This window comes from Aestuariivita sp. (genome assembly GCF_049276915.1).
Classification (GTDB): domain Bacteria; phylum Pseudomonadota; class Alphaproteobacteria; order Rhodobacterales; family Rhodobacteraceae; genus Aestuariivita.
The window spans coordinates 1-57,671 of record NZ_JBASXK010000031.1; the positions used below are offsets into that span (position 1 = coordinate 1).

Below are 57,671 nucleotides of genomic sequence, written 5' to 3' on the forward strand. Positions count from 1 at the left end.
CTGAACGGCCAGATAGCCGCCTTGAGGCGGTCAGCCGGGCCAAAGCCCGAACGGCCCGCAGTTGCCGGAGAGACCCGAGCCGCGAAATCGGCGATTTCGACCGACTTCTTCAACACAATCCACCCATACTGACGAAGGCTGCAGAAACAATCGAGGTCGGCTTCGGCCTCACAGCTGCCATTCGTTGCAAAACAATCGAATGCCAGCCGAGACCCAACCGGACAGTCGTCCGGGCTCGCCGCTATTCCGCGGCGACCTGTGCTTGGACGGCCTCGACCCGGACGGCCGAGAATTTGAACTCGGGGATCTTGCCGTAGGGGTCCAGCGCGGGGTTGGTGAGGATGTTGGCGGCGGCTTCGACATAGGCGAAAGGCAGGAACACCATGTCTTCGGCAACAGCGCGGTCTGCGCGGGCCATGACCTCGATCGATCCGCGTCGGGTGGTCAGGCGCAGCATGCCACCCGGGGCGACGCCAAGACGGCGCAGGGTCTTGGGGTGGAGCGAACAGTTGGCCTCGGGTTCGACCGCGTCCAGAACCGTGGCGCGCCGGGTCATCGACCCCGTGTGCCAGTGTTCGAGCTGCCGCCCCGTGGTCAGGATCATCGGGTATTCGGCGTCCGGGGCCTCATCGGGCGGGATCACGGAGGCCGGCGTAAAGCGGGCGCGCCCGTCGGTGCGCGGGAACCCATCGCCGAACACGATCGCCTGACCCGGATCCTCGGGCGAGAGCGAGGGATAGGTGACAGCGTTTTCACGCTCCAACCGGTCCCAGGTGATATTGGTGAGCGATTTCATGTTCAGCTTCATCTCGGCAAAGACCTCGGCGGGGCCGCTATAGGACCAGCCCAGACCCAGCCGCTTGGCCAGTTCGACTTCGATCCACCAGTCTTCCCTGGCCTCACCCGGAGGCGCGATGGCGGCGCGGCCCATCTGCACCTGACGGTTGGTGTTGGTCACGGTGCCGGATTTCTCGGCAAAGGCCGAGGCGGGCAGGATCACATCGGCAAAATTCGCAGTCTCGGTCAGGAAGATGTCCTGCACGACAAGGTGATCAAGCTTGGCAAGCGCATCGCGAGCATGTTCCACATCCGGGTCGGACATGGCCGGGTTTTCGCCCAGGACATACATCGCCTTGATGTCGCCGGTATGCACCGCATCCATGATCTCGGTGACTGTAAGGCCCTTCTGGTTCGAAAAGTCCCCCGAGCCCCAGACATCGGTAAAGGCCGACCGCACGCCGTCATCGGTGACGGTCTGGTAATCGGGCAGGAACATCGGCACCAGCCCCGCATCCGAGGCACCCTGAACGTTGTTCTGGCCGCGCAGCGGATGAAGGCCGGTTCCGGGGCGGCCCACATGACCCGTCATCAGCGCCAGCGAGATCAGGCAGCGCGAGTTGTCCGTGCCGTGGATATGCTGGGACACGCCCATGCCCCAGAAGATCATGCCAGCCTTTGCGCCGGCAAAATCACGCGCCACGGCGCGCAGGGTGTCGGGGGCGATGCCGCAGATCTTGCTCATCGCTTCGGGGGTGAAGCCGGCCAGATGCGCCTTCTCGGCCTCCCAGTTCTCGGTATAGGCGTCGATATATTGTTTGTCGTAGAGACCTTCCTCGACGATCACATGCATGATCGCATTCAGCATCGACACATCCGCGCCGGGGCGGAATTGCAGCATATGGGTCGCAAAGCGTTTCAGGGCCTGCCCGCGCGGATCCATCACGATCAGCTTGCCGCCGCGTTTGGTGAATTGCTTGAAATAGGTCGCCGCGACCGGGTGGTTCTCGATCGGGTTGGCACCGATGACGATGGCCACATCCGCGTTCTCGATCTGGTTGAACGTGGCGGTGACCGCGCCCGAACCCACGTTCTCGATCAGCGCCGAGACGGATGAGGCATGGCACAGCCGCGTGCAGTGATCGACGTTGTTGTGACCAAAGCCCTGACGGATGAGCTTTTGAAACAGATAGGCCTCTTCGTTGGTGCATTTGGCCGATCCGAAACCGGCGACTTCACGGCCCCGGCCCTTCAAGCCGTTTGCGGCGAAATCCAGCGCCTCGTCCCATGTCGCTTCGCGGAAATGGGTCTGCCAGTTGCCCGGATCGACGTTCAGGCCCTTGGCGGGCGCATCCGCGCGCCGGATCAGCGGTTTGGTGAGGCGATGGGCGTGGTGGATATAGTCAAAGCCAAAGCGCCCCTTGACGCAGAGCCGGCCTTCATTCGCCGGGCCATTGATGCCGTCGACGTATTTCACGCGCCCGTCCTTGACCTTGAGCGAGACCTGGCAGCCGACACCGCAGAAGGGGCAGATGCTGTCGACTTCGCTGTCGAAATCGGCGCTGTCTCCGAGCTGGTCATCGTCCAGAACCGTCGCCGGCATCAAGGCCCCGGTGGGGCAGGCCTGCACGCATTCGCCACAGGCCACACAGGTGCTGTCACCCATGGGATCGGCCATGTCGAAGGTCGGATAGCTGTCATGGCCGCGCCCGGACATGCCGATCACATCATTGACCTGCACTTCGCGGCAGGCGCGCACGCACAGACCGCATTGAATGCAGGCGTCCAGATTGACGCGCATGGCCACATGGCTGTCGTCAAGCAGGGGAATGCGCCCCTCTTCCAGCTTGGGAAAGCGGCTTTCGGATATGCCGTTCGCATCCGCCATGTCCCACAGATGCGACGAGCGGTCATGTGACCGATCGCGTTCGGGCTGATCGGCCAGCAGCATTTCCACGACCATCTTGCGGGCGTTTTCCGCGCGCGCCGAGTTGGTTGTCACAACCATGCCCTCGCGCGGTTCACGGATACAGGAGGCCGCCAGCGTGCGTTCGCCCTCGATCTCGACCATGCAGGCCCGGCAGTTGCCATCCGGGCGATAGCCGGGGGCCGGTTTGTGGCACAGATGCGGGATCACCAGACCCCGACCATTGGCAATCTCCCAGATGGTGAGCCCGGCTTCTGCCTCGACGGTTTTACCATCGAGCGTGAAAGTGATCTTTTCGGACATTTCTGTCTCCTGTTCGCGTTGGCCCAGTATAGATCAGCCCAACCCCGGGACCGGACTCCCAATCCCGACACACCTTGCAGAAATTGCGCCACCGGGGTTTCCGATGCGAACGCTCTTGCCCCGATCCTGCGAATTTCGTCGCGGCGACGGGGGGATGCTCTTTCCACCGCGCCGCAGCCCGGCTAAGTCTTGGGAAATCTATCCGAAAAGGCTGTCATGTCCCATATTACCCTCATCCGACACGGTCAGGCCAATACTGGTGCCCGCGACGAGAAAAGCTATGACCGGCTCAGCCCGCTGGGCCACCAGCAGGCGGCGTGGCTGGGTGATCACCTGCGCGCCAGCCGGGCCCATCACCCGCGCATCTTTTGCGGCACGCTGACCCGGCATATCGAGACGGCCCAAAGCATGGGGTTCTCCGAAGGTATCACGCAGGATGCGCGGCTGAACGAGTTGGAGTATTTCACTCTGGCCTCCCTGTTCGAGGCGCAACATGGCGTGTCTGTCCCGACCGAGCGCGAAAGCTTCGTGGTCCATCTGCCCGAGGTTTTCACAGCCTGGAAGGATGGCAAGATCCAGTCTGCGCCCGAAAGCTTTGCGAATTTTGAAGATCGCGTAATGTCGGCGCTGCATGACATCAGCCAGGGCGATGGCCCGGCCCTTGTGGTGACCTCAGGCGGGTTGATCGCAATGGCCATGCGACAGGTCATGGGGCTGGAGATTGCCGCGATGGCGCGCGTGGCTCTGGCGATCATGAACACCTCGATGCATCGTCTTTTTCCGATCGGCAATCAGCTCTCGCCGGTTCTGTTCAACGCGGTTCCACATCTCGAACACCCTGAGCGCCACTATGCTCAGACCCATCTCTGACGGAAAGGGAGCTTTCATGCTCAAGCTGCATTATGCGCCGGGCAGCGTTGCCTCTGTGGTGGCGATCACGCTCAACGAGGTGCAGGCGGAGTACACGCGCGTCCGTGTGGATTTTGCCAATAGCGAACAACGAGGGGCGGCATATCTGGCGATCAACCCGAAGGGCCGCGTGCCTGCTTTGGAAACGCCGCGCGGTGTTCTGACCGAGACGGCGGCAATCCTGGATTACATCGCGGCGACCCATCCAAAGGCCGGGCTGGTTCCTGACGATCCCTATGACGCTGCGCGGATGCGCAGCGCCATGGTCTATCTGGCAAGCACCATGCATGTGAACCACGCCCATGGCGCGCGCGCCATGCGTTGGGCGGATGAGCCCTCGTCCTGGGCGGATATGAAACGCAAAATGCCCCAGAACATGAGCGAAAACGCGGCCTATGTCGAAGAGCATGTCATGACGGGGCCCTATGTACTGGGAGACGCGTTCAGCCTGGCGGACCCCTATCTGTTTGTCGTATCCACCTGGCTGGCCGGCGACGGTGTGGATATCGCAGCATTTCCCAAACTCGCCGCGTTCCAGGCGGCCATGTGGGAGCGCCCGTCCGTGCAGACGGCCCTCTCGGAGCGCATCTTGCGAAGGGATTGAGACGTCGATGACACATCTGTGGGTCAGGGCCGAGCAGCGGCCAAATGAAGAACGTGTCGGGCTGACACCGGAAGGTGCCAAGGCGCTGATCGCGGCCGGGATCTCTGTGAGCGTCGAGGAAAGCTCGGTGCGCGCGATCCCGATTGACGGGTATCGCGCGGCGGGCTGCGCCATCACGCCCGAGAACAGCTGGCCCGGGGCTCCTGAGGAGGCGATCATTTTCGGCCTCAAGGAACTGCCCGACGATGGCACGCCGCTGAGGCACCGCCATATCCTGTTTGGCCATGCCTACAAGGGCCAGCCTGCCGGTCAGGTCCTGCTTGCCCGTTTCGGTGCGGGCGGGGGTACACTGTATGATCTGGAGTATCTTGTGAACGAAGAGGGCCGGCGGGTTGCGGCCTTTGGCTATTGGGCGGGATACGCCGGGGCGGCGGTCGCGCTGAAATGCTGGGTGGCGCAACAGGGCTCTGGGCTGTGCGGGCCGGTCGCGACCTATGACAGTTCAACCCATTTGCTGGCGGATTTGCAGTCTCAGCTTGTGGCTACCGGCTCTCACCGGCCCACGGCGATCGTGATCGGAGCGCTGGGGCGCGTGGGTACCGGAGCGGCGGATCTGTGCACCGCCATGGGCGTGCCGGTGACCCGCTGGGACATGGCCGAAACCGCCAGCGGCGGGCCGTTCCCGGAAATCCTGCAGCATGATATCTTTCTCAACTGCATTCTGGCGCGCCCCGGCACACCGGTCTTTGTTCCCGCCAGCGCCAGGACCGCTGCACGGCGTCTGTCGGTGATCGGCGATATCTCGTGCGATCCGGACAGTGATTTTTCTCCGATCAAGGTCTATGATCGCACGACCACATGGGACGCGCCGGCCCTGCGGGTGCATGAGACACCGCCGCTGGACGTGACCGCCATCGACAATCTGCCGTCGCTCTTGCCGGTGGAAAGCTCGCAGGATTATGCAGAGCAGCTCTTGCCCTCGCTGCTGACGTTGCGCAACCTCGAGGACGGGGTCTGGGGACGGGCAGAACAGACATTCAAGGATCAAATGGAAAGGCTTGGCGCATGACAATTCACTGGTGTGGAACGGGCCTGTCGGCCATTCCGGGGCTGCGACGCCTGATCGAAGCGGGCCATTCCGTAAAGGTCTGGAACCGGACGCTGGACAAGGCGCGCGATGCGGTTGGAGACCTGAGCGATGCCATCGCCGTCTTTGACATCGACGCGCTGGACGCCGAGTTGCAGGCGGGCGACGTCGTCGTGTCGATGCTGCCGGGTGACTGGCATGTGCCACTGGCCAAACGGGCGATCGCGAAGCGCGCGCATTTCGTGTCGTCCTCCTATATCGCGCCGGAGATGCGCAATCTGGACGCGGCCGCGCGCGACGCAGGTGTCGCACTGGTCAACGAGGTCGGGCTTGATCCCGGCATCGACCATCTCATGGCCCATGCCCTGATGGCGGCCTATCGCGGCTCGGATGCGTTTGATCCGGGCAATACCATCAGCTTCATCTCATATTGCGGCGGCGTGCCGAAACACGCCAACCCGTTCCGCTACAAGTTCAGCTGGTCGCCGCTGGGCGTGCTGAAAGCGCTGCGCTCGCCGTCCAGGTCGATTCGGAATTTCTCGGAATTGCGGGTGAACCGTCCCTGGGATGCGATCTCCAGCTATACCGCTCCGCTGCCGACCCCGGAGAGTTTCGAGGTCTATCCCAACCGCGACAGCCTGCCCTTCATGGAGGATTACAACTTCGACCCCGCCTGGCCGGTGAAAGAGTTCGTGCGCGGCACATTGCGCCTGAATGGCTGGGCCGAGGCCTGGAGCGATGTGTTTTCCGAGATCGAAACGCTGGAAGGGCCCAAAGGTGAGGCGCGGCTCAAAGAGATGTCCGATGCGTTCTGGGCCAGCAATGCCTATGACGAGGGCGAGCCGGATCGCGTGATCCTCTGTGTCAGCCTGAAGGCCGAACAGGACGGGGAGCCGGTCTGGCATCAGACCTATGCGATGGATGCATGGGGCGATGCGCGCGGCACGGCCATGGCGCGGCTGGTCTCGATCCCGGTTTCGCTGGCGGTGGAGGCGGTTCTGAACCGTCAGATCGCAGCGGGTGTGCATGCCGCGCCATCGGATCCGAAACTGGTCGGGGCCTGGATGGGCGAGATTGACCGGCTGGCGCAGCATCTGGCGATTGTCGACCACCTGGCCTAGCGCGATCCGGTGCGGGCAGCGCCTTTGGGGGCCAGCCCCAAACCCCCGCCGTATTTCGAGCAAGAAGAAGGATGGGCGCGGGGGGCCTCAGAACAGGGCGTTTTCTTCGTCGGATGAGGAGATGCCCAGGGCCTCGAGGCCGTTTTCGAGGTTTTCCGACAGATGCGGAGTGCCGATCAGGTAATCCGCGCAGGGTGTCGTTGCTTCGGACAGGGCCGTTTGCACGGCCTCGGCGTATTCCTCGGGCTCGAAGCTGCCGCGGCCGATCCACATCACGGCCACCAGTTCGGCCTGTTCGTCCTCGGTCATCTGATCGATCAATCCGCGTAGTTCACCCTCGGCTCGGCCGAGTTCGCGGCTCATCAGGATCACCTGGGCAATCTTTGCGGTAGACAGGTTTTCCATGTCAAAACTCCTCATGTTCGCACAAGACCCATCTGTGGGGCTTTGGTGCCGGGAGTCTTTGATCTCACGCAAACAGGCGGTAGTACATCCAATCGGGCATGAACTGGCTGGCGCGGAACACCAGCGAGAACATCCGCGGGAAGCTTTTCTTGAAGCGATCCGTGCGCATATGCGCGATCATTTCATCGGCTGCGGCATCGGGTTCCATGATGAAGGGCATGGAGAAATCGTTCTTGTCGGTCAGACGGGTCCTGATGAAACCGGGATTGGCCAGTTGTACGGTCACACCGGTGTCCTTGAGATCGGCATACATGCTTTCGGCAAGCGACATCGTTCCGGCCTTGGAGGCGGCATAACCGATCGCTCCCGGCAACCCGCGGAAGCCCGACAGCGACCCGGTTATGACGATATGGCCCTGGTTGCGCGCCACCATGGGCGGAACCGCCACCCCCATGACCCGCATCATGCCGGTGAAATTGACATCGGCCATGGCGTTGGCCTTTTCGACATCCCATTGCGTGGCCTTCATGGGCCAGTAGACGCCTGCAAGAAACACCACGCCGTCGATCTCACCGACCCGAGCGGCAGCGGTTTGCACGCTGTCCATGTCGGCGACATCCATGGCCACTGCGCGCGCCGTTTCGCCCAGCGTGGCGACCACGGCCTGCAGCTTTTCCTCGGAGCGCGCGGACACGATCACATGGGCACCGGCGGCGCTGAGCTTTTGGGCCAGAGCCGCACCAAGACCTTCGCTGGCTCCGACCAGCCAGTATGTTTTGCCCTTGAAGGATCTCATGCGGCTTTTTTCTGCTCGGTTTCGGCGGGGCGCATGGTCGCAACAAGCTCGGCCACCTGAATGCCGAATTTGCGGAACTGGCTGCGGTTCACGATCGTGCCATTGGGGGCAAGATACATCCAATCCACTGCATCCAGCACGTGACCGCCCGATTCTTGGGGAAGACGGAACTTGTAGTTCAGATAGACTGCCGAGCCGGTCTGAGCGCCGGTTCCCGTGCCCACCACGTCCGAGGCTGTCGCCTTGATCTGTCCGTCGTTGCCCAGGTTGAGTTGCCACTCGCGATCCTGCGTCGAGCCGTCGTCATAGCGGAAATGTTCTTTGAGAATGCCGGTGTTGCCGGTCCAGCTGACATCGAAATCGGCGTCGAACCGTGAGCTGACGCGCCCAAGAGGACCATAAATGACGCCCTCGCATTTGACCGGGCCGTTCAGATGGGTCCGCAGGTCAAACTGCGGCTGGCCCTTGACATAGTCTTCGGGCTTTTGCGCCACGAAGGACCAGAAACGCTGTCTGATGTACCCAAGGGCCAGCACGATGGCACCGCCCGAGAGAACCAAGATTAGAGACTCCATTATCCGTTCTCCTTGATGTCCGTGCGGGCCAACAAGATGATCGCCAACACTTTCAACGCGCATGGCACCGCCGCATAGAGCAGGGTCAAAAGAACCAGAGCGTTTTCCGGGTTATCCGGCCCCGCGCGGAAACCCGCCGCGTCAAGCGCGGGCAGCAGGATCGCCGCCGCGAAGGCCAGAGTGAATTTCGAAACGAAGGACCACAGACCAAAGCCTTCGGAGGCCGATGGCGCGATCCGGGCCATGCGGGTTGCGAACATCGCAGGCAACAGCGTCAGATCCGCACCCAAAGCCGCGCCAGAGGCCAGACAGATGATCGCAAACAGCGCCACATCGCCCGCGTCCAGCGTGATCGCAAAGCCAAAGGCGATGATCGACAGCACCATCGCGCAGAGCAAAACCCGCTTAGGTCCATAGGTTTCGGCCAGTTTGCCCCAGAGCGGGGCTGCCATGGCGGCGGACAGGAAGAAGACCAGCAGGAGCGGCCCCTCCATGCCCGGGGCCAGCAGGCGGCTTTCGACGAAGAACAGGAACAGCGTCGAGCTGACGGCGACGGGGGCGGCGTTCAGCAAGGCGATCAGCAACAGACGCCGGGCCAGCGGATCACGCAGAACTACGCCAAACCCCTGTGAGGGGGCCGTGACGGCGTTATTCCATTCGTGACGCATGGCCATGAGCGCCATCAGTGCCACGATGGCAAATCCCAGCGCAAAGCCGGCAAAGGGCTGATCCATCACCGAGGCCAGCGCGACAGGCGCGATGGCCGCCAGACAGACGCCAAGAAGTGCTCCGGTTTCACGCCAGCGCGCCAGACGCAGATGGCCGTTCCCCTCGATCTGGTCGGCCTTGAGCACGCCTTGTGCATAGAAATTGATGGTCAGAAAGCTGAAGGCGGAAAACACCACGGTCAGCATTGCGGCAAACCAGACAAGCGGAGGAATCGGGGGCTGTACCGCGAAGAGGCCCAGCATGGCCAGGGCGATCACGATCAGCGCGATCCCGACGGTCAGCGCCCGTTTGTGGCGCAGCCGCTCGGAGAGCTTGCCCAGCAGCGGATCCTGCACCACGTCCAGAAGGCGCAGCCCGAAGAGGACAGCGCCCAATGCGGCAAGGCTCACGCCGTATTCATCGACGTAAAACTTGGGTGCGTGAATATAGATCGGCAATCCCGCCGCCGCGAGAAGGGCTGCAAACAGCGCGTAGGCTGGCAGTCGATCTGACGTTCTATGGGCTGCCACGACGGTCATCCACGCGTTACTTCCTGTTCGGGCGGTGTCGGACGGACCCGGTATCTGGAGCCTTTCCACCACAGCTTGAGAGCCTGCCAGTGGATCAGCGCCTGCACGCGGCGCGAGCCCAGCGGCCGGCGGATCAGCGAGGACAGGATCGACCGGTTGGTCAGTGCCTTGCGCGCGCCTGTGAGCGTGGCGATCAGGCCGTCCTGCCCGCGACCGCTGTAATCGATCCAGATGCCGACACGATCCTCATTGATGTCAAAGCGGAACTCGTAGCCGCCTTCGATCTTCTGGAACGGCGAGACATAAAAGATCTTCTCGGCGCGCATGCGATCGGTCCGCTGAATGGGCCGGTGATCGGGATGATGGATCAGATAGGAATGGCGTTCGCCAAAGGTGTTGGTGACTTCGGCAATCACGGCTGTCAGATCATCCGCATCCGAATAGCACAGCCAGAAGCTGACCGGATTGAAGACGTGGTTCCAGAACCTGGGCTGAGCCAGCAGCATGATCCGCGACGGGCTGGGCAGTTGGTATTCCGCGAGCACGTCGCGCACCCATGCAGCACCTTGGCCGGCACCTGGGGCACCTCCGTGGTCGCTGTCCAGCAGCGAGCACACGCCGCGCGCGTTGCGCTTGAACAGGCGTGGACTGTCCAGCACATCCTCGGCATTCAGCATCACATAGTCGATGGAATAGCGGAATGCATTGCTCACCTCGCCCTTGCGACCATGATAGGTCTGACCCTGGATATGATGGATCGCGCTGGTCATTCGGCGGCGATCTCGAGGGAGGCGCTGCGGCGCATGGCTTCGACCACTTCGACCGCGCTGCCCAGACCGTCTTCGTGAAAGCCGTTCTTCATCCAGGCTCCGCAGAACCAGGTGCGATTGGTGCCGTTGAAGGCGCGCACCTCATCCTGGGCGGCCAGCGCAGCCAGATCATAGACCGGATGGCGCAATGTGACCTGATCATAGATCAGCTCTTGGCGGATGGTGCGCTTGGTGTTGAGGGTCACGAAATGCAGGTCATCCATCGGGATGGGCTGCAGCGAGTTCATCCAGTAGGTCAGATCGATGCGGTCTGACTTTGCACCCGAATCCTCGGTATAAACCCAGCTGGCCCAGGTCTTGCGGATCCTGGGCATGATGGATGTGTCTGCGTGCAGGATGATGTCATTGGGCTGATAGGCGATCGCTCCGAGGGATTTCTGCTCGCGCTCGCAGGGGTCGGTCAGCATCTTCAGGCTGTCATCGGAATGGGTGGCGAAGACCACGTCGTCGAATGCTTCCCAGTCGCCGCCCCAGGCTTTGACTTCGACGCCTGACACCGTGCGGCGCACCGCCTGGACCGGCGTGCCAAGGCGTAAGTCGATCCCCTTGGAGATCATCGCCTGTTCCAGACGGTTGACATATTCGATGGAGCCGCCCTGCACCGTGTACCACTGGTGCTGGCCCGAGTGGTTCAACAGCGCGTGGTTTTCAAAGAACTGCACCATCGCATAGGCAGGGAAATCCATGATCTTTTCCGTCGGCGTGGACCAGATCGCGCCAGACAGCGGCAGCAGATAATAATCGCGGAACCATGCGCCTGTGCCCATCAGGTCGAGAAATTCGCCCGTGGTGAGGGTAGGATTGGCCTTGGCCAGCCCGAGCGCATTGGCATTGAAGCGAAAGATATCGCGCACCATGCGCAGGAAGCCGGGCTTGAGCGCATTGCCACGCTGCGCAAACAACGCATCCAGCGAGTGCAAGCCGTATTCGAACCGGCCACCGTCGATGGAGGCTCCAAAGCTCATGTTGCTTTTGGTGACAGCGACATCAAGTTGCTGGAACAGAGCGGCAAGATGCGGATAGTTGGCATAGTTGAAGACGATGAAGCCTGTATCCACCGGCTGATCGCCGTTCTTGCCTGCCATGATCGTTCTGGCATGCCCGCCCAGCCGCGGTTCGGCCTCGAACAGGGTGACAGAGTTGCCGTCGCCCAACATGAACGCAGCCCCCATACCCGATACTCCGGCGCCGACAACGGCAATCTTCTTTGGCGCGCCTGCGCTGATTTCGAATGGCATTCAGATATATCTCCGCCGTTAGAGGGCTTGACTGTGTTTACGGGGGACTGCCGGGATTGGATGCAAAAGAAACTGTGTGATAATTGTGATCCAACGAGTGCCAGCGTGCGTAAGCAGTTGTATGATGATCTCAGTTGATCCTGCAACGACCAAAGGCGTAAGTGCTCTGCAAAGGCGCGCTGTACTCAGCGGGCATCATCGGACACGAATGGACCAAGGGTTTATGGTCGACAAAGACACGACTGCCCGCGCGGACTGGATCGACCAGATCGAGCGCATCAGGGATGGTAAGGATCAGGCGGCTTTTGCCGAGCTGTTCGCGCATTTCGCGCCGCGCGTGAAGGCGTTCCTGATGAAGTCAGGCGCAGACGCGACGCTGGCAGAGGAATGCGCGCAGGAGGTCATGGCGACGCTGTGGCACAAGGCGCATATGTTCGATGCCGCGCGGGCATCGGTGGCAACGTGGATCTTCACGATTGCCCGGAACCGCAAGATCGACCTGCTGCGCAAACAACGACGCCCCGAGCCGGAAGAGCTGACCTGGGGCCCCGAAGCCGAGCCGGATCAGGAAGACACTCTGGTCCTACAACAAGAAAGTGAAAGACTGCGTCAGGCGCTTGCAGATTTGCCGGATGCACAGAGAGAACTGATCGAACGGGCCTATTTCGGGGATCTGAGCCATAGCCAGATCGCGGAACAAACAGGCCTGCCCCTGGGCACGATCAAATCCAGAATACGTTTGGCGCTGGACCGTTTGCGCCATGAAATGAAGTGAGTGAAACGATGACGACGATCAACAACCATCTGAGCGACGCTATTTTGATGGCATATTCCGCAGCCACGCTGCCGGAAGCCTTCAGCCTGATGGTCGCTACCCATATATCGCTGTGTGACGAATGCCGCGCGCGGGTGGAAAGCTTTGACGCTGTGGGCGGCGCGGTCCTGGAAGAGACAACGGTCGAGACCGTGAAGCTGTCCGGCGATGCACTGGCGGCCACGATGGCCCTGATCTCAGCAGGCGCCGCGGAACCGGCGGCACCCAAGCCTGCCCGCAAGGCCAGTATATTGCCGGCACCGTTGCAGGATTATGTCGGTGGGGATGTCGAGAATATCAAATGGCGTTCGGTTGGCATGGGTGTGAAGCAGGCGATCCTGCCGACCAGCAAGGCGGCCTCGGCGCGTCTGCTGCTGATACCGGCAGGGGCTGCCATGCCGGATCACGGGCACAAGGGCATCGAGATGACGATGGTGCTTCAGGGCGCGTTCATTGACGATGGCGAGCGCTTTGGGCGCGGCGATGTCGAAATCGCGGATAGCGATCTCGACCACACGCCCGTGGCGGATATCGGCGAGGATTGCATCTGTCTGGCCGTGACCGACGGTCCGCTGCAGTTCAAATCGCTGCTGCCGAAAATCGCGCAGCCTTTCCTGCGGATCTGAAGCGCAATTCCCGGCAAACCGCTTTGAAGACAGGCGCGCCCGGTCAGTATCCGCGCGCCGGATCCACGACGTTATGCAAAGGGGCACCCCTGCGATAGCGCAGGAGATTTTCGGCGAACATCCGGGCTGTGCGGCGATACCATCCATCATAGACGCTTGAGCAATGTGGGGTCAGGATGACGTTCTGCATGCTCCAGAACGGGCTGTTCTCGGGCAATGGCTCGGTGACGAAGACATCCAGCGCCGCCCCGGCCAGTGGTCCCGCCTCGAGAGCTGTGATCAGCGCCGCTTCGTCGCACACGCCGCCTCGCGATACATCGATCAATACCGCGCCCGGTTTCATGCGCGCGAAGGCACCGGCATCGATCAGGCCACGGGTTGAGGGCAGCAGCGGGACACAGACCAGAATGTAATCCGCGCGTGGATAGAGATCGTGCAAGGCTTCGGTACCGTGCACTTCATCCACATCAGGGGTGGCGGCCGGGCGCGCACGCACACCCAGAACATGCATTCCCATCGCTTTGGCCCGGCGGGCCGTGGCGCGGCCGGTCTGACCCAGCCCGATAATCAGCAGAGTTGCGCCTTGGATGGGGCGCACTCGAGCCTGCGACAACCACTGGTGGTTTTGCTGAGCCTTGTGAAAGCCGCGCAGATCCAGCGAAAAGGACAGCATCGCTGCGATGGTGTATTCGGCCATCATGTCCCCGGCGCTGCCTGCTGAATTGGTCACGGTCACCTGTGCCGGATCCCAGTTGCCTATGTGGTCAGTGCCCGAACCGCCCACCGAAAGCCATTTGATCTGGCGGTTCTCGACCAATGCCTCGCGCGGGTAGGGCGCGACCGGATCGAACCGGATCGAATAGACGACCTCGGCACCGGTCTGCGCGATCGCGCCGGGCAGGGCCTCGAAGGTTTCGCAGCTGTGCAACTCCAGGTCAGGGTGCAGGTCACGCACGATCTGAACTGTCTCGGCGGGCTGATCCGCATGAATGATCACAACGGGGGTCTTCATGGTCTAGACCGGGTCGGCCAGATGCTGACCGAGTGAGGCAAACAGGCTGCCATCAGCGGTCAGCCCCAGACAGGCATCCCGGATCGCACCGGCGCGGGCATCGCCCAGAACCGGGGCAGCAAAGCCCATGAACTTTTCGACGATCTCGGCCTCTCCGAAGGGCCTTTCGGCCCCGCCGCGCGCATGGGTCAGGCCGGATTTCAGCACGCGCCCGTCGGTGAGAACCAGATCGACATCCGCCGTGCGATGCGCCGGAAACAGCGCCTCGTGTTCGTCGCTGACCTCAAGGCGGGTCTGTGCGACCAATTTGGCCACCGCCGGATCGCTCAGACCGTCACCCGCGATCTGCTCGAGCCCGATCTGGCGGCGCACAAGCATGGCTGCGACGGAGAACGCCAGGGAATACTGCGCTTTCGAGGTCGTGTCCGGCATGCCGGGATACAGCGCGATCGCATTGGCAAAGCTGCGGATGATGACATTCTCGATCTGGTCATGGGTGACGCCATGTTCCAGGGCAAGTTCGCGCGCCGCGTCGATGGGCGCATGGGCCCAGCGGCAGACCGGATAGGGTTTGATATACTGGACAAGGGTCTGCCAGACCTGTCCCAGATCAGCCCAATGGGTCGCCGCCCCGGTGCCTTCCACGGTGATCGCGGGGGCACCGGTGAAGCCGCTTTCCGCCAGAATGGCCGCACTCATGCCCGCCAGCGCGCCCCAGCCCGAGCCGTCATGCAGCATGGTCGGGCTGGCGATCTCACGCATCATCTGGCTGCGTGGGCCGTGGAATTCCGCGATCCCAAAAGCCTCGCGCAGGGTCTCGCGGGAGTGACCGCGCAGACGTGCGGCCATGGCGGCCACGCCCAGCGCATTCCACGCGCCTGATGTGTGATAATCCGCCACGGTCGCGTGCAGTGCCATGCCGGCGCGGCCTGCGATCTCGTATCCTGTGACAAGTGCTGCAAGGGCATCGGGGCCCGAGAGGCCCGGCATCTTTTGCGCCAGCACCGCCAGCGTCGGCACGGTGACGACACCGACATGGCCCTTGACCGGGTTGAACCCGTCATGACCATCCAGATTGTCGGTCTGCGTGGCAGCGGCGTAAACCGCACCGGCCAGGCTGACCTGCCTGCCATCAAACAGCATCTGCGCGCCATGATCCGGATCACCGGAGCCATAGAGCTTGACCGTCGCCTCGCGTGCCAGGACCCCGGCCTGCATCGGGCCTGAGGCGATGCAGATGCCCAGCGTGTCCAGCATCAGGAGGGCGGCGCGCTCTATCACCGGGGCCGGCACATCGCGTGGGGTCAGGTTCAGGGCGAAATCGGCCACACGCGAGAGGGTTGCCCCCTGCCCGTCCACGAAATCCGTCATCTTGTTCATGTCAGCGCCCCTTATCCCGCCACGATCCTCCATGGCAGATCAAGGCGATGCTCTTGCAGATTGGCGGTCTCTCCGATCCGGTCGATGACCGCAAAAAGGCCGGGCGCATGCAAGGGTGTCAGAACACCATGCCATGTGCCACGATGGAGGTTAATGCCTTGCCCCGGTGCCGTCAGGAATGCCTGCGGCCTGGAAAGGGCGGATTGCGACACGATCACCAGGAAAGGGTGCTGGGTCATGGGCAGGAACGCTTGTGAACCCTCGGGATGGCATTCCAGAAGATCCAGCATGTAGGGCAGGCTGCGTGGCTGGGCGTCGAACAGGCTGATCCCGGCACGGCCATCCCTGCCGAAATCGAGCTTCGCCAGATCGTGATAGCGCCCACACAGGCCTGCGTTGATCAGCTTGTCGGGTTCCCCGCTGACCTCGAGCACATCGCCAAAAGGCGCAAAGGCCTGCGCGGTGAGCGGCTGGCAGACGATATCGCGGGTTTCGCTCATAGCTTGGGATGCCGGTTCACGTCTTTGTAGAGAAGATAGCGAAACGGCTCGGTCCCGGTCGCGATGCAGGCTTGCGGGCAGAAGGCGCGCAACCACATGAAATCTCCGGGTCCGACTTTGACCCAATCGGTGTTGAGCAGGTATTCGGCCGTGCCCTGAAGCACATATAACCCATGCTCCATGATATGGGTTTCGGCAAAAGGGATGCGCCCGCCCGGCTGGAAGGTCACGACGTTGACGTGGCAGTCATGGCGCAAATCCTGCGTATCGACAAAGCGGGTCGTGGCCCAGACGCCGTTGCAATCGGGCATGGCACTGGGCGGCACGTCGCGGTCATGGCTGACGACAGCGTCGGGTTTGCCCAGACCCGGAGCCGGTTCCCAGCGTTTGCGGATCCAATGCGTCTTGAACAACGCGTCGCTGCGGTTCCACAGCGCCCAGTCGGAACCTGCCGGGATATAGGCAAAGCTGCCCGGTTCCAGTGGGTGGGACTGGCCGTTCAGGGTGAGTTCGCCCTGCCCTTCGGCCACGAACAGGATCGCCTGCGCGCCTTCATCAGGTTCGGGCGTATCGCTGCCACCCCCGGGAGAGAGTTCCAGTGCATATTGGGCAAATGTCTCGGCAAAGCCGCTGAGGGGGCGCGCCAGGATCCATGCCCGCGCGCCCGTCCAGCCCGGCAGGAGGCTGGTGACGATATCGCGCTGGGTCTCGGCGGGAAGAACCGCATAGGCTTGGGTGAAGATGGCGGTGCCGACCGGGCTGACCTCTTGTCCGGGCAAGCCGCCGGGGGGGAAGGCGTAACTCACAGGATGTCCTCCAGCCTGAGCCGTGCGATCCGTTCGACCTGTTTGCAGGCCTCTTCGAATTCCACGGGTGTGTCGTTGTGAATACGTCGCTTGAATGCCGCCATGATCCCGGCCTTGTCGTGATCTCGCACCGCGATGATGAAGGGAAAGCCATGCTTTTCAACATAGGCCGTGTTCAACTCGCCAAACGACGCGCGCTCGGCATCGGTCAAGGCATCAAGACCGGCGCTGGCCTGCTCGGAGGTGCTTTGGGCCGTCAGCCTTCGGGCCGCGGCCAGTTTGCCCGCCAGATCGGGATGCGCGCAGAGCACGCCCCTGCGTTCCGCCTCGGAAGCGCTGCGAAAGACGCGCGCCAGGGCGTTGTGCAGGCCTGCCGGGGTGTCATGGGCCGGGCCAAGCTCGAGGTCGAACGCACGCTCTGCGATCCAGGGCGAATGTTCGAAAACGCCGCCGAAGCGCGCGACGAAATCCGGTCTGCCCATCAGGTGAGGGTGCAGTTTGTCCACCGGAGGATGCGTGTCCGCCCAATGCCGCGCGATGTCGATGCGGCGCGGGCACCAGACCCGGTCGAACCCCTTGATATAGTCGATGAAGCGCCGCAGCGCCTGCACCCGGCCCGGCCGGCCGATCAGGCGGCAGTGCAGGCCTATGGACATCATCTTGGCCGCCCCTGCCTCGCCTTCGGCATAGAGCGCGTCGAAACTGTCCTTGAGATAGGCAAAGAACTGATCGCCCGAGTTGAACCCCTGCGGCGTGGCAAACCGCATGTCGTTTGCATCCAGCGTATAGGGAATGATCAGCTGCGCCCGCCCGTCAACATCAAGCCAATAGGGCAGATCATCATCATAGGCATCCGACAGATAGGCGAACTGCCCGGTCTGGGCTGTCAGGCGCACCGTGTTGGCCGAACTGCGCCCGGTGTACCAGCCCAGCGGCGGCTCTCCGACCACTTCGGTGTGCAAGCGCACCGCTTGCGCGATCTGGTCGCGCTCGAAGTCTTCGTCCATGTCCTTGTGTTCGATCCATTTCAGACCGTGGCTGGCAATCTCCCAGCCTGCGTCCTTCATCGCTTCGACCTGTTCGGGGTTGCGCGCCAGAGCATCGGCAACGCCGTAGACCGTGACCGGGACATCCGCCTGCGTGAACAAACGATGCAGGCGCCAGAAGCCGGCACGCGCCCCGTATTCATAGATCGATTCCATGTTCCAGTGGCGTTGGCCGGGCCATGCAGCGGCACCGACGATCTCGCTCAGGAAGGCTTCGGAGCCGGCATCGCCATGCAGGATGTTATTCTCGCTGCCCTCTTCATAGTTCAGCACGAATTGGACGGCGATGCGCGCGCCGCCGGGCCATTGAGCATCCGGCGGGTTGGCCCCGTAACCGATCATGTTTCGCGGGTAACGCGCCATCTTTCACTGCCCCTTCATCATTGGCATTTTCAGTTTATGCCAGTCGGTTTGCGCAGGCTTTCAAAAAATACTTGAAAGAGCTTTCCAGCCGGACCCTTTTCAGCACTGCCAAAACTACGCTACCCAAAAGCTTATGCAACACCGCCAGGAGGGCGCACAATGGCTGAGGGCTATCTGACCACCCATGTTCTGGATACGGCGCGCGGCGTGCCCGCTGCAGGGCTGATGATCCGTCTTTTCCGCCTGTCCGGAGACACCCGCGAGATGCTGGCGGAGGCCATGACGAATGAGGACGGGCGCACAGGCAGCCCGATTCTGCCCAAAGACCGCTTTGAGGTCGGCACCTACGAGCTGGTCTTCGAGGCCGGCACATATCTGAGCGCCACAGGAACGCCCCCTGAGGACCCGAGGTTTCTGGACGTCATACAGATCCGCTTTGGGATCTCGGATGCGGATGCGCATTATCATGTGCCACTGCTGCTGTCGCCGTTCGGCTATTCGACCTATCGCGGCAGCTAGGCCTGGACCCGTGGTCAGCCTGCAGGTTTCTTGCCAAGGGGACGCGCAAATGCGAACCTGCTGTCTGAACAAGACATGAGCGCCCCATGCAGAAATCCGCCCTGTCCCAGCCCACGCAATTCCCGCAGGCAAGCGATGCCCGCAACCCCGGCATGGCGCTGGATATGCAGTGGGTCCGTTCTGTTCAGGCCAATACCTCGGCCATCGAACGTCGCGCGGCAACGCTGCCCGGGCGTCGCTCGGTCAAGAAGGAATGGCAGGCTGCCTGGCTGTTGAAGGCCATCACCTGCATTGATCTGACAACCTTGGCCGGGGACGATACCGAAGACCGCGTGCGCCGCCTGTGTGCCAAGGCGCATCAGCCAGTGCGCCCGGATATCCTGGCCGCGCTTGGCATGGAGGCGATCACCGTCGGCGCTGTCTGCGTCTATCACGACATGATCGGTGCGGCGGTGGAGGCCTTGAAGGGAACAGGCATTCCTGTGGCGGCTGTCTCGACCGGGTTTCCTGCGGGCCTTTCTCCGTTTCATCTGCGCGTCAAGGAAATCGAAGCAAGCGTCGACGCGGGTGCCGATGAGATCGATATCGTGATCTCGCGCCGGCATGTCCTGTCCGGCAACTGGCAGGCGCTGTATGATGAGATGCGCACATTCCGCGCCGCCTGCGGTGAGGCTCATGTCAAAGCGATCCTTGCCACAGGAGAGCTGGGCACCCTGCGCAACGTGGCGCGCGCTTCGGTGATCTGCATGATGGCGGGGGCCGATTTCATCAAGACATCGACCGGCAAAGAAGGCGTGAATGCCACGCTGCCGGTGTCCCTGGTGATGATCCGGGCGATACGGGACTATCACATGCGCACCGGCTATCGGGTCGGCTACAAGCCTGCGGGCGGTATCTCGAAGGCAAAGGATGCGCTGACCTATCTGGCGTTGATGAAGGATGAGCTGGGTCCTCGCTGGGTCCAGCCCGAGTTGTTCCGCTTTGGGGCATCCTCCTTGTTGGGAGATATCGAACGCCAGTTGGAGCATTATGTGACGGGGCGCTATTCGGCAGCCCACAGGCATCCGGTGAGCTGATGACTGCGCTGTGTCTGAACCGCCGCATCGGCCTGATCGCCCGACTTTCGACCGCCACCAAACACGCCTTGGAGCAAGAAGGCCGCGTCGCAAAGGACCCCGCCCCATGACCGTCAAGGAAATCTTCGACACGATGGACTACGGACCCGCCCCGGAAAGTGCCGCCGAGGCGCTGGCTTGGCTGGTGGATCAGGGCGACCGCTTTGGCCATTTCATCGACGGTGCCTTTACCCCGCCCTCAAAGGGATTTGACAGCCGCAACCCGGCAACCGGAGAGACGCTGGCCACGCTGTCCCAAGCGACGCAATCCGATGTCGATGCGGCGGTCTCTGCCGCACGGGCCGCGCAGCGCAAATGGCAGCGTCTGGGCGGTGCGGGGCGTGCGCGCCATCTTTATGCCATCGCGCGGCTCTTGCAGAAACATGCGCGCCTCTTTGCCGTGCTTGAGACATTGGACAATGGCAAACCCATCCGCGAAGCGCGTGACATAGATATCCCTCTGGCCCAGCGCCATTTCTATTATCACGCAGGTATGGCGCAGTTGATGGACGAGGCGTTGCCCGACCGCGTTGCTTTGGGCGTCTGCGGTCAGATCATCCCGTGGAACTTTCCGTTGCTGATGCTGGCCTGGAAGATCGCGCCGGCGATTGCGATGGGCAATACGGTGGTTCTGAAACCGGCCGAGTATACGTCTCTGACGGCCCTGCTTTTTGCCGATATCTGCCGGCAGGCGGGCCTGCCGAAAGGTGTGGTGAACATCATCACCGGCGATGGTGACGTGGGTGAAATGATCGTTGCTCATCCCGACATCGACAAGATCGCCTTTACCGGCTCGACCCAAGTGGGGCGCAAGATCCGTCAGGTCACAACCGGGTCCGGCAAGGCACTGACATTGGAGTTGGGCGGCAAGTCCCCCTATGTCGTATTTGATGATGCCGATCTGGATTCAGCGGTCGAAGGGCTGGTCGATGCGATCTGGTTCAATCAGGGACAGGTCTGTTGTGCCGGGTCGCGCCTGTTGGTGCAGGAAGGTGTATCAGAGACTTTCCATAAGAAGCTCAAGGCCCGCATGGATGGGCTGCGCATTGGCGATCCCCTCGATAAATGCATCGACGTGGGGGCGATCGTTGATCCGGTGCAGCTGGAAACCATAACCAGGCTGGTAGCGGCCAATACCGCCGGAGAGACCTATCGCGCGGACACGCCGCTGCCAGAGGGAGGCTGCTTTTATCCTCCCACTCTGATCACGGGTCTGAACGCCTCTGATCCCTTGATGCAGGAAGAGATCTTTGGCCCCGTCCTTGTCTCGACCACATTCCGAACACCTGCCGAGGCGGTGTCCTTGGCCAACAACACACGCTATGGGCTGGCAGCCACCGTCTGGACCGAAAACGTCAATCTTGCCTTGGATATTGCGCCCAAACTGGCCGCCGGGGTCGTCTGGGTGAATGCCACGAACCTCTTTGACGCCGCCGCCGGGTTCGGCGGGCTGCGCGAAAGCGGCTTTGGCCGGGAAGGTGGCTGGGAAGGCCTTGGGGCCTATACAAAGCCCAAGGGCAAAACCAGACCGCTTGCCCCGGTGATCGCGTTCGAAGGCGACCAGGGGCCGGATGGCGGGATCGACCGCACGCCAAAGCTTTACATTGGTGGCAAGCAGACGCGCCCTGATGGCGGCTATTCGCAGAACATTCATGACAAGAAGGGTCATCTTCTTGGACAGGTGCCCATCGCCAGCCGCAAGGATATCCGCAACGCGGTTGAGGCGGCTCAGGGGGCTGCAGGCTGGGGCAAGACCACCGGGCATCTGCGCGCGCAGATCCTCTATTACATCGCGGAAAACCTGTCGGCGCGCGCCAAGGAATTCGCCGCGCGCATCGACAGCCTGACCGGCAAACGCGGTGGCAAGGAGGAGGTTTCAGCCTCGATTGACCGGCTGTTCACCTATGCCGCCTGGGCGGACAAATACGATGGCCGGGTGCATGGCGTTCCGATCCGGGGCGTGGCGCTGGCCATGCACGAGCCAGTCGGGATCATCGGCGCGTTTTGTGCCGATGACCTGCCGCTTTTGGGGCTTGTGTCGGTGATGGCTCCGGCCCTTGCGATGGGCAACCGCACAGTGCTGGTGGCAAGCGAACCCTTCCCGCTGGCCGCCACGGATTTCTATCAGGTCCTCGATACCTCGGATGTGCCTGCTGGCGTGGTCAATATTCTGACGGGGTCACATGCCGACCTGGCACCGCATCTGGCGGGTCACATGGATGTGCAGGCTGTCTGGAGCTTTTCGTCGGCCGACATCTCGGCCGTGATCGAGCGCGAAGCGGCCCACAACATCAAGCGAAGCTGGGTCAACAACGGCCTTGATCGGGACTGGTCCCGGTCCGACGCGCAGAGCTTCCTTGAAGCCTCAACCGAGGTGAAAAACATATGGGTGCCATACGGCGAGTAACGCCCCCTTGATTTGCCGGGCGCTTTCGCCCACGGTTGAGCAAAACCAAGACACGAGGGAGAACGACCCATGCGCACCCGCGCCGCCGTGGCCACGCAGGCCGGTAAACCATTGGAAATCATGGACGTGAACCTGGACGGCCCCCGCGCCGGTGAAGTTCTGGTAGAGATCAAGGCAACCGGTATCTGCCATACCGATGAGTTCACCCTGTCCGGTGCCGATCCCGAGGGGATGTTTCCGGCGATTCTGGGTCATGAAGGCGCAGGCGTGGTGCTGGAGGTGGGCGGAGGAGTCACCTCGCTCAAGCCCGGCGATCATGTGATCCCTCTGTATACGCCGGAGTGTCGCGAGTGCGACTATTGCCTGCATCCCAAGACCAACCTGTGTCAGGCGATCCGCGAGACCCAGGGGCGCGGTGTGATGCCTGATGGCACGTCACGCTTCACCACATTGGATGGTGATCCGATCCTGCATTACATGGGCTGTTCCACCTTTTCCAATCACACGGTCCTGCCGGAAATCGCGCTGGCCAAAATCCGCCCTGACGCGCCTTTCGACAAGGTCTGCTATATCGGCTGCGGCGTAACCACGGGCATTGGCGCGGTGATCAACACGGCCAAGGTCGAGATCGGATCACGGGCGATCGTATTCGGCCTAGGCGGAATTGGCCTGAACGTCATTCAGGGCCTGCGTCTGGCCGGTGCGGATCAGATTGTCGGCGTGGACATCAACCCCGACAAGGTTCCGATGGCCACGCGCTTTGGCATGACCGATTTCGTGAACCCTCTGGAGGTCGAGGGCGATCTGGTGCCCTATCTGGTGAACCTCACCAAGGGTGGCGCGGATTACACGTTTGACGCCACGGGCAACGTGCAGGTCATGCGGACAGCTCTGGAGAGCGCCCACAAGGGCTGGGGTGAATCCATCATCATCGGCGTCGCGCCTGCGGGGGCCGAGATTTCAACGCGCCCCTTCCAGCTTGTCACCGGGCGCAGCTGGCGCGGGACCGCCTTTGGTGGCGCGCGCGGGCGCACGGATGTGCCGCAGATCGTGGACTGGTACATGGATGGCAAGATCGAGATCGACCCGATGATCACCCACACCATGGGTCTGGAAAAGATCAACGAAGGCTTCGATCTGATGCATGCCGGGAAGTCGATCCGATCGGTTGTGATCTACTGATCGAGCGCGCGCGCTGAACATGGAATCCCAAGGCCCGGCGGCACATAGCCGTCGGAACCTCTGGTGTAAAACGAACCCAAGGATCGTCCGATGACCGACCGCAGCCGACCGCTTTATGCCGTTCTGATCGATGCCGACAATATCCCGGCAAAACATGCTGGCGCGATTCTCAAGGAAATCACGTCCTTTGGAGAACCCGCCTTGCGGCGCGTCTATGGGGACTGGTCATCCGAAAGGCTGAGTTCATGGTCGAAGGTCGTGCGCAATCTCGGGCTGGTCGCACATCAGGAAAGCGCCAATACAGTGGGCAAGAATGCCAGCGATATCGGGCTGGTGATCGATGCGATGGACATCCTGCATACGGGCCGGTTTGACGGGTTTGTACTGGTCAGTTCGGACAGCGATTTCACCGCGCTGGCCAACCGGGTGCGCGAACAGGGTCTGGATGTGATCGGGATCGGAGAGGCGAAGGCACCGGAATCGCTCAGAAATGTGTGCAACCGGTTTATCCTGATAGAAAATATCATCGATGAACCCGCACCCAAAGGCGAAGGCCGCGCGAAAAGCGTCAAAGCGCCTCCTTCCGAGGCCATTCCGCTGATCCTCAAGGCGATGGAGAAAATCCCGCAGGAAAGCGACTGGTATGCGCTGGGTCAACTGGGCCAGTATATCGTGGCTGACAACCCGGATTTCGACACGCGGACCTATGGCAAAGCCAAGCTGAGCGATCTTGTGCAGGACCTCAACCGGTTCGAAAGCCGCAAGTCCGGCAACCAGCTGGAAATCCGCCGCGTCGATTAAGCGCCGTAGCGGGCCAGAAACGTGTCCACCGCGCCATCTATGACCCGCGTGACTTCTTCTTCCGAGAAGGACGGGTCGATGTTGAACACCCAACGTGGGAAGAGATCGGCTTTGCACAGCTCGGCAAACTGATCCGCCGCCAGGTCCAGATCATCTATTTGCAACTCGCCCCGGGACACGGCATCGGCCAGATACATCTTCATGCGCGCGCGCACCATCATGGGACCGGACTCATAGAACTGGCGGCCGAGATCGGGAAACCGGTCCGCCTCGGCCACACAGATTCGAAACACCCGCTGGCCGAAATCCGACAGGATGAAACCCAGCATGTGACGCGCGGCATTGCTCAAGACCTCGCGCGGGGTCGCGGCAGAGTTGATCTTCTGTATGGATTCCTCGCCAAGGCGGACGCACTCGAGCCGGGCCACTTCCATGAACAGGAGCCGTTTGTCGGGGAAATAGCTGTAGAGAGTCGCCTTGGACACGCCAGCGGCCCTGGCGATGTCATCCACGCTGGCCCCCTCGAAGCCGTCGGCCAGAAACACCTCTCGGGCACCCGCAAGCACCTGGTCGAATTTGCGACCTGTCCGCACGATCTCAGCTGCTTGCAAGATGTCCCCTCCGAAACACGCCTGAGGTTCAGTATATAAACTGACCGGTTCAGCTTCAACTGATTGCGTGCGGGTGATATTTTGCATGTTGGTTCCTTGCCGTCTCTTGCACAGGCGTGTTCAAGTCCGTAACCCTCGGGCATGGTCGAAATCTTTCTGCGAACCGTTCCGTTCTTTGCGCTGATCGGCCTGGGTTACTGGGCTGGCCGCACGCGCTTTTTCACCCAGGAAGCGACCGCATATCTCACCAAATTCGTTTTTTACTTTGCGCTGTCCGCAATGCTGTTTCGCTTTTCCGCGAACCTGTCCTTTGAAGAGGTGTTCAACGGCAACCTTGTCCTTGGCTATCTCTGGGGAACCGCCTTTGTCTATGGCATCGCCACCTTCGTGGCGTTCCTGCGCAAGCTGGATGTGGCAACGGCCGCGATCGAGGCGCAATGCGCGGCAATCGGCAACACGGGCTTTCTTGGCATTCCGATGCTGGCCGTGATTTTTGGCGAGGCCGCCATCGGGCCTGTGATGTTGGTTCTGGCAGTCGATCTGATCGTGTTCTCGAGTCTGATCGTCATTCTGATCACGGGATCGCGCGATGGGCGCATGAGCCTGTCGATCCTGCGCACTGTCAGCCTGGGCCTGCTGAAGAACCCGATGATCGTGGCGATTTCTCTGGGTCTGTTGTGGTCCGCCTTCAGCATCCCCATCCCGGATCCGATGAATGAATTCCTGTTGATCCTCGGGGCAGCCGCCACACCCGGCGCGCTGTTTGCCATTGGTGCGTCGCTGGCCTCTAAATCCGCCGAACGCTTTCAGGTGGCCCTGTGGTTGAGCTTTTGCAAACTCGCCATCCACCCCGTCTGTGTGGCCATTGGCGTGTTGTATATCTTTCCGATTGATCCGTTTTCAGCCGCGGTTGTGATCTCGGCGGCGGCCCTGCCGGTGGCGGGGAATGTTTTCATTCTGGCCCTGCATTACAACGCGGCACCGCAACGGGCGTCGGCGGCGATCTTCATTTCGACGGTCCTGTCGATCCTGACGGTGTCACTGACGATTGCCTGGGTGAGTGTTCCCCTGGGCTGAGGCGTTGCCAATTCGCACAGCACTGGTATTCCTTGGCCCGAACAGATGCAGGAGAGCACGATGAAAACGGTATCCCAGAACAAGGCCTTCGGGGGCGTGCAAGGCGTCTATTCGCATGACTCGACCGCGTGCGGCTGTGACATGACCTTCGGCCTGTTCCTGCCCGAAGAAGCCGAAGACGGCCCCGTTCCGGTGCTGTGGTACCTCTCGGGGCTGACATGCACCCATGAAAACGCCATGGTCAAAGCCGGAGCACAATCCTGGGCGGCCGAGCATGGCATTGCCCTGGTCTTTCCGGACACGTCTCCGCGCGGTGACGACGTGGCGGATGATGATGCCTATGATCTGGGCCAGGGTGCCGGCTTTTATGTCAACGCCACGCAAAAGCCATGGGCTCCGCATTTCCAGATGTGGGATTATGTGGCCGAGGAACTGCCGGCCCTGCTGGCTGGAAGTTTCGCGATCGACCCCGAGCGCCAGGCGATCACCGGTCATTCCATGGGTGGTCACGGAGCCTTGACGCTTGCGATGAACCTGCCAGGGCGGTTCCGATCCGTTTCGGCGTTCGCTCCGATTTGTCATCCCACGGCAAGTGACTGGGGCCGCAAGCAACTGGCCGAGTATCTCGGGCCGGACGAAAGCAAATGGGCGCGCCATGATGCGACGCTCTTGATGCGCGAGACAGGCTTTGACGGACCGATACTGACCGATACCGGAACCGCTGATCAGTTCTATGATCTGCTGCAGACACATGCGCTGGCCGAAGCGGTGGCAAAGCGCGGACAACAGGCGCAGATCAGGTTCCAGCCCAGATATGATCACAGCTATTTCTTTGTATCGACCTTCATAGAAGATCACATCGCGTTCCATGCTGACGCGCTTTATGCATGACCGTCATCTACATTGATGCTGATGCCTGCCCGGTCAAAGCCGAGGCAGAACGCGTGGCGACCCGCCATCGCCTCGCGATGAAGATCGTCTCGAACGGTGGCCTGCGCCCGTCGCAAAATCCCTTCATCGAACATGTCATCGTTGCCGAAGGCCCGGATGAGGCAGATATGTGGATCGCGGATCGTTGTGGCAAAGGTGATGTTGTCGTGACCGGCGACATCCCTCTGGCGGCCAAATGCGTGGCCACTGGCGCGCGGGTGCTGCGCCATAACGGCGAGGCGTTCACACCAGCCAATATCGGCCAGCAACTTGCCATGCGTGACCTGATGGCAGATCTGCGCGCCGCCAACCCCCTGGGCGCAGGCGGTGGCGGGCGCGGCTTTACAAAGGCGGACCGCTCCCGTTTTCTGGAGGCGCTTGAGCGTGAGATCCGCGCGGCACAAAAGGACAAGACATGACACCCCAGGCAGTTGTTTTTGACATCGGAAACGTGCTGATCGAATGGCAACCCGAACGATTTTATGACTCGGTCATCGGTTCGGAACGTCGCAAGGCGATGTTTGCCGCCGTCGATCTGCACGGCATGAATGACAAGGTGGATACCGGACATCACTTCACCGAAACGGTCTATGGAACGGCGGAAGACTACCCCGAGTGGCGCGATGAGATCCGTATGTGGCATGACCACTGGATCGAGATGGCCTCGCCGGTGATCGACCATTCCGTTAGACTGATGTCCGCGTTGCAGACCAAGGGCGTGCCGGTTTTCAGCCTGACCAACTTTGGCATTCAAAGCTATGATTTCGCGGCGACGCATTACCCGTTCCTGCGCGCATTCGATCGCGATTACATCTCGGGACATATGGGGGTGATCAAACCCGATGCCCGCATCTTCGAGATGCTGGAGCAGTCCTGCGGTATCCCCCCCGCGTACCTGCTCTTTACCGATGATCGTCCCGACAACATTGCGGCGGCACAGGCGCGTGGCTGGCAGGTACATCTCTTTGAAGGACCTCAGGGCTGGGCCGAGCGTTTGGTCTCTGCCGGTCTTCTGACACAGGAGGAAGCCGCATGAGCATTCCGTCAATCTCGTTCCAACAAGGCGAGGCGCTTATGGATTGGATCGGCCTGACCGAGGCGATGGTGGCCGGTCACGCCCTGCCCAAGGCCGAGGTCGGTGACACGTTCCTGTATCGGGGATCGGACACGGTCCTGTCGCGTGCCGCATGGATCGACGGGATGGGCATGGCGGTCAAGACAGCAACGATCTTTCCGGGCAACCCTGCGAAGAACCTGCCGATGGTGAATGGAGGCGTGTGTCTTTACTCGGACACGCAAGGCACTCTGGAAGCGCTGGTTGATTTCCATCTGATCACGAAATGGAAGACCGCAGGAGACAGCCTGCTGGCCGCATTGCGGCTGGCACCCGAAGGGGCGTCGCGCATCCTGATCGTGGGGGCCGGAACCGTCGGGGCCTCTCTGATCGAAGCCTTTGGAGCCGGGTTTCCCGACGCGGGATTCACCGTGTGGAACAGAACGCAGGCCTCAGCCGAAACTCTGGCCGCCCGATATCCCGGGACAGCCGTGGCAACAGACCTTGAGGCCGCCGTGGCCGAGGCCGACATCATCCTGACCGCCACAATGTCGTCAGAACCCGTCATCAAGGGCGCATGGCTGCGCCCCGGTCAGCATCTCAACATGATCGGTGCATATAAACACGATATGCGCGAAGCCGATGACGAGGCGATCCGGCGGAGCAAGCTTTATGTGGACAGCTTCGAAACCACCATCGGCCATATCGGTGAAATCGAAACCCCGTTGCAAACCGGGGTCATCGGCCGACAAGACATTCTGGCCGACTATTACGCGATCGGTGCCTTCAAACGCGGTGGCCCCGATGAGATCACGCTGTTCAAGAACGGCGGCGGTGCTCATCTGGACCTGATGACATCGCGATATGTGCTGGATCGGTGGCGCGCGGCGCAATGATCTGGATCGGCATTGCCTTCATCCTCATCGGCATAGCGGTCTGGCCGTTTCGTCTGGAACGCCAGCGCAAAGTCATGGAGGGTGCGGCGCGCGATGGCGCGCCGGGCCAGTTTGTCGACCTGTCGGATGGCACCACCCATTATGAATGGCTGGGACCACCGGATGGCCCGGTGGTGGTCTGCATCCACGGCCTGACCACGCCCTCGTTCGTCTGGAAAGGGCTGGCTTCGGGGCTGGCGGCACTGGGCTATCGGATATTGATCTATGACCTCTTTGGCCGGGGCTATTCGGATCGACCCGCCGGACTGCAGGACAGCGCCTTCTTCATCCGCCAATTGAACGAACTTCTGGCGTCTCAGAAGGTCGAGACTGGCCTGACGGTGCTGGGATATTCCATGGGCGGCGCCATTGCCACGGCCTTTGGTGCCGCCCATCCTGACCGGATCCGCCAGCTTGTTCTTATCGCCCCGGCGGGAATTCGTTTGCCTGCCATGACATTTCAACGACGCCTGCTGAATTGGCCCTTTCTGGGCGATTGGATGATGCTGCTGCTTTACCCGAAGATACAGCGCAAAGGGGTCGAGGAAGAACGCGATCTTCCAAGCTCGGTGCCCGATATCTGCGACAGGATACTGGTCGAGCTGGAGTATCGCGGTTACCTGCCGTCGGTATTGGCAAGCTTGCGCGGCATCCTGTCAGCCCCGCTCAGGGCCGAGCATGAGGTGATTTCTCAAGCCGGCCTTCCCGTGCTGTGCCTTCTTGGCGAAACGGATCCCCTGATTCCGCCCGCGGTTGCCGCCCCGCTGAGCGACTGGAACCCCAGCGCCCGTGTAGAGGTGATCGCGGGCTCAGGGCACGGCCTGCCCTATACCCATACCAGAGACACCCTTGCCCGGATCAAGGATTTCCTGGCCCCCGTGGCCAAGTGAACCAGCATGTCTTGCCCACGACATCACGAAAACTCACGTGCCGCTTTTCAATTGCTCCCGGCAAGGCTAGGGCTTTGACATGTCTACCGTTTCAGAGCTTTACAACGCCCGAGTGGCTGACGGCACATTACGCGCAGATCCCGCACAAAGCGCGGTTCTGCCCGAGTTCGAACGACTCCGCTCTGCCCTCGCCGCACCGGTGAGGAAGGGATTCTTTCGCCGTGCACCGGAACCGCCCAAAGGGCTCTATCTCTGGGGCGGCGTAGGGCGCGGAAAATCCATGCTGATGGATCTGTTTGTCGATGCCTTGGGCGACATCCCCGCACGGCGCGTCCATTTCCATGCCTTCATGCAAGAGATCCACGCAGCGATGCACGAAGCGCGCAAAGACGGCGTTGATGATGCTATCGCTCCGGTGGCCGCACAGGTTGCAGCATCAGTTCGACTTTTGGCCTTTGACGAAATGCAGATCAGCGACATCACCGATGCGATGATCGTCGGGCGCCTGTTCGAAGCCTTGTTCGCAGCCGGTGTCACGGTGGTTACGACATCAAACCGGGTGCCGGATGATCTCTACAAACACGGGCTCAATCGTCAGATATTTCTGCCCTTCATCGACATGATCAAGGACAGGATGGTCGTCTGGGAACTCAAAAGCCCGACCGATTACCGTCAGAACCGCCTGGAAGGCAGCCCGGTCTATTTCACTCCGATCGGCCCCGAGACCCGCGCCGCGATCTCTCAGGTCTGGCTGGATCTGTCAGGCGGGCCAGCATCCGAACTCGTGCTGCCTGTCCAGGGCCGCGCGGTGGTTCTGCCGGCGTTTCGCAACGGCGTCGCACGCGCCACGTTCTATGATCTGTGCGGCAAACCTCTTGGTCCTGCCGATTATCTTGCAATCGCCAAAGCGGTAAGAGTCCTGGTGCTCGAAGACATACCGCGTCTGTCACGATCCAATTTCAACGAAGCCAAACGCTTCGTGACGCTGATCGACGCGCTTTACGAGGCGCGCGTGCGACTTGTGTGCTCGGCCGCCGCTGTACCCGAAATGCTCTATGTCGAAGGCGAAGGCACGTTCGAATTCGAACGCACCGCAAGCCGCCTTCGTGAAATGCAGGCCCAGGATTGGGGCCAGTAAAGCACCGCTGCTTCTTTCTGGTTACAAATACCCGATTCCACCCCCAAATCAGAGGGCCGGACTCAGCCGTTTTCGCGCAGGATGGATCCGGCAAGATAGAGCGAGCCGCAAATCAGAATCCGGGCGCGCGGGGTGTGCGCAGCAATCGCTTCGACGGCCTCGCGCACGCTGCTTGCAACATGAGATGTCACACCCAGATTCGCCGCGATCCGCGCGGTGTCTTCGCCGGGGATCGTATTGGCTTCACCGGGGATCGAAACACCTGTCAGGCTGTCTGCCATCTGGGCAAGCGGCCCAAGATAGCCAAGGATGTCCTTGGTGTTCAGCATGCCGACAATCAGATGGGTGGGTTTGCGCGGCAGGCCTTTCAGTACGCCTGCCAATGCCTGGCCCGCTGCCGGGTTGTGCCCGCCGTCCAGCCAAAGCTCGGCTTCGGGGGCCGCCTCGATCAGGGGGCCTTGTTTCAAGCGTTGCATGCGGGCAGGCCACTCGGCACGGGTCACGGCCGCTTCGCAGGCGGTCTCGCCTTCACCAAGCGCACGCAATGCGCTGAGTGCGGCACCAGCATTTTGGATCTGGTGCGCCCCAAGCAGGTTGGGCAAAGGCAGATCCAGCAGGCCGGTTTCATCCTGATAGATCAGGCGTCCGCGCTCTTCCCAGACATGCCAGTGCTGGCCAAATGCCAGGATCGGAGCACCCAGAGCCTGCGCACGGGCCTCGATCACGTCAAGACCTTCCTCGGCCTGTGGACCGACCACGCAGGGCACAGCGCGCTTGATGATCCCAGCTTTTTCGCCTGCGATCTTTGGCAGCGTATCTCCAAGGAAGGCTTCGTGATCCATCGAAACCGGCGTGATCACCGTAAGCCGGGGCGTCGCGACAACATTGGTTGCGTCCAGCCGCCCGCCAAGCCCCACTTCCAGCAGGGTATAATCGGCAAAGCTGCGCGAAAAGGCGATGATGGCAGCCACGGTGGTGATCTCGAAATAGGTGATCGGTTCACCATCATTCGCCTCGTAACACTCATCCAGAACAGCCGTCAGATCCGGTTCCGAAATCAGCGCGCCCGCGACGCGGATACGTTCGTGAAAGCGCGCCAGATGAGGCGAGGTATAGGCGTGGCATGTCTTGCCCGCCCCCTCGAGCCCCGCGCGGATCATGGCGAGGGTCGAGCCTTTGCCATTGGTGCCGGCAATATGGATCACCGGGGGCAGGCTGTCTTGCGGGTTACCCAGCGCGTCCAGCAGACGCCAGACACGGTCAAGGGTCAGATCGATGATCTTTGGGTGGAGCGCCATCATCCGCGCAAGGATGACATCCGATGTAGAGGTGGTCATTCGCTCGGCTGCGCCTTTTCAAGCTCGGGAGCGGGTGTGCCCTCGGGCTGCGGGTCGGGCTTGGGAAGATCGCCCTTCACTGCCGGAGGCAGGCTCAAGAGCATGCGAAGGACCTTGATCAACTGTTCGCGCATCTCGGTGCGAGGCGTGACGAGATCCAGCATGCCGTGATCCAGCAGATATTCGGCGCGCTGGAACCCTTCGGGCAGTTTTTCCCGGATTGTCTGTTCGATGACGCGGGGGCCCGCAAAACAGATCAGCGCACCGGGTTCGGCGATCTGCACATCTCCCAGCATCGCGTATGAGGCAGTCACACCGCCTGTGGTGGGATGAGTCAGAACGACGACATAGGGCAAGCCCGCTTCCTTGAGCATTTGCACCGCAACCGTCGTGCGCGGCATCTGCATCAGGGACAGGATCCCCTCCTGCATGCGCGCGCCACCAGCTGCCGAAAACAGAACCAGCGGGCGTTTGAGCTTTACCGCTTCCTCGGCTGCGGCGATGATCGCATTGCCCACATACATGCCCATGGAACCGGCCATGAACGAGAAATCCTGCGCCGCCGCAACGATTGGCGTGCGGCCGATTTCGCCCACGGCCACAAGCATGGCTTCTTTCTCGCCCGTCTGCTTTTGCGCAGCCTTCATGCGGTCGGGGTATTTCTTCTGATCGCGGAACCCCAGCGGGTCGGCTATTGGTTCGGGGACGCGCACCTCGGTGAAGATACCGCCATCGAACAGCGCAAAAAAGCGCTCGCGGGGGGTGATGCCCATGTGATGTCCGCAACTGGTACAGACATTGAGATTTTCCGAAAGTTCGCGATGAAACAGCATGGTGCCACATGCATCGCATTTCTGCCAAAGGTTCTCGGGCGTTTCGCGACGCGAGAAGATCGAGTTGATCCGTGGCCGGACGTAGTTGGTAATCCAGTTCATGGCCCACACCTTTGGCGGAATTTCTTCAGGCCCAGATAAGCCGGTTTCAGCGCAATTGCAATCAACGGCGAATGGCCAAGCGGGCTGTCAGCCACATCAGGATCATCATGCCGAAATCAATCGGCAGCCAGGTTTGCAGCGCGCCGGGCGCTGAAATGTCGATGTCGATGGTGTAAAGCGAAAGCCCGCTGAGTGTGTCTGGCAGGGATACCAGCACAATGGACGAGACGTTATTGGCGAAATGCACTGCTATGGCCGGACCCAGATTGCCCGCACGCGCGGTCAGGTCAGCCATCAGCACACCAAAAAGACCTGCCCAAGCGGCCACGAAAAGCGCATTGTTGCCGGCTTCGGCTGGCACGTGATGACCCAGCGCAAACAGCGCCGAAGGCAGACCGACCCAGATCAGCGGTGACGAGAACCGCGCAGCAAGCTGCTGCTGGAGATATCCGCGAAACACGATCTCTTCGGCGCTGGTCTGAATGAGAAGCACAAGCAGTGAGACCGGCAGCAGCAGAAGCCAGAGACCGGGCGACAGATTGGGCGTCAGCGGAGCGCCCATGTCATAGGGCGGCAAGACCGCGATCACGACGCCCAGCACCAGCAATGCCCGAAACACGGCTATGAAATCACGGATCACTGCGCGTGAGGGCCCCAACACGCTGGACAGGCCACGATTGTGCAGCAGACGCACTGCCACAGCCGTCCCAAGGGTCAGGAAGACAAATCCGCCAAGCAGCAGGATCAGGGGCAGCGGCGATTGTCCGGAGCCTGCATCCTCAAAGGTGGCGGTCTGCGGCTGCGCAATGAACCACAGCACAAAGCTCAGCACCGAACTGAGCATGATGGCCGTGGCCAGAATGACCACGGTACCTGCGAGGATACGCCAAAGCTCGGGGCGGGCGCGGGCCGGTCCGACAAGAATCTCATGAGGGACGTAGGCGCGCCGCAAGCTCATGTCAGGTGTCCGACCGATCGTACATGGCTTGCTCGATCGGCACGGTGGGATTGGCCAGCGCGTCCAGACGGGCATGCCGCAACAATTCGGCCGCGCCGGTCAGGTGTCCGGCTACGGTTCGCAGCAGGCTGCGCGACACGGCCGGATCGCTTTCGACGACAGCGCGGAATTCTTCCGCCCCGATGCGAAGCCATTTCGTATCCGTCACGGAAATCAGGCGCAGCTGGCGCGGCTCGTCCAGAATGATCGACAGATCGCCAATCACCCGTCCCGGCCCGATGGACGCGACCGGCCGCGCACCAAGATCGTTTTCCGGCCAGTGCATTTCGGCATGACCTTCCAGACACAGATAAATGGCATCCGCCCGGTCATTCTCACGGAAGATCACTTGGCCTTTTTCGGCGTCAAACCATTGCGCCGAGAATGCCAGAAGACGCTGGTTGCGCGTGTCCAGATCGCCAAACAACTCGGTCCCCGCGATCAAACGTTGTTTGCGGCGCAAATCAGCAGCGCCCGGCCCGTCGGGTTCCTGGGTTTGTCCAATGGATATCCCGTCGATGCGCCCATCCTTGATTTCGACGAAAAGGTCATAGTTGTCAGGGCTGGCAAAGCTGTCTTCCATGAAGATGATTGTTGTCTGTGGCAGCAATTCGCGCAGGCGCGCGCGCGTTTTGGCGCGGCTTTTGCTGTCGTGGCTGGCCAGTGCCTTGTCGAGGATCAGGATGTCCGGCCGTTTGATCCCTGCCCGACTGAAGGCTGCGCGTTCCTGGATCACGGTTGGCAGTTTCGCGCCGCCAAGGCCGGAGGGCATGTCATAAATGATCTCGGCCACGGCGCGGCGCAGACCGTTCTCGTCCAGCAAGCGGGCGATGATCTGATGGATTTCTTCGACGCGCGCGCCGGCCATCATGGATACCCGGCCAAAAATCAGGTTCTCCAGAGCGGTCAGGCGGGGCAGATACACATCTTCTGCAACCGGAACGAACATCTCGTCGGCAGCTTCGCGCAGAATGGCAGATTTGGTTTTTCGCAGCTCGAGGATCTTCTCTTTGTACTCTGACGGAAAGCTGGGTCCGATCTGTTCGGCGGTCAGCAGGAAGGGCACCGTCATCAGCAGCGCTTCTTCCTCTGCACTCAGGGCCGCATGGCCCTCCTTTTCTTCTTTCTGGGCGATGCGCGAGAGCCGGATGTAGACATCCTCTTCGATTCCCAACCGCTGGAACAACGGGTGGTCGGTGCCGTCTCGGCCAAAAGTCTGGCGCAGGGTTTGCATGATGCCCGCCGAGATATCCAAGGCTTCTTTGGCCAGACCGATCTCATGGATCATGTTGATGAACTGTTGCTGGGAGGCCAGCGTCTCTTGCGAGATATCAACCCGCGGGCTGGCATAGAGCAGGTTGCCGCCCAGAGGCACCGAGGGGTTGAAGGTCTCGGGATCGAACCGATTGATCACTTGATCAAGGCCGTGCGCGATCATCTGCTCATGCACGAGCGGGCGCAGATCGACCAATCTGCGCGCCAGAATCGGGTGCTTGTCCGGATCAAAGCGGGACCCGAGCGAGCGCTCGATCATCGCTTCGTCCACGCCCATGGCCTGCACAAGCTGAAACCACCAGTCACGGATATCCTCGGGCGTGCTGAGCCCGGCCAGATCGGGATCAACCCAGTCGGCCGCAAGCTGGTCGGCGCTGTTGCCTGTTTTCAGGGCCTCAACCACCGTACGGTTTCGCGACATAGTCCCGGGCTCGACTCTAGGTTTCATCTTGAGCGGCATGAGCAGGTTGTCCCCAAGGGTGCCATCAAACAGATAGGGGCGGGAATGCGCATATCCGATGCGCGACGACAGCACCGACTGGTGCAGGCTGTTCAGCGGATAATCGGCGACGGTGACCGTGCCGCGAACTGGCAGCACTTCACGGGTCAGCAAATCGGCGAATGCCGCCCTCTCGATCGCGCTGGTACTTTGGATGGCCACGCGCGCGCCGACCGGGATCTCGAGGTTCAGATCTTCCAGAACCGTGTTGCCATCCTGATCTCGGATGGTGACGTCCTTGATTGCGATCACGCCGCGCAGATGCGGTATTTCAGCTGGTTCGCCTTCGATCAGCGCTTCGTCGATCATGCCGCGCGGCTGGAACCGTTCCGTGACGATCTCCCAGCGCAACGACATGTCCTGGACCTGATTGTAATAGCCCAGAAGGTCTTTCCAGGGGCTGGCGATATCCTTGTAGGCGGCCAGGGCTGCAACCAGAGCACCGACCGTGATTTCGCCCTTGATCGCCAGATAGCCCCCAATGGAATAGAAAAAGAACGGAGTAAGCTGGGTGATGAAGTTGTTGAGGAACTTCATGAAGAATTTCTTCTGGTAGATCTGAAACCGGATATCGAACAATGTTCCCAGTCGCGCCGAGTATTCGGCCTGACGATATCGCCAACCACCGTTCACCCGCAGATCGCCGATGCCTGCCGCTGTCTCGCCGATCTCCGAGGCCAGATGGCGGACCTGAACGATCCGTTTCTTGTTCAGCTGGTTGATCTGGCGCTGCAGCATCGGGATCAACCAGGCCTGAAGCGGGATCAGCGCGATTGCAGCAAGACCAAACCAGACGCTTTGAAGAAACAGGAAGGTCAGGATCGTCAGCATCTGCCCGGCCTGAAACACTGGCTGCGCAACCGCGTCTCCCATCAGCCCACCCATCGGCTCGGCCTCGGAGGTGACCATCGAGACCAGTTCACCCTGGCTGGTCGAGCGGAAATAGGGTTTGGGAAACCGCAGCATGCGGCTGAGCAACTGATAGCGGAAGCGGCGTAGCAGGCGTTCGGACAAAACGCCTTTCATCGTGTTGATGCGCATTTTCATCAGGCCACCAGCCAGCACAGCGGACAGAAAGCCCAAGCACAGCAAAAGCAGATACTCGACCTGGGTCAGATCATAGCCGAAAACCGAAATGATATTGGTTTCGGACCCGATGGCATCGTTGATGATCCGCTTGGGCAATTCCAGCGAGGCATAGAGGAACGGGAACGACAAAACCGTTACCAGAAGCAGAACAAGCTGCTGGCGCTTGGAATACTTCCATATGAATTGAAACAGGGTGCGTTCCATGTCCTGCCCTTCGAGGCCTTCTGCCATGCTGTCGGGGATTACTCTGCTATGCGCAGCGGCGATGGATCAACTAAGGCACCTGAACCGCCGATTGCAAGGCGCGCTACAGCACATCCACGTCTGGACCTGTGAACAGAAATCAGCCCGGCCTGAAGCAAACCGGGCCGGATCAGGGCAAGGCACCGCCCTGTGTTCTGGTGCGCAGCGTGGTTCTTTGCACATCAGGTGCCCTGTGTTCGGGTTCGGGCGGCGGTTCGCTTTGCGACAGGACGACTGTCTGCGTGGCCCTGCCGGGACTCCTTGGCTCTTGCGGGCGCATTTCGGCATCGCTATTGCCATGGAGACGACTGATTTTCGGGAGGTTTCCATGCTCAAGCGCAAATTCGACAAATCCAAACTGCCCAGCCGACATGTGACCGAAGGGCCGGAACGCGCGCCGCACCGGTCGTATTATTATGCGATGGGCATGACCGAAGAGGAAATCCATCAACCGCTTGTTGGTGTGGCGACCTGCTGGAACGAAGCCGCGCCTTGCAACATCGCGCTGAACCGTCAGGCGCAGTCGGTGAAGAAGGGCGTAGCGGAAGCGGCGGGCACCCCGCGCGAGTTCACCACCATCACCGTGACCGACGGGATCGCTATGGGGCATGAGGGCATGCGGTCCTCGCTGCCCTCACGCGAGGCGATCGCGGATACGGTCGAACTGACGATGCGCGGGCATTGCTATGACGCGATCGTGGGTCTGGCGGGATGTGACAAGTCGCTGCCGGGCATGATGATGGCCATGGTGCGGCTGAACGTGCCGTCCGTCTTCATCTATGGCGGGTCGATCCTGCCGGGCCGCGCACCGCGCGTCGGGGATGTGCCGGAAGAATATCTCGACCGCGATCTCACCGTTCAGGACATGTTCGAGGCCGTGGGCAAACACCAGAACAACATGCTGTCCGATGCGGCCCTTGACGTGCTTGAACGCGTGGCCTGCCCCAGCGCGGGTGCCTGTGGCGGTCAGTTCACCGCCAACACCATGGCCTGCGTATCCGAAGCGATCGGGCTGGCGCTGTTCAATTCGTCGGGCATGCCCGCGCCTTATGAAAGCCGCGACCAGTATGGCGAGGCATCGGGCCGCGCGGTGATGGACCTGATCGAAAAGAACATACGCGCGCGCGATGTCGTGACGCTGAAGGCGCTTCAGAACGCCGCCCGCGTCGTGGCCTGCACCGGCGGATCGACCAATGCCGGTCTGCACCTGCCTGCCATCGCGCATGAGGCCGGGATCGACTTCTTTCTGGACGATGTCTGCGAAATCTTCCGCGACACTCCCTATTTCGTCGACCTGAAACCGGGTGGGCAATATGTGGCCAAGGATCTCTACGAGGCCGGCGGTGTGCCCGTGGTGATGAGGGAACTGCGCAAGGCGGGCCTGATCCACGAGGAGTGCATCACAGCCAGCGGCAGGACCATCGGCGAGGAACTGGACCTGATCGACCGCGACGCGGACGGCAAGGTGATCTATCCCATCGAGACTCCGATCACCAAGACTGGCGGTGTCGTGGGCCTGAAGGGCAATCTTGCCCCCGAGGGAGCGATCGTGAAAGTCGCCGGTATCTCGGCCGAGGATCAGGTCTTCACCGGCCCGGCCAATGTGTTCGAATGCGAACAGGACGCCTTTGAGGCGGTCCAGAAGCGCGCCTACAAGGAAGGCGACGTGATCGTGATCCGCAACGAGGGCCCGTCAGGCGGGCCGGGCATGCGCGAGATGCTGGCGACCACGGCGGCATTGTCGGGTCAGGGCATGGGCAAGAAGGTTGCCCTGATCACCGACGGGCGGTTCTCGGGCGCGACGCGCGGGTTTTGCGTGGGCCATGTGGGCCCCGAGGCCGCCAAGGGCGGGCCCATCGGGATGCTGAAGAATGGCGACATGATCACCATCAACGCGGTCACGGGTGAATTGTCGGTCGATCTGAGCGACGACGAACTGGCGCAGCGCCGGGCCGCATGGCCGGGCCCGCGCACGTCGATCTATACATCAGGCGCAATCTGGAAATACGCGCAGCTGGTCGGTGACACCTACAAGGGGGCTGTCACCCATCCCGGGGCCAAGGCCGAAAAGCATGAGTATATGGAACTTTAAGGCCCATATCCTTGCCCTGCCCGCCGTTCTGGTGCTTGCCGCCTGCGACGAGCTCCCCCAGACAACCGGGGGCGGCGGGGCCAAGGCGCTGACTCAGGCAAGCCTGTCTGAGAACAGTATCCGTTTGGCAGCCCCAAACGGATACTGCATTGACCGGCGCAGCCTGCGCGACAGGTTTGCCCTGCTTGGGCGATGCGATACACTTGGTGTGATCGGAACATTCGCGGCTGTGGAACTGGCGATCATCACGGTCTCGACAGTGCCCGTCACCCCCGAGTCGGCAACGCCAAGCGCAGCCGCAATGGCGGCGACCAAGGGCCAGAGCAATGTGGTCAAAACCGTCAGCCAGGATGGGTTGCAGTTCTTTCAACTCAAAGGTGGCGGCGAACAGGTCGAGGGCGTGAATGATCTGTATTGGCGCACAGCCTTTGTTTTGAACGGCCAACTCGTCAGCATCGCACTTTATGCACCCAGCGAGAGCGGGGCGGTCGGCCCTGAAGGGGCGCGCATTCTGGAAGGCATCGTCTATGCCACGCGCACGGCAACAGAGGGCATCAGCATTTAGACTGCGGCTGGAAAGCGCGGAGTGATTCTTTTTGACTGTTTATTTTTGGGAAATTCTTGTCATGGATTGTCTCCAAAGCGGAAACGATTGTATCTAACGACATGGCATTTCAATTCGGCTCAGTCATGGATCGGTTCATCCAGAACGGCGCACTCCGGTGGTGGCGCCGCGCTGCCCGGCATGCACGGGATGCGGATCTTGTATCTTTGCGCCGATACCGCCAGCGGGCACGCCAGCTGCGCACCCTGCTGAACGAAGTCATCCATTCAGCTGATGAACGCCTTGCCCTGCCCATGGTCGGGTCGGATTCCTTCCCAAAACCCTTCGGGACCGACTGGGCCTGGCGCCCTGAGCTTTGGCGGGGGCCGTTGCCGATTCCGGGGATTTCTTCGGTACAGACCAAATCAAAACTGGGCGATAAGGTGACGCTGTTTCATGACTGCGCCCATTCGGAACTGACCCTACGCCAGCTGCGCAATCTGCGAGAGGCCGATCTGGCCCCTTATGGGTTGCGCATGGACGTGTTCAAATTCGACGGATCGTTCCTGTCGCTGGTGGTTGATTTACCCAAAGCCTCGATCGCGGGCATCCGGAAAGATCACGTCATTCGCATCGACACCATTGTCGAGGTCGAGAAAGGGATCGAGATCTTTGCAAGGCTCAACATCAAGCATGGGCCGAACACGGAACAATTCGTGCGCGAACTCCCCCTGAATGAAGAGAAGGTCATGGTCGAGTTCGATCTCGCCTACTCGAACCTGAATGAAAAGCGTGTCGAACGCGCCTGGCTGGATCTGATCTTTGAGGGCCCGGAAATGAACCAGGTGATCCTGCGTGATCTGACCTTCTCGCGCCGCTTGCGCGCATCGATATGAGGCCCTGCAGATGAGCCATTTTGAACTGACCAAAATCCGAATGGCCAATGGTGTGTGGGAAGATATCCTGACACGCGCCGAAGGCGTGACAGGCAACCCGGATGTGCGGTTGTTGCACATGGACACGCCGGTTGCCGGGGTCAAGGTGACGCCATATGCGGATACCGGGACATGGGTGCTGAGCATACCTGTCCCGCAGGAAGCGATTGCCGATGGCGTGCACAGTTTCACGATTTTCGACAAGTCGGATGACAGCAAGCTGGGGCATTTCACCCTGCTTGCCGGTGAGGCTGTTGCGGATGATATCCGCAGTGAGATGGAACTGCTGCGCGCTGAGCTGGATATGCTCAAGCGTGCCTTTCGCAGGCATTGCCTGGAAACGACCTAGACCGGCGCAAAGATCACTGCGAACCCCGCGGCACACAGGCCCAGCGTCGAGAGCGGCGCGCGCATGGCAATCAGTCCGTATGAGATCAGCCCCAGACCCACACCGACCCTGAGGAATGCAATCAATGCACCGACGGGTTCATCTATCAGGCGGATGAGGTCCGGATTGGCGATCATCCCCATCGGGATGACGTAGAGCCCCACGCCCAGCGCCATGGCCGTCACCGCAACACGCAACCAGTTTTCCCGCACCATGCCCGAGGCAATGAACACAGCGCCACAAACCGGCGGGGTGATCGTCGACAACAACGCATACCAGAAGACGAAAAGATGCGCCTGCAGGGGTTCAAGGCCCAACTGGATCAACGCCGGACCCGCGACAGACACGCAGATCACATAGGCCGCTGTCGTGGGCACTTCCATGCCCAGCACAAGACAGGCCAGCGCGGTGAGCAGCAATGCAGGCCAGAGCATACCGCCTGCTCCGGACAGGATCAGCGAGGTGATCTTGACGCCCAACCCGGTCACCGAAAGGACACCAATGATGATGGATGCACATAGAATGATCGAAGCGATCAGGGAGACCTGACGCGCCGCGGTAAGCAACGCCATCTCATAGCGCTCCCATGTTGCGCGCAGATCAACCTTGAGCGTGCGATCAAGGAACAGCAAAACCGCGCCGGCGAGGATGGCCAGGCATGCCGCATATTGCGGCGTGACCTTCAGACCGAACATGCCCCACAGCAGCACCGCAAACGGCACGAGGAAAAAGGCCGATGTGATGATCACATCCTTGAGGCCGGGCTGATCCTTGGCCTCGATACCCTTGAGATCGGTGGTGCGCGCATAGGCATTGATGCCAACCCAGACCGCAAGGAAATACAGGATCGCGGGCAGGATCGCGGCTGCCATGATGCCGGTATAGGGAACGCCCGTCAGTTCAACCATGACGAAGGCCCCAGCCCCCATCAGCGGCGGCATGATCTGCCCGCCGGACGAGGCCACGGCCTCGACCGCGCCAGCAAGGCGCTTGGGATAGCCGAGTTTCATCATGGCCGGCAACGTGATGGCACCTGTCGAGGCCACATTGGCCGAGGCAGAGCCGGAGATGGAACCGAACAGCGCCGAGGAGATGACCGAGACCTTGGCCGCACCACCCGTCAGCCGCCCGGCTGCGGCAGCGGCGACATTCATGAAACCCTGCCCGGCTTCGCCTGCGTTCAAGACCGCGCCGAAGATGACGAATACGGCAACAACGCCGACCGAGACGGCTGTCAGGCTGCCCCATATACCGCCTTCCGCGATTGTCATGGTTCCAAGGAAGCTTTCGAGCGGTGTGCCGGAATGCCCGAATTCGCCGGGAATATGCTGACCCAGAAGCGCATAGGCCAGCGCCAGAGCCGACACGATGGGCAATGGCCAGCCAATGGCACGGCGTGCGGCTTCGATCACGCAGACCAAAAGCACAACGGCCACGGCCATCTGGAAATTGTCTTCGATGAATCCGTATTGATCACTCAGCGCGTCGTGGTTCCATGCAATCCAGACGGCGGCGGAAATACCAAAGGCAGCAAACACCGTTCCCGAGATCAATTGCGCCCGGTTTGCTGCCGCAAAGATGAAAATCCACGGAAGTACCAGCGCCATATGCAGCGGCCGCGCGACAAGATTGGGCACCAGCCCCCAGAAGATCAGGCCGATGTGATACGCGACCAGAACAATGGCCAGAACAAGCCAGAGCGGTTTCCAGCGGATCGGAAGATCGTCTTGCAACATGGCTCTCTGCCCCGGTGACATGGAAAAGGCCGGGCAGAACAGCCCGGCCTTGCCCGAAGAGTTCGGTGTTTTACATCTGAGAATCGGTCAGGGACATACCCGCTTCTTTGTAAAAGCGGATAGCGCCGGGATGGAGCTTGCCTTGGATGTTTGACATCAGGCTCTCATCCACGCCGTTCCACCAAGGGGCGGCCTCGGCCATTGATCCTTTGCCCTCCCAGAAGGTCTTGGTCAGCTGATAGGCCGTTTCCTCATCCATTTTGGTGGTGGTGTAGGCAACAACCGGAAGCGAAGTCGTCACGATGTCTTCATCCTGCCCGGCATAAGTCCCTGCGGGAATAATCAGACGCGCGCGCTTGGTCTGGGCGATCTGCTCGTCGTTCAGCGACAGAACATTTACATCCATTGAAGCGGCAGCTTCGATCACGTTCGGGGCCGGGAAGGAACCCGCCGTGACAAAGGCGTCGATCTGGCCGTTCTTGAGCGCTGGAACCGCGTTGGACAGTTCGACTTCGGCAAGGGTGACTTTGCCTTCCAGACCAAAGAGGCCAAGATATTTCTCGCCTTCGGTTGCTCCGAATGATCCTTTGCCCAGCAGCACGGTTTTGCCTTCAAGATCCGCGAAACTCTCGATGCCCGCATCCGCGCGGGTCACGAAGTGCATGGTCAGCGATGGAATCGGGAACAGGGCGCGGATCTCGTCAAATGCCGGATCCCCCTTGCCTTCGAACATCGCCTTGCCGCCCTGAGCCAGCCCGACCAGTGCAGGAGGTGTGGTAAAGACGTAATCGCCGCCACGTGCTTTGACTTCCATCACGTTCTGGACCGATCCTTGGCTTTCTTCGACGGTAACGATGATCGAACCGTCTGAACCGGCCTTCATGGCTTCGGCGATCTGCACAGCCATCTGGTAATAGGACGAGCCGGTTTTGGCCGATTTGTAAGTGACGCGGGTTTCCGCAATCGCAGATGTTCCCGCAAGCCCGATGATCGCAGCAGCAAGCGCCGCGCGCGCAAAAAATTTCATAGTGTTTCCTCCCGTTGATGACGGATGTTCGCGTCCAGTCGCGCAAGACTATGCAGGCGAAACAAGCAGTTGAAAAGCCCTTGCAGATCTTGACAGCGGCCTGACGGCTTACAACGGTTTGGAGGTGCGACGCGGTCGGTTGGCTGGTGCCAGAATGATGCAGATGACCGGCAAACGCAAAACGCGCGGCTCATTCACGAACCGCGCGCTTGGGGTGTCAGATCTGCTTAGATCAATCGGCGCGATTGATCGCGGAAAGCCCGGTCAGAATATCAATGGCATAGGCCAGTTGGTAATCCTCTTCGCGCAGGGCGGCCGCTGCGTCAGCCTTTTCGCGATCCGCCTCGATCTGGCGGATCTCATCTTCGCTCAGGCTGTCATTGTTCAGACGACCCCGCAGATCGGCCTCGGATCGGCTGCGGTTTGCGGCGCTGCCCTCGTCTTCTTCCTCGGCGTTGACGGCACGGCGCGGCTGTTCGACCACGATGTTGGGAGACACGCCCAACGCCTGAATGGACCGACCAGAGGGCGTGTAATAGCGCGCTGTCGTCAGACGCATCGCGCCATCACCGCGCAAAGGCATGACCGTCTGGACCGACCCTTTGCCAAAGCTTTTGGTGCCGACAACAATCGCACGTTGATGATCCTGCAAGGCACCTGCCACGATCTCGGAGGCCGAGGCCGAGCCACCATTGATCAGCACCACGATAGGTTTGCCTTCCGCCAGATCTCCGGGCGTCGCGTTGAAGCGCTCGCCATCTTCGGGGGCCCGACCGCGTGTCGAGACGATCTCGCCCTTTTCAAGGAATGCATCCGAGACCTTGATCGCCTGCGTCAGCAACCCGCCGGGGTTGTTGCGCAGATCCAGAACGATGCCGTTGATCGCGTCCATGCCGCCCGCAGCTTCGATCTGTTCCTTCAGACCGGCTTCGAGATTGGGCATGGTCTGGTCATTGAACGTGGTCACACGCAGCACGACCGTATCCCCTTGAAGGCGCGTGCGCACGGCAGTCAGCTTGATCGTGTCTCGGATGATGGAAACGTCGAATGGCTCGGGTTCGCCCTCGCGCACAACGGTAATGATGATCTCGGACCCAACCGGGCCGCGCATCAGATCGACCGCCTCATCCAGCGTCAGCCCCAGCACGCTGTCTCCATCGACATGGGTGATGAAGTCACCGGCTTCCATGCCCGCCTCATCGGCAGGTGTCCCGTCGATGGGAGAGACGACCTTCACAAAGCCTTCTTCCTGAGTGACTTCGATGCCGAGGCCGCCAAACTCTCCGCGCGTCTGCACCCGCATCTGAGCCGCATCGTCCGGGGACAGATAGCTGGAGTGAGGATCAAGCGATGTGAGCATGCCGTCAATCGCGGCTTCGATCAGATCCGCCGCATCGACCTCTTCGACATATTGGGCGCGAATGCGCTCGAAGATGTCACCGAAAAGATCCAGCTGTTCGTAAACCGAGCTGTTGCGCGCGTTTTCCTGCGCCAGCAGCGGGCCTGCAACCTGAGTCGTGGCAAGGGCCCCGGCAACGATTCCGGCAAATGCAACTATGATAGCGTTTTTCATGTGTGGTTTATCCATCCTTGTCGGTTCGGAACCATATTTCAGGATCCACGGGGGCAGAGCCCTCTCTCACTTCTATATAGAGCGTTTCTGGCCGGTCTGTTCCAGTGCCCTCACCGCTTGTTGACAGAATTGTGCCAATTTCCGGGTCTTCTCCGCCCATCAGACCGACAGGTGCCCCCTCCGGGATGACCAAACCCGCTTCTCCATAGACCTCAGAGAGGCCTGAAAGCACAAATAGCGTATCTGCCTGAGGTTCAAGTATCACCACATTTCCCAGATCCAGAAGCGGCCCGAGATAACGAATCGTTGCAGGTGTCGGGCTGGTAACCAATGCACGCGGGCGCGTGGCCAGCAAAATACCCGGCCGCGTGATACCCGCAGCATCCGCTTGGCCTGCGCGACGCAGCAACACCCCTTGCACCGGAAGCGGAATCTGGCCTTTGCGCGCGTTGATATCTGACGAGATCGGCGCGATCTCATCTCCGGCCATATTCCCCAACCCGCTGGCAAAGCCTTCCAATGTCTCGGTCGAGGAAATCAGAATGGCCGTGCGCACCGGATCTTCGGTAAAGCGGCGCGGCAGGTCTGTGCGGTCGGCCACGGCCTGGCTGAGCTCGGCCCGGGCTCCCTGAACACCCTTGAGACCTTGCTCAAGTGTACGGGCAGCCGATTGCTGAAGCAGGCGCAGGGTCTGAACCTCTTCGAGATCGCGGCGCAGTTGGGCGGCGCGCGCATTCAGCGCCGGAGCAACATCAGCCAGCATCATGCCTGCGCGCGCGCTACCCTGCGGCCCGTTGGGATGCACCATGAGCACAGGCGCAGGAGCCCCGCCGATGATTTGCAATATCCCCAGCAGCTCGGCGATTTCCGCTTCGCGCGCCTCCAACTGGCGCTGCAACTGACTTTCGCGCAGCGTCGCCTGCCGCAGTCCGTCGCGCATCGCGGTCAATCCGGATTCATAGGCTTGCACCGTGAGGGTCAGGGCCCGAACGCGATCCCGGGCACTCGATGCCTCATGCAGGGCAATCGCGGCCTCTTCAAGCTGCGTGGCGGCCGAACGCGCAGCTTGCGCCGGATCATCCAGGGCAAAGGCTGGCACGGCACAGACAAGACAACAGATGGCTGCAAGAACCCTCATGCCAAAAGGTTTTCTCCCGTCATCTCGGCGGGCTTTTCCAGCCCCATGAGCGCAAGAACCGTTGGCGCAAGGTCTGAAAGACGGCCGTCACGCAGGCGGGCACCCTCGGGTCCGCCGACAAGGGCCACCGGAACCGGATTGAGAGTATGCGCCGTATGCAGACCACCGGTTTCGGGATCGATCATCATCTCGCAATTGCCATGGTCTGCGGTCACAATCATCGCACCACCCACCTCTTCAAGCGCCGCGATTGCGCGGCCAAGACCTTCATCAACAGCCTCACAGGCCTTGATGGCCGCCGCAAGGTTGCCGGTATGTCCGACCATATCCGGATTGGCAAAATTCACGACAATCATATCATAGCGCTTATGGATTGCCGCGACCAATTCGTCAGTCACCTGAGCGGCGGACATCTCGGGTTGCAGATCATAGGTGGCAACATCAGGCGATTTCGGCATGACGCGGTCTTCCCCGGGTTCGGGCTCTTCCTGACCGCCGTTGAGAAAAAAGGTCACATGGGGATATTTCTCGGTCTCGGCCAGCCGGAACTGGCACCGTCCGTGCTGCGCGACCCAGGAGCCAAGCGTGTTCACGATCTCACGGGACGGGAACACAGTGGTCATGTAAGTGTTATGCACGTCGGAATACTCGACCATGCCCAGAAACCCCGCCAAATCAGGCCGCGGGCCGGTGTCAAAGCCATCAAAGCCCGGCTGGCCAAGGGCGGCCAGGATTTCACGGGCGCGATCGGCGCGGAAGTTCAGGCAAAAGACCCCATCGCCATCCCGCATGCCCTCATAGCCCTGCAGGACGGTGGCACTTATGAACTCGTCCGTTTCGCTATGATTGTAAGCGGCTGTGACCGCGGCGTGGGCGTCTGTCGCGCGGCGTCCCTCGGCCTTGACCATGGCGTCGTAGGCTTCGCGCACGCGACTCCAGCGATTGTCACGATCCAGTGCAAAGTATCGCCCGATCACGGTCACGATACGCGCGCCATCCGGCAGCCTGTCGGTCAGTTCGCCCAGATAGCCATAGGCGGATTTGGGCGCAACATCGCGCCCATCCGTGATCGCATGCAATGCAACGGGAACACCCGCGCGGGTTATGGCCTGTGCTGCTGCGATGATGTGATCGAGATGCCCATGCACCCCCCCATCCGAGCACAGGCCAATCAGATGCGCCGTGCCACCACTGGCTTTCAGCCCGTCGATAAACTCCTCAAGAGCCCGGCTTTCGAAAAAGCTGCCGTCCTCGATCGCCAGATCAATCTGGCCAAGATCCATGGCGACCACTCGCCCGGCCCCGATATTGGTATGCCCGACCTCTGAATTGCCCATCTGTCCGCGCGGCAAACCGACATCCGGTCCGTGAGTGATCAGGCGCGCATGGGGCCCTTTGGACATGATCAGGTCAAAGTTCGGCGTTTTCGCCAGCAAGGGCGCGTTTGCCATTGTGCTGTCAGACAGACCCCAGCCATCCAGAATACAAAGGACAACAGGTTTCGGGATATGCATGAGGTGGCTCCGCTCAGGTTTGATGCCTTCTACCCTGCGTATGCGCCGGGGTGAACCCCGCGTGACGATCCGTCTGATCACACTCCATTGCTTCTTCTTGCTGCAAATACGGAAACCGGAACGATGACCTGAGGCCATAGGCTGCAGAACAGGCGCACAGGCGACAAAGTCGATCAGTCGGGATTACCGCGCGTATAGCTGATTTTCGAGAGATCAGGAGCAGGTCGCCCTCCGGTCATCACAGGCAGGCGCGCACCCTGAGGTGTCAGGACATGTCGCAGCAAGGCAACCGGGTGCGATCTGAGCGACAGGCGGGTTGAGACATAATCCTCCACCACCTCTTCGCCAAGCCACATCCGGGGCAGGCAGGCCGCAGGCTCATCAATCCCTTCGCCATCCATATCCCCTGCAAACAAGGGCAGAGGTTTTGCCGATGCAATCGCCTTGGCCTCCCACAAGGCCTCACGTCGCGACAGATCAAGTGCGGCAAACACATCCGCCTCGGCCAGACGCTCCAGCACTTTCGCGCCCAGACCCGCACGCCGCCACACATCCTGCACCGTCCGATAGCCATTGCCACGCGCTCCGGTGAGCCAGGTGGCCTCCTCTTCGGACAGCCCCTTGATCTGACGCAGCCCCAGGCGCAACGCCAGCCCTCCCTGCCCGTCCGGCTCCATCACATTATCCCAAAAGCTGGCATTGATGCAGATCGCAAGCACCTTGACCCCATGTTCGCGCGCGTCCCGCACGATCTGCGCAGGGGCATAAAACCCCATGGGCTGAGAATTCAGCAACGCGCAGGCAAAGATGCCAGGATGGTGGCATTTGATCCAGGCGCTCGCATAGACCAGAAGCGCAAAAGAGGCCGCGTGGCTTTCGGGAAACCCGTAAGAACCAAAGCCTTCGATCTGGGAAAAACAACGCTCGGCAAAATCATCATCATAGCCGTTTTTCTTCATGCCCTTCAGGAAAAGCGCGCGAAATTCGCTGACACTGCCATGTTTCTTGAACGTCGCCAGTGATCGGCGCAGCCGATCCGCCTGGTCCGGGGTAAAGCCTGCGCCGACGATGGCGATCTGCATCGCCTGTTCCTGAAAAAGCGGCACACCCAGTGTCTTGCCCAATACCTCGCCCAGTTCATCCGAGGGAAAGCTGACCTGCTCTTCTCCGTTGCGGCGCCGAATATAGGGATGCACCATATCGCCCTGAATGGGCCCCGGCCGGATGATCGCGACCTCGATCACAAGATCATAGAAATTGCGCGGGCGCATGCGCGGCAGAAAGTTCATCTGCGCGCGGCTTTCCACCTGAAAAACGCCAATGCTGTCAGCTTCGCAAAGCATATCATAGACCACCGGGTCTTCGGGCGGCAGCGTGGCCAGCGAATACTGCAACTGGTGATGTTTCTTGAGCAGATCAAAGCTTTTGCGAATACACGACAGCATTCCAAGGCTCAGCACATCGACCTTGAGGATACCCAGCGTATCGATATCGTCCTTGTCCCAGCAGATGACGGTGCGGTTTTCCATCGTGGCGTTCTCAATCGGGACAAGTTCGTCCAGGCGGCCTTCCGTTATCACGAACCCGCCCACATGCTGGGACAGGTGGCGGGGGAATCCGTTTATGTCATGCACCAAAGCCAAGGTCTGGATCAGGCGCGGGTCGGTTGGATCAAGACCGATCTCGGCCATACGTTCGGCTTCGATCCCCTTGGTCGAGAAGAACCCCCAAAGCTGAGAGGACAGGCCGCTGATCGTATCTTCGGTCAGGCCCATGGCGCGCCCCACTTCGCGGATCGCGCGTTTGCCGCGGTAATGCACCACCGTCGCGCACAGGCCTGCACGATGACGGCCATAGCGCTCATAGATCCACTGGATCACCTCTTCGCGCCGCTCGTGTTCGAAATCCACGTCGATATCAGGCGGTTCATCGCGCGCCTCGCTGACGAACCGCTCAAAGACCATCGTGCCGATCTCGGGGCTGACAGAGGTGACGCCAAGACAATAACAGACCACTGAATTGGCCGCCGATCCACGGCCCTGACACAGGATGTTACGGGACCGCGCAAAGGTCACCACATCGCGCACGGTCAGGAAATATGGCTCATAGGCCAGCTTGCCGATCAGGGCCAACTCATGCTCCAGCAGCTTGATGACCTTGTCCGTTGCGCCGTTCGGATAGCGCCATTCAAGCCCCTCATAGGCCAATCGGCGCAGGCGCTTGGCAGGTGTCTCACCCTCGGCAACCTCATGGGGATATTCATAGCGCAACTCATCCAGGGAAAAGCTCAGGCGCTGACCAAGCTCATGCGCGCGCGCGACCGCATCTTCATGGCCCGCAAAGATGTGACGCATCTCGGCTTCGGATCGCAGGCGCTGTTCGCCATTGGCAAGGGCCGCGCGCCCCAGATCGTCAACACGGCAGCCCAGGCGGATCGCGCTGAGCACATCGGCCAGACGGCGGCGGTTTGAGCGGTGCATGCGGGGGGCCGCACTGGCCAGCGTGGGCAGACCCAGTTCTCCCGCCTGTCGGGTCAGTTCCTCAAAGCGCACCCCGTCCCGGCTATCATACATCGGGGCCAGCCCCAGATGCATACGACCCGCGAAATGGGGAGCAAGCCGGGACAAAAGCGCGCCCCAGCCGCCGCAGTCATGTGACCATCCCTGATCGCTGGGCCACAGGATAAGCTGCACTGCATCGCAAAACTCGCAGAGATCCTTGAGTGTCAGGTCGCACCCGCCCTTTTCAGCCCTGAGCTTGCCGCGCGTCAGGATTCGGCAAAGGCTGGCCCAACCCGCACGCGTTTCCGGCAAAACCGTGACAGGCGGCGCATCGGCAAAGGTAAGCCGCGCGGCCGGGATCAACCGGGGTGTGGCGTAGATCGGAAAACTTGGAGGGGCGGGGATATGCGCGGGGCGCGGCGGACCAATAAGACCATGCATGCGGTCCCAGTCGCGCCGTTCATCCACAAGACGGGCAATCTCACGCGCCTGGGTATGAGCGCGAACGATGCCTGCGACGCTGTTTTCATCCGCAATGGCAATGGCGCTGAGATCAAGCTCAACGGCACGCGCCATATACTCCTCGGGGTGGGACGCCCCGGTGAGAAAAGAGAAATTGGAGGTGATGGACAATTCGCAATACATGGCAGACCACCATTATATTCACGTTTTGTTCTTTTTCGAGTCAGAAGCGCATTTTTCGCGAAATCTTTCCGGTGTCGGGCTGGGGTTCAGTCCTGTCGTGACGCGGTCAATGCGAGGAAGACATCCTGCAGATGCGGCTCTTCACTGCGCAGATCACGGATCGAGATTCCCGAAGCGCGCACGAAATCCAGCACCTGTTCCGCGCTCGTCACCTGACGGCGATAGGTCAGCGCCAAAGAGCCATCCACCCGCAATTCGGTTTCGATCCCCTTGGTCCGGGGGGCCTCGATCAACGGGGTTTCGGGATGGACCACAAGGGTTTTCGCATCCAGCCGCTCCAACAGATTCGCAGTGCTGTCGCGCGCCACAAGATCACCATGGTCGATGATGGCGATTTCGTCACACATCTCCTCAGCCTCTTCAAGGTAATGGGTCGTCAGAATGATTGTCATCCCATCGCGATTGAGCTGACGGATGTTCTGCCACAACATCTGGCGCAATTCGATATCCACGCCTGCCGTGGGTTCATCCAGCACCAGGACATGTGGGCGATGTACCAATGCCTTGGCCAGAAGCAGCCTGCGGCGCATGCCCCCGGAAAGCGTGCGGGCATAGGCATCGGCCTTGTCCTCCAGCCCGACCAGCCGCAGGATATCGTCGCTGTGGCGTTGAGATTTGGGCACGCCGTAAAGCCCTGCCTGCACCTCCAGAGCCCCACGCGGCGAAAAGAAAGGATCAAGGTTCAGCTCCTGCGGCATGACACCGATCGACGCGCGCGACTGGCGCGGATTGATGTCCTGATCAAAGCCCCAGATCTGCACCTTTCCAGCCGTCTTTTTCACCAGCCCTGCCAGAATATTGATCAGCGTGGATTTGCCCGCCCCGTTCGGACCCAGCAATCCAAAAACCGACCCGCGCGGAATCGCCAGATCCACGCCCTTGAGCGCTGTCTTTTCGGGCTCTCCCTTGGAGCCGCGATAGGTCTTGACCAAACCCTCTATGGAGATCGCATCCTGTGTCACGCAGCCTCTTGCCCCTCTATTCTGCTTGGCTCATAAAGCCCCTACTTCAAGACCCCCAGGCACAGCAACCTGAAGGACCTGCAAGCATGAGTATCGAAGCGCCGGAAACCAAGATCGTGGACAGCTTTCGCGTGGCTTGCGACGGTGGTGGAGCTGCGCTGGGTCATCCTCGGGTATGGCTGCAGATTCCGACGGACACCGGCTGGGTCGAATGCCCCTATTGTGACTGCAAATATGTCAATCGCGCGTTCGAAGGGAAAGTGTAAAGCTGTTTCCAGGGCGTTCCGGTCAGGCTGAAACTGCCGGCCGCGACCGTATTTTTTGCAAGAAGAAGCAGGTGGCGTTTCCCCCTTGATGCGTGGCATCTTGCTATCTGCCACATTGGGAGATTAAGCGCATGAGCTTTGGCAAAGGCTGTCATCTGCATCTGATTGATGGATCTGCATTCATCTTTCGCGCCTATCATGCGCTGCCGCCCCTGACGCGCAAATCCGACGATTTGCCCATTGGAGCGGTCAGCGGCTTTTGCAACATGCTGCACCGCTATGTCGAAGGAAACCACGGACCGGACGCCCCGACCCATGTGGCGGTGATCTTTGACAAGGGCAGCCATACGTTTCGCAACGAGATGTATGACCTCTATAAAGCCAACCGGGAAGCCATGCCCGAGGATCTGCGCCCGCAGATACCTCTGACACGAGCGGCCACCGAAGCCTTCAACATCGCCTGCAAGGAGAAAGAGGGGTTTGAGGCCGACGACATCATTGCCACGCTCGCCTGTCAGGCGCGGGATGCGGGTGGCGCAGTGACGATCATCAGTTCGGACAAGGATCTGATGCAACTGGTCGGCGATGGCGTCGAAATGCTGGATGCCATGAAGAACCTGCGGATCGACCGCGAGGGCGTGTTCGAGAAATTCGGCGTTTATCCCGAACGCGTTGTGGATGTACAGGCCCTGGCGGGCGACAGCGTGGATAACGTACCCGGTGCGCCGGGGATCGGGATCAAGACAGCCGCTCTTCTGATCAATGAATTCGGAGATCTGGAAACGCTTCTGGATCGCGCCGGTGAAATCAAGCAGCCCAAGCGCCGCGAGACACTGGTCGAGAACCGCGCGCAGATCGAACTGTCCAAACGTCTGGTGCAACTGGATTGCGATACGCCACTGGATTTCACGCTTGATGATCTTGAGGTGCGCAAGCCCGATCCCGACATTCTGATGGCCTTCCTGGCCGAGATGGAATTCCGCACGCTGACCAAACGCATCGCGGATCAACTGGGCGTCGAGGCTCCGGTGATTTCCGATGCCACGGCCGCGCCGTCGCATGACAGCGCGGGGGCACTGGAGGCTCCGGGTTTTGACGCGGCAAACTATGAGTGCGTGCGCGACGGCGTCACTCTGCAAAGCTGGATCGATCAGATCCGCGCCCGAGGCTGGGTTGCCGTGGATACGGAAACCACCGGCCTGAACGAGATGCTGTGCGATCTGGTCGGCATCTCGCTTTGTGTCGAAGCAGGTCATGCCTGCTATGTCCCGCTGACGCACAAAGCCGGTCAGTCCGACGATCTTTTCGGCTCGGATGCACTGGCCGAAGGGCAAATCGCGCTGAACGAGGCGTTGGCCATGCTGAAGCCGGTTCTGGAGGACGACAGTATCCTCAAGATCGGGCAGAACATGAAATACGACGCCAAGGTCTTTGCCCGTTATGGCATCGATGTCTCGCCGATAGATGATACGATGTTGATGTCCTATGCGCTGCATGGCGGTGAACATGGGCACGGGATGGACACCCTGAGCGAGCGCTATCTCAACCATACGCCGATCCCGATCAAACCGCTGCTTGGCTCCGGAAAGTCGGCGCGCACATTCGACTATGTCCCGATTGACGAGGCCGTAGCCTATGCCGCCGAAGATGCGGATATCACCCTGCGGCTCTGGCAGAGTTTCAAACCTCAGCTTCATCGCAAACAGGTCACCACCGTCTATGAAACGCTGGAACGCCCGATGGTGCCGGTGCTGGCCAGAATGGAGATGGCCGGGATCAAGGTAGATCGCGATACGCTCAGCCGCATGTCCAATGCGTTTGCGCAAAAGATGGCAGGACTCGAGGCAGAAATTCACCAACTGGCAGGGCAAACATTCAATGTGGGCTCACCCAAACAATTGGGCGAAATCCTGTTTGACAAGATGGAACTGGAAGGCGGAAAGCGCGGAAAAACAGGGGCATACGCCACAGGTGCAGATGTTCTCGAGGATCTGGCGACCGAACATGAACTGCCGGCACGCGTGCTTGACTGGCGTCAACTCAGCAAGCTGAAATCGACCTATACAGATGCGCTGCAGGACCACATAAACCCGGATACAGGGCGCGTGCACACGTCATATTCCATTGCCGGGGCATCGACCGGGCGGCTGGCCTCGACCGATCCCAACCTGCAGAACATCCCGATCCGCACCGAAGAAGGCCGCCGCATTCGCGAGGCCTTTGTTGCCGATGAGGGCAAGGTTCTGGTGGCGCTCGATTACTCGCAGATCGAATTGCGCATCCTGGCCCATATCGCCGATATCCCGGCCTTGAAGCAAGCCTTTGCGGACGGGCTCGATATTCACGCGATGACGGCGTCAGAGATGTTCGATGTCCCGCTTGATGAGATGACGCCTGACGTGCGGCGGCGCGCCAAGGCCATCAACTTCGGAGTGATCTACGGCATCTCGGGATTTGGCCTTGCGCGCAATCTGCGCATCCCGCGCGCCGAGGCCCAGGGGTTCATCGACCGATACTTCGAACGTTTCCCCGGCATTCGCACTTACATGGATGACACAAAGGCTTTTGCGAAAGAACATGGCTATGTCCAGACGCTCTTCGGGCGCAAGATCCACACACCCGAGATCAATGCCACAGGCCCCCGTGCCGGCTTTGCACAGCGCGCCGCGATCAACGCGCCCATCCAGGGAACAGCCGCTGATGTGATCCGGCGCGCCATGGTCCGCATGCCCGATGCGATCGCGGACCTTCCGGCCAGAATGCTGTTGCAGGTCCATGACGAGTTGCTCTTTGAAGTTGAAGAACATGCAGCCAGCGACACGATCGCCCGCGCCAAGAACATCATGGAAAGCGCTGCGGACCCAGTCGTGAAACTTGACGTGCGTCTGGTCGTGGATGCCGGGCAAGGAAAAAACTGGGCTGAAGCGCACTGACTCCCCCGCTTCTTTCTGGTCAAAAATACCCAAAAGCACGGTTGCCCAAAACGCCAAAGGCGGGCATTGGCAGACTGACCTACAAGCGCCCTGTCTGAAACAACGTAATCTTGAGACCGCCCAGAGGGACGGGAGGCGCGGGTGCCTTGAACGGCAGGCCGGTTGTTCGCGCCAACCCGGTCTCGGAGGTCACAAGCCCCACGCGCCAGCCGGAAAACCTTGTTTTCAGTACCTTACCCAGTGCCCCGTACAGACCAAACAGAAGCTTCTTGTTTCCGATGCGCGCGCCATAAGGCGGGTTGACGATAACCAGTCCCGGCGGGCCTACGGGTGGGGTCAGATCGCTGATGGGCTGGTAGCCAAAGCGGCACATATCATCGACACCGGCGCGCGTGGCATTTGCCGTGCTCATGCGAATGGCACCCTGATCCCGATCAAAGCCATGACAGATCGTATCGCAGGCGCGCGACGTGCCCGAGTGGCGCATCTCAGTCCAGATTTCCGGGTCAAAGCTGGCCAGATCCTCGAAGGCAAAGCCGCGGCTGCGGCCCGGATAAAGCCCCCGGGCAATCTCGGCCGCCTCGATGACGAATGTGCCCGAGCCGCACATCGGATCAACAACCGGCTCATCGCCCGTATAGCCGCATTGCCGCAGGAAAAGTGACGCTAGTGTTTCGCGCATCGGCGCTTTGCCCACAGCTTCCTTGTGGCCCCGTTTGTGCAGAGACTCTCCGGATGTATCCACGCTGAAGGTGCAGAAGTTATCCTCGATCCGGGCCTTGATCTGGATGGCGGCGTCTTGTGTGACTTGTGCTGCAAAGCTTTCACTCAGCGCCGTTTCAATGCGCTGCCTGGCAGCACCGGCGTGATAGATCTTGGACCTTTTGCAGGTGACCTCGACACGCACCGCACTGCCCGGCCTGAGCACCTCGTCCCAGGCGAACCTTCTTGCGCGTTTATCCAGCTGCGCCAGATGGAAAACCGGGAAGCCGCCAAAGCGCGCAAGCACACGGCCCGCGCCGCGCAGGACCAGATTGGCGCGCCAGACATCGCGCCAGCCGCCGTGAATCAGAACGCCTCCCGGAGTGGCCTGAGGATCGCCAAACCCCGCCTCGCGGACTTCCTCAAGCAGCACGCTCTCCAGTCCCGGAGGCGCTGCAAGGAAGATTTCAAATGTGTCAGCTGCAGTCATGACGCGGGCATAACCCGAATGAAGGAGGCCTACGACAGTTTTCTGAGCCGTCAGTCCTGCCGCGTAATCCGCGCCACGAGACGGCGGGTCAATGGTGCGACGACCAACACGGTGGGAAAGGCCACCAACCAACTGAACACCCATGAAAGCATCCAGGCTCCGAAAACCCCGTCAACAGGGCCAAGCGCCTTTATCGTGGCGATGCCGGATACTACGCAGGACATCAGACCCGAGAGTATCAGGCCAAAAACAACCGGGGCAAAGCGGGCGGGAATCATCGGACATAACTCTGTTCATCTGCTCGGCCAGACTGTGCATCGACAGGCTGGTACTGGCCAGAGCCAAAGCGCAGACAGCCATTTGCAGGATCGCAGCATACGGATGACGATCTCAAGGACCTGTGGTCAAGGGTCAGCTGTCTGCCAGCTCTTCGGAGGGAATGATTGCAAAGAACGCGCCCTGCGACCAGACGCCGAACCAGCCCTCATGATGGGTGCCAAGATCGACGAGACGATAAAAGCTTTTGCGATCGATCAGCGCCTCGAGATTGCTTCGGACAAGCACATAGGGAGACGGTTCCAGGGTCTTGGGATCGCGCTTCACGCGAATCGGCAAGTCCGTTCCTGCGGCAGCCGAGTCGCCCACATTGGTGTGAAATGTCAGAACCTGGTCACGGCCTGTGCCCGATACATCGAAATCCACGGCAACAAACGGCGCATCATCGACCGTGATGCCTACTTTTTCGACGGGCGTGACAAGAAAATATTTGTCACC

The 57,671-nt window shown here is 60.8% G+C and carries 51 protein-coding genes (1 of these 51 running past the window's edge); 24 read left to right on the top strand and 27 right to left on the bottom strand.

Going from position 1 to position 57,671, the window contains the following annotated elements; genetic code table 11:
* Positions 1–241 precede the first annotated feature (241 nt).
* Positions 242–3,007 (bottom strand): formate dehydrogenase subunit alpha, encoded by a 2,766-nt coding sequence (gene fdhF / locus WAO69_RS02895; RefSeq protein WP_422176543.1) that lies wholly within the window; start codon positions 3,005–3,007, stop codon positions 242–244.
* Positions 3,008–3,223: 216 nt separating this feature from the next.
* Between fdhF and WAO69_RS02900 the strand changes: the two genes are divergently transcribed.
* The 4 genes from WAO69_RS02900 to WAO69_RS02915 are packed head-to-tail and all read left to right on the top strand — an operon-like array spanning position 3,224 to position 6,728.
* Positions 3,224–3,877, top strand: coding sequence for a histidine phosphatase family protein (locus tag WAO69_RS02900; RefSeq protein WP_422176544.1), 654 nt, complete (start codon positions 3,224–3,226; stop codon positions 3,875–3,877).
* 16 nt (positions 3,878–3,893) lie between these two features.
* On the top strand, positions 3,894–4,520 hold the full coding sequence (locus tag WAO69_RS02905) for a glutathione S-transferase family protein (protein WP_422176545.1): 627 nt from the start codon (positions 3,894–3,896) through the stop codon (positions 4,518–4,520).
* Between the two features lie 7 nt (positions 4,521–4,527).
* Positions 4,528–5,589, top strand: a complete 1,062-nt coding sequence (locus tag WAO69_RS02910; RefSeq protein ID WP_422176546.1) for a saccharopine dehydrogenase — start codon at positions 4,528–4,530, stop codon at positions 5,587–5,589.
* Positions 5,586–6,728, top strand: coding sequence for a saccharopine dehydrogenase family protein (locus WAO69_RS02915; protein ID WP_422176547.1), 1,143 nt, complete (start codon positions 5,586–5,588; stop codon positions 6,726–6,728). Before WAO69_RS02910 ends, WAO69_RS02915 begins: the two co-directional genes overlap by 4 nt.
* Before the next feature lie 87 nt (positions 6,729–6,815).
* Here WAO69_RS02915 and WAO69_RS02920 read toward each other — a convergent pair whose 3' ends face one another.
* The 6 genes from WAO69_RS02920 to WAO69_RS02945 form a co-directional block, all read right to left on the bottom strand.
* Positions 6,816–7,133, bottom strand: coding sequence for a DUF3775 domain-containing protein (locus WAO69_RS02920; protein ID WP_422176548.1), 318 nt, complete (start codon positions 7,131–7,133; stop codon positions 6,816–6,818).
* Between the two features lie 64 nt (positions 7,134–7,197).
* The gene (locus tag WAO69_RS02925) at positions 7,198–7,929 is read right to left on the bottom strand and encodes an SDR family NAD(P)-dependent oxidoreductase (protein WP_422176549.1); all 732 of its coding nucleotides are present in this window, start codon (positions 7,927–7,929) and stop codon (positions 7,198–7,200) included.
* Positions 7,926–8,504, bottom strand: coding sequence for a DUF3833 domain-containing protein (locus WAO69_RS02930; protein WP_422176550.1), 579 nt, complete (start codon positions 8,502–8,504; stop codon positions 7,926–7,928). The genes WAO69_RS02925 and WAO69_RS02930 overlap by 4 nt, the downstream gene beginning before the upstream one ends.
* Entirely contained in the window at positions 8,504–9,751 is a 1,248-nt protein-coding gene (locus WAO69_RS02935) for an MFS transporter (protein ID WP_422176551.1), read from the bottom strand. Before WAO69_RS02935 ends, WAO69_RS02930 begins: the two co-directional genes overlap by 1 nt.
* Entirely contained in the window at positions 9,748–10,512 is a 765-nt protein-coding gene (locus tag WAO69_RS02940; protein ID WP_422176552.1) for a DUF1365 domain-containing protein, read from the bottom strand. The genes WAO69_RS02935 and WAO69_RS02940 overlap by 4 nt, the downstream gene beginning before the upstream one ends.
* On the bottom strand, positions 10,509–11,810 hold the full coding sequence (locus WAO69_RS02945) for an NAD(P)/FAD-dependent oxidoreductase (RefSeq protein ID WP_422176553.1): 1,302 nt from the start codon (positions 11,808–11,810) through the stop codon (positions 10,509–10,511). Before WAO69_RS02945 ends, WAO69_RS02940 begins: the two co-directional genes overlap by 4 nt.
* A 223-nt stretch (positions 11,811–12,033) precedes the next feature.
* Here WAO69_RS02945 and WAO69_RS02950 point away from each other — a divergent pair, with 223 nt between their 5' ends.
* Both WAO69_RS02950 and WAO69_RS02955 read left to right on the top strand, forming a co-directional pair.
* Positions 12,034–12,585, top strand: a complete 552-nt coding sequence (locus tag WAO69_RS02950; RefSeq protein WP_422176554.1) for a sigma-70 family RNA polymerase sigma factor — start codon at positions 12,034–12,036, stop codon at positions 12,583–12,585.
* A gap of 8 nt (positions 12,586–12,593) precedes the next feature.
* Positions 12,594–13,250 carry a ChrR family anti-sigma-E factor gene (locus tag WAO69_RS02955; protein ID WP_422176555.1) on the top strand — a complete coding sequence of 219 codons (657 nt, stop codon included), beginning with the start codon at positions 12,594–12,596 and terminating at the stop codon, positions 13,248–13,250.
* 43 nt (positions 13,251–13,293) lie between these two features.
* Here WAO69_RS02955 and WAO69_RS02960 read toward each other — a convergent pair whose 3' ends face one another.
* From WAO69_RS02960 to puuE, 5 genes are read right to left on the bottom strand one after another with little or no spacing between them, the layout of a single operon-like run.
* Complete coding sequence (locus tag WAO69_RS02960) at positions 13,294–14,262, bottom strand: D-2-hydroxyacid dehydrogenase (protein WP_422176556.1); 969 nt, start codon at positions 14,260–14,262, stop codon at positions 13,294–13,296.
* Between the two features lie 3 nt (positions 14,263–14,265).
* Positions 14,266–15,642 carry an MmgE/PrpD family protein gene (locus tag WAO69_RS02965; RefSeq protein WP_422176557.1) on the bottom strand — a complete coding sequence of 459 codons (1,377 nt, stop codon included), beginning with the start codon at positions 15,640–15,642 and terminating at the stop codon, positions 14,266–14,268.
* A gap of 11 nt (positions 15,643–15,653) precedes the next feature.
* Positions 15,654–16,142, bottom strand: a complete 489-nt coding sequence (locus WAO69_RS02970; protein WP_422176558.1) for an ureidoglycolate lyase — start codon at positions 16,140–16,142, stop codon at positions 15,654–15,656.
* Positions 16,139–16,948, bottom strand: coding sequence for a bifunctional allantoicase/(S)-ureidoglycine aminohydrolase (locus tag WAO69_RS02975; RefSeq protein ID WP_422176559.1), 810 nt, complete (start codon positions 16,946–16,948; stop codon positions 16,139–16,141). Before WAO69_RS02975 ends, WAO69_RS02970 begins: the two co-directional genes overlap by 4 nt.
* Positions 16,945–18,357, bottom strand: coding sequence for an allantoinase PuuE (gene puuE, locus WAO69_RS02980; protein WP_422176560.1), 1,413 nt, complete (start codon positions 18,355–18,357; stop codon positions 16,945–16,947). Before puuE ends, WAO69_RS02975 begins: the two co-directional genes overlap by 4 nt.
* 159 nt (positions 18,358–18,516) lie before the next feature.
* On the opposite strand from puuE, the gene uraH reads away from it, so the two are divergent.
* From uraH to WAO69_RS03005, 5 genes are all read left to right on the top strand, one after another.
* The gene (gene uraH / locus WAO69_RS02985) at positions 18,517–18,876 is read left to right on the top strand and encodes a hydroxyisourate hydrolase (protein WP_422176561.1); all 360 of its coding nucleotides are present in this window, start codon (positions 18,517–18,519) and stop codon (positions 18,874–18,876) included.
* Positions 18,877–18,962: 86 nt separating this feature from the next.
* On the top strand, positions 18,963–19,952 hold the full coding sequence (deoC, locus tag WAO69_RS02990) for a deoxyribose-phosphate aldolase (RefSeq protein WP_422176562.1): 990 nt from the start codon (positions 18,963–18,965) through the stop codon (positions 19,950–19,952).
* A 106-nt stretch (positions 19,953–20,058) separates the two neighbouring features.
* Positions 20,059–22,398 (top strand): aldehyde dehydrogenase family protein, encoded by a 2,340-nt coding sequence (locus tag WAO69_RS02995; RefSeq protein WP_422176563.1) that lies wholly within the window; start codon positions 20,059–20,061, stop codon positions 22,396–22,398.
* Positions 22,399–22,467: 69 nt separating this feature from the next.
* On the top strand, positions 22,468–23,580 hold the full coding sequence (locus WAO69_RS03000) for an S-(hydroxymethyl)glutathione dehydrogenase/class III alcohol dehydrogenase (protein WP_422176564.1): 1,113 nt from the start codon (positions 22,468–22,470) through the stop codon (positions 23,578–23,580).
* 90 nt (positions 23,581–23,670) lie between these two features.
* Positions 23,671–24,381, top strand: coding sequence for an NYN domain-containing protein (locus WAO69_RS03005; protein ID WP_422176565.1), 711 nt, complete (start codon positions 23,671–23,673; stop codon positions 24,379–24,381).
* Here WAO69_RS03005 and WAO69_RS03010 read toward each other — a convergent pair.
* Positions 24,378–24,995 carry a TetR/AcrR family transcriptional regulator gene (locus WAO69_RS03010; RefSeq protein WP_422176599.1) on the bottom strand — a complete coding sequence of 206 codons (618 nt, stop codon included), beginning with the start codon at positions 24,993–24,995 and terminating at the stop codon, positions 24,378–24,380. The genes WAO69_RS03005 and WAO69_RS03010 overlap by 4 nt on opposite strands.
* A gap of 138 nt (positions 24,996–25,133) precedes the next feature.
* Here WAO69_RS03010 and WAO69_RS03015 point away from each other — a divergent pair, with 138 nt between their 5' ends.
* The 7 genes from WAO69_RS03015 to zapE all read left to right on the top strand — a co-directional run bounded on the left by WAO69_RS03015 (position 25,134) and on the right by zapE (position 31,016).
* The gene (locus WAO69_RS03015) at positions 25,134–26,069 is read left to right on the top strand and encodes an AEC family transporter (protein ID WP_422176566.1); all 936 of its coding nucleotides are present in this window, start codon (positions 25,134–25,136) and stop codon (positions 26,067–26,069) included.
* A gap of 60 nt (positions 26,070–26,129) precedes the next feature.
* On the top strand, positions 26,130–26,960 hold the full coding sequence (fghA, locus tag WAO69_RS03020; protein WP_422176567.1) for an S-formylglutathione hydrolase: 831 nt from the start codon (positions 26,130–26,132) through the stop codon (positions 26,958–26,960).
* Positions 26,957–27,418: a YaiI/YqxD family protein gene (locus WAO69_RS03025; RefSeq protein ID WP_422176568.1), complete on the top strand. Its 462-nt coding sequence runs from the start codon at positions 26,957–26,959 to the stop codon at positions 27,416–27,418. The genes fghA and WAO69_RS03025 overlap by 4 nt, the downstream gene beginning before the upstream one ends.
* Positions 27,415–28,035, top strand: coding sequence for an HAD family hydrolase (locus WAO69_RS03030; protein WP_422176569.1), 621 nt, complete (start codon positions 27,415–27,417; stop codon positions 28,033–28,035). The genes WAO69_RS03025 and WAO69_RS03030 overlap by 4 nt, the downstream gene beginning before the upstream one ends.
* Positions 28,032–28,949: an ornithine cyclodeaminase family protein gene (locus WAO69_RS03035; RefSeq protein WP_422176570.1), complete on the top strand. Its 918-nt coding sequence runs from the start codon at positions 28,032–28,034 to the stop codon at positions 28,947–28,949. The genes WAO69_RS03030 and WAO69_RS03035 overlap by 4 nt, the downstream gene beginning before the upstream one ends.
* Positions 28,931–29,878, top strand: a complete 948-nt coding sequence (locus WAO69_RS03040) for an alpha/beta fold hydrolase (RefSeq protein WP_422176571.1) — start codon at positions 28,931–28,933, stop codon at positions 29,876–29,878. Before WAO69_RS03035 ends, WAO69_RS03040 begins: the two co-directional genes overlap by 19 nt.
* 79 nt (positions 29,879–29,957) lie before the next feature.
* The gene (gene zapE / locus WAO69_RS03045) at positions 29,958–31,016 is read left to right on the top strand and encodes a cell division protein ZapE (protein WP_422176572.1); all 1,059 of its coding nucleotides are present in this window, start codon (positions 29,958–29,960) and stop codon (positions 31,014–31,016) included.
* A gap of 62 nt (positions 31,017–31,078) precedes the next feature.
* On the opposite strand, the gene WAO69_RS03050 is transcribed toward zapE, so the two are convergent.
* The 4 genes from WAO69_RS03050 to WAO69_RS03065 form a co-directional block, all read right to left on the bottom strand.
* Entirely contained in the window at positions 31,079–32,353 is a 1,275-nt protein-coding gene (locus WAO69_RS03050) for a bifunctional folylpolyglutamate synthase/dihydrofolate synthase (RefSeq protein ID WP_422176573.1), read from the bottom strand.
* A complete protein-coding gene (gene accD / locus WAO69_RS03055) occupies positions 32,350–33,288 on the bottom strand; it encodes an acetyl-CoA carboxylase, carboxyltransferase subunit beta (protein ID WP_422176574.1) in 939 nt (312 codons plus the stop codon). The genes WAO69_RS03050 and accD overlap by 4 nt, the downstream gene beginning before the upstream one ends.
* Positions 33,289–33,349: 61 nt before the next feature.
* Entirely contained in the window at positions 33,350–34,246 is an 897-nt protein-coding gene (locus tag WAO69_RS03060) for a CPBP family intramembrane glutamic endopeptidase (protein WP_422176575.1), read from the bottom strand.
* A 1-nt stretch (position 34,247) separates the two neighbouring features.
* Positions 34,248–37,352: an ABC transporter transmembrane domain-containing protein gene (locus tag WAO69_RS03065; protein WP_422176600.1), complete on the bottom strand. Its 3,105-nt coding sequence runs from the start codon at positions 37,350–37,352 to the stop codon at positions 34,248–34,250.
* A 367-nt stretch (positions 37,353–37,719) separates the two neighbouring features.
* Between WAO69_RS03065 and ilvD the strand changes: the two genes are divergently transcribed.
* The 4 genes from ilvD (at position 37,720) to WAO69_RS03085 (ending at position 41,311) form a co-directional block, all read left to right on the top strand.
* Positions 37,720–39,483 (top strand): dihydroxy-acid dehydratase, encoded by a 1,764-nt coding sequence (gene ilvD / locus WAO69_RS03070; protein ID WP_422176576.1) that lies wholly within the window; start codon positions 37,720–37,722, stop codon positions 39,481–39,483.
* Positions 39,464–40,048: a hypothetical protein gene (locus WAO69_RS03075; protein ID WP_422176577.1), complete on the top strand. Its 585-nt coding sequence runs from the start codon at positions 39,464–39,466 to the stop codon at positions 40,046–40,048. The genes ilvD and WAO69_RS03075 overlap by 20 nt, the downstream gene beginning before the upstream one ends.
* A gap of 101 nt (positions 40,049–40,149) precedes the next feature.
* Positions 40,150–40,923 carry a DUF6478 family protein gene (locus WAO69_RS03080; protein ID WP_422176578.1) on the top strand — a complete coding sequence of 258 codons (774 nt, stop codon included), beginning with the start codon at positions 40,150–40,152 and terminating at the stop codon, positions 40,921–40,923.
* Between the two features lie 10 nt (positions 40,924–40,933).
* Positions 40,934–41,311, top strand: coding sequence for a hypothetical protein (locus WAO69_RS03085; protein ID WP_422176579.1), 378 nt, complete (start codon positions 40,934–40,936; stop codon positions 41,309–41,311).
* On the opposite strand, the gene WAO69_RS03090 is transcribed toward WAO69_RS03085, so the two are convergent.
* From WAO69_RS03090 to WAO69_RS03120, 7 genes are all read right to left on the bottom strand, one after another.
* Positions 41,308–43,086, bottom strand: a complete 1,779-nt coding sequence (locus tag WAO69_RS03090) for a TRAP transporter permease (protein WP_422176580.1) — start codon at positions 43,084–43,086, stop codon at positions 41,308–41,310. The genes WAO69_RS03085 and WAO69_RS03090 overlap by 4 nt on opposite strands.
* A gap of 70 nt (positions 43,087–43,156) precedes the next feature.
* The gene (locus tag WAO69_RS03095) at positions 43,157–44,113 is read right to left on the bottom strand and encodes a TAXI family TRAP transporter solute-binding subunit (RefSeq protein ID WP_422176581.1); all 957 of its coding nucleotides are present in this window, start codon (positions 44,111–44,113) and stop codon (positions 43,157–43,159) included.
* A 232-nt stretch (positions 44,114–44,345) separates the two neighbouring features.
* Entirely contained in the window at positions 44,346–45,686 is a 1,341-nt protein-coding gene (locus WAO69_RS03100; protein WP_422176582.1) for a S41 family peptidase, read from the bottom strand.
* Between the two features lie 7 nt (positions 45,687–45,693).
* Positions 45,694–46,824 (bottom strand): murein hydrolase activator EnvC family protein, encoded by a 1,131-nt coding sequence (locus WAO69_RS03105; RefSeq protein ID WP_422176583.1) that lies wholly within the window; start codon positions 46,822–46,824, stop codon positions 45,694–45,696.
* Positions 46,821–48,338, bottom strand: coding sequence for a 2,3-bisphosphoglycerate-independent phosphoglycerate mutase (gene gpmI / locus WAO69_RS03110; protein ID WP_422176584.1), 1,518 nt, complete (start codon positions 48,336–48,338; stop codon positions 46,821–46,823). Before gpmI ends, WAO69_RS03105 begins: the two co-directional genes overlap by 4 nt.
* A 173-nt stretch (positions 48,339–48,511) precedes the next feature.
* Positions 48,512–51,484, bottom strand: a complete 2,973-nt coding sequence (locus tag WAO69_RS03115; protein WP_422176585.1) for an error-prone DNA polymerase — start codon at positions 51,482–51,484, stop codon at positions 48,512–48,514.
* Between the two features lie 86 nt (positions 51,485–51,570).
* Positions 51,571–52,506 carry an ABC transporter ATP-binding protein gene (locus tag WAO69_RS03120; RefSeq protein ID WP_422176586.1) on the bottom strand — a complete coding sequence of 312 codons (936 nt, stop codon included), beginning with the start codon at positions 52,504–52,506 and terminating at the stop codon, positions 51,571–51,573.
* Between the two features lie 86 nt (positions 52,507–52,592).
* Between WAO69_RS03120 and WAO69_RS03125 the strand changes: the two genes are divergently transcribed.
* Both WAO69_RS03125 and polA read left to right on the top strand, forming a co-directional pair.
* Positions 52,593–52,772: a zinc-finger domain-containing protein gene (locus tag WAO69_RS03125; RefSeq protein WP_422176587.1), complete on the top strand. Its 180-nt coding sequence runs from the start codon at positions 52,593–52,595 to the stop codon at positions 52,770–52,772.
* Between the two features lie 131 nt (positions 52,773–52,903).
* Positions 52,904–55,705: a DNA polymerase I gene (gene polA, locus WAO69_RS03130; protein ID WP_422176588.1), complete on the top strand. Its 2,802-nt coding sequence runs from the start codon at positions 52,904–52,906 to the stop codon at positions 55,703–55,705.
* A 79-nt stretch (positions 55,706–55,784) separates the two neighbouring features.
* Here polA and WAO69_RS03135 read toward each other — a convergent pair whose 3' ends face one another.
* The 3 genes from WAO69_RS03135 to WAO69_RS03145 form a co-directional block, all read right to left on the bottom strand.
* A complete protein-coding gene (locus WAO69_RS03135) occupies positions 55,785–56,897 on the bottom strand; it encodes a THUMP domain-containing class I SAM-dependent RNA methyltransferase (protein ID WP_422176589.1) in 1,113 nt (370 codons plus the stop codon).
* Between the two features lie 50 nt (positions 56,898–56,947).
* A complete protein-coding gene (locus tag WAO69_RS03140; RefSeq protein ID WP_422176590.1) occupies positions 56,948–57,175 on the bottom strand; it encodes a DUF2798 domain-containing protein in 228 nt (75 codons plus the stop codon).
* Between the two features lie 133 nt (positions 57,176–57,308).
* Positions 57,309–57,671: the 3' portion of a DUF1285 domain-containing protein gene (locus WAO69_RS03145; RefSeq protein WP_422176591.1), read on the bottom strand. It continues 219 nt past the right edge of the window; 363 of the gene's 582 nt are visible here — the last part of the coding sequence; its start codon lies beyond the right edge, outside the window; it ends in the stop codon at positions 57,309–57,311.

What these genes read in the sequence shown, in the direction of transcription:
- fdhF (WP_422176543.1), bottom strand. Translation starts at nt 3,007, where the DNA reads ATGTCCGAAAAGATCACTTTCACGCTCGATGGTAAAACCGTCGAGGCA.
- WAO69_RS02900 (WP_422176544.1), top strand. Translation starts at nt 3,224, where the DNA reads ATGTCCCATATTACCCTCATCCGACACGGTCAGGCCAATACTGGTGCC.
- WAO69_RS02905 (WP_422176545.1), top strand. Translation starts at nt 3,894, where the DNA reads ATGCTCAAGCTGCATTATGCGCCGGGCAGCGTTGCCTCTGTGGTGGCG.
- WAO69_RS02910 (WP_422176546.1), top strand. Translation starts at nt 4,528, where the DNA reads ATGACACATCTGTGGGTCAGGGCCGAGCAGCGGCCAAATGAAGAACGT.
- WAO69_RS02915 (WP_422176547.1), top strand. Translation starts at nt 5,586, where the DNA reads ATGACAATTCACTGGTGTGGAACGGGCCTGTCGGCCATTCCGGGGCTG.
- WAO69_RS02920 (WP_422176548.1), bottom strand. Translation starts at nt 7,133, where the DNA reads ATGGAAAACCTGTCTACCGCAAAGATTGCCCAGGTGATCCTGATGAGC.
- WAO69_RS02925 (WP_422176549.1), bottom strand. Translation starts at nt 7,929, where the DNA reads ATGAGATCCTTCAAGGGCAAAACATACTGGCTGGTCGGAGCCAGCGAA.
- WAO69_RS02930 (WP_422176550.1), bottom strand. Translation starts at nt 8,504, where the DNA reads ATGGAGTCTCTAATCTTGGTTCTCTCGGGCGGTGCCATCGTGCTGGCC.
- WAO69_RS02935 (WP_422176551.1), bottom strand. Translation starts at nt 9,751, where the DNA reads ATGACCGTCGTGGCAGCCCATAGAACGTCAGATCGACTGCCAGCCTAC.
- WAO69_RS02940 (WP_422176552.1), bottom strand. Translation starts at nt 10,512, where the DNA reads ATGACCAGCGCGATCCATCATATCCAGGGTCAGACCTATCATGGTCGC.
- WAO69_RS02945 (WP_422176553.1), bottom strand. Translation starts at nt 11,810, where the DNA reads ATGCCATTCGAAATCAGCGCAGGCGCGCCAAAGAAGATTGCCGTTGTC.
- WAO69_RS02950 (WP_422176554.1), top strand. Translation starts at nt 12,034, where the DNA reads ATGGTCGACAAAGACACGACTGCCCGCGCGGACTGGATCGACCAGATC.
- WAO69_RS02955 (WP_422176555.1), top strand. Translation starts at nt 12,594, where the DNA reads ATGACGACGATCAACAACCATCTGAGCGACGCTATTTTGATGGCATAT.
- WAO69_RS02960 (WP_422176556.1), bottom strand. Translation starts at nt 14,262, where the DNA reads ATGAAGACCCCCGTTGTGATCATTCATGCGGATCAGCCCGCCGAGACA.
- WAO69_RS02965 (WP_422176557.1), bottom strand. Translation starts at nt 15,642, where the DNA reads ATGAACAAGATGACGGATTTCGTGGACGGGCAGGGGGCAACCCTCTCG.
- WAO69_RS02970 (WP_422176558.1), bottom strand. Translation starts at nt 16,142, where the DNA reads ATGAGCGAAACCCGCGATATCGTCTGCCAGCCGCTCACCGCGCAGGCC.
- puuE (WP_422176560.1), bottom strand. Translation starts at nt 18,357, where the DNA reads ATGGCGCGTTACCCGCGAAACATGATCGGTTACGGGGCCAACCCGCCG.
- uraH (WP_422176561.1), top strand. Translation starts at nt 18,517, where the DNA reads ATGGCTGAGGGCTATCTGACCACCCATGTTCTGGATACGGCGCGCGGC.
- deoC (WP_422176562.1), top strand. Translation starts at nt 18,963, where the DNA reads ATGCAGAAATCCGCCCTGTCCCAGCCCACGCAATTCCCGCAGGCAAGC.
- WAO69_RS02995 (WP_422176563.1), top strand. Translation starts at nt 20,059, where the DNA reads ATGACCGTCAAGGAAATCTTCGACACGATGGACTACGGACCCGCCCCG.
- WAO69_RS03000 (WP_422176564.1), top strand. Translation starts at nt 22,468, where the DNA reads ATGCGCACCCGCGCCGCCGTGGCCACGCAGGCCGGTAAACCATTGGAA.
- WAO69_RS03005 (WP_422176565.1), top strand. Translation starts at nt 23,671, where the DNA reads ATGACCGACCGCAGCCGACCGCTTTATGCCGTTCTGATCGATGCCGAC.
- WAO69_RS03015 (WP_422176566.1), top strand. Translation starts at nt 25,134, where the DNA reads ATGGTCGAAATCTTTCTGCGAACCGTTCCGTTCTTTGCGCTGATCGGC.
- fghA (WP_422176567.1), top strand. Translation starts at nt 26,130, where the DNA reads ATGAAAACGGTATCCCAGAACAAGGCCTTCGGGGGCGTGCAAGGCGTC.
- WAO69_RS03025 (WP_422176568.1), top strand. Translation starts at nt 26,957, where the DNA reads ATGACCGTCATCTACATTGATGCTGATGCCTGCCCGGTCAAAGCCGAG.
- WAO69_RS03030 (WP_422176569.1), top strand. Translation starts at nt 27,415, where the DNA reads ATGACACCCCAGGCAGTTGTTTTTGACATCGGAAACGTGCTGATCGAA.
- WAO69_RS03035 (WP_422176570.1), top strand. Translation starts at nt 28,032, where the DNA reads ATGAGCATTCCGTCAATCTCGTTCCAACAAGGCGAGGCGCTTATGGAT.
- zapE (WP_422176572.1), top strand. Translation starts at nt 29,958, where the DNA reads ATGTCTACCGTTTCAGAGCTTTACAACGCCCGAGTGGCTGACGGCACA.
- WAO69_RS03050 (WP_422176573.1), bottom strand. Translation starts at nt 32,353, where the DNA reads ATGACCACCTCTACATCGGATGTCATCCTTGCGCGGATGATGGCGCTC.
- accD (WP_422176574.1), bottom strand. Translation starts at nt 33,288, where the DNA reads ATGAACTGGATTACCAACTACGTCCGGCCACGGATCAACTCGATCTTC.
- WAO69_RS03060 (WP_422176575.1), bottom strand. Translation starts at nt 34,246, where the DNA reads ATGAGCTTGCGGCGCGCCTACGTCCCTCATGAGATTCTTGTCGGACCG.
- WAO69_RS03065 (WP_422176600.1), bottom strand. Translation starts at nt 37,352, where the DNA reads ATGGAACGCACCCTGTTTCAATTCATATGGAAGTATTCCAAGCGCCAG.
- ilvD (WP_422176576.1), top strand. Translation starts at nt 37,720, where the DNA reads ATGCTCAAGCGCAAATTCGACAAATCCAAACTGCCCAGCCGACATGTG.
- WAO69_RS03075 (WP_422176577.1), top strand. Translation starts at nt 39,464, where the DNA reads ATGAGTATATGGAACTTTAAGGCCCATATCCTTGCCCTGCCCGCCGTT.
- WAO69_RS03080 (WP_422176578.1), top strand. Translation starts at nt 40,150, where the DNA reads ATGGCATTTCAATTCGGCTCAGTCATGGATCGGTTCATCCAGAACGGC.
- WAO69_RS03085 (WP_422176579.1), top strand. Translation starts at nt 40,934, where the DNA reads ATGAGCCATTTTGAACTGACCAAAATCCGAATGGCCAATGGTGTGTGG.
- WAO69_RS03090 (WP_422176580.1), bottom strand. Translation starts at nt 43,086, where the DNA reads ATGTTGCAAGACGATCTTCCGATCCGCTGGAAACCGCTCTGGCTTGTT.
- WAO69_RS03095 (WP_422176581.1), bottom strand. Translation starts at nt 44,113, where the DNA reads ATGAAATTTTTTGCGCGCGCGGCGCTTGCTGCTGCGATCATCGGGCTT.
- WAO69_RS03100 (WP_422176582.1), bottom strand. Translation starts at nt 45,686, where the DNA reads ATGAAAAACGCTATCATAGTTGCATTTGCCGGAATCGTTGCCGGGGCC.
- WAO69_RS03105 (WP_422176583.1), bottom strand. Translation starts at nt 46,824, where the DNA reads ATGAGGGTTCTTGCAGCCATCTGTTGTCTTGTCTGTGCCGTGCCAGCC.
- gpmI (WP_422176584.1), bottom strand. Translation starts at nt 48,338, where the DNA reads ATGCATATCCCGAAACCTGTTGTCCTTTGTATTCTGGATGGCTGGGGT.
- WAO69_RS03115 (WP_422176585.1), bottom strand. Translation starts at nt 51,484, where the DNA reads ATGTATTGCGAATTGTCCATCACCTCCAATTTCTCTTTTCTCACCGGG.
- WAO69_RS03125 (WP_422176587.1), top strand. Translation starts at nt 52,593, where the DNA reads ATGAGTATCGAAGCGCCGGAAACCAAGATCGTGGACAGCTTTCGCGTG.
- polA (WP_422176588.1), top strand. Translation starts at nt 52,904, where the DNA reads ATGAGCTTTGGCAAAGGCTGTCATCTGCATCTGATTGATGGATCTGCA.
- WAO69_RS03135 (WP_422176589.1), bottom strand. Translation starts at nt 56,897, where the DNA reads ATGACTGCAGCTGACACATTTGAAATCTTCCTTGCAGCGCCTCCGGGA.
- WAO69_RS03140 (WP_422176590.1), bottom strand. Translation starts at nt 57,175, where the DNA reads ATGATTCCCGCCCGCTTTGCCCCGGTTGTTTTTGGCCTGATACTCTCG.